The organism is Pseudanabaena cinerea FACHB-1277 (assembly GCF_014696345.1).
GTDB lineage: Bacteria > Cyanobacteriota > Cyanobacteriia > Pseudanabaenales > Pseudanabaenaceae > Pseudanabaena > Pseudanabaena cinerea.
This window is the reverse complement of record NZ_JACJPY010000005.1, coordinates 1-57,671: the sequence shown is the minus strand read 5'-3', so window position 1 is coordinate 57,671 and position 57,671 is coordinate 1. Positions and strand designations below refer to the sequence as shown.

Here is a 57,671-nt window from a genome sequence, read left to right as displayed (position 1 = left end):
TTTAATGGAAGCGGAGGTAGTCCTCAAAAGTGCCTCTGCAAAAGCAACTTTTATTTTAAATCAACATTTTGATTCTTTACTAGAGTCGATGGAAGCGGCGCAGCAGTTATTAGATCTAGAAAATAATATCGCCGAGCGCGTCAAATTGCGGATGCATGGGATTACGGCTCTGCATCAAGCGGTTTATAATGTTAACGAGTACAATCGCTTAGCGGCTCATTTAGATAGAGTCACCTGTATTGCGCTCCAGAATGGCGATCGCTTAATTGCAACAGGTAGCAGCGATCGCACCATCAAAATTTGGGATAGTAAAGGAAAGCTGCTTCAAGTTCTCGTGGGGCATACTAATTGGATTACCTGTTTGAGTTTTAATAGCAATGGACAGATTCTCGCTTCAGGTAGTCGAGATGGCACAATTCGGTTATGGAAGCTCAACCGATTGACCAAACAGTTTATCGATCAGCCAGCGCAGATTCTTAAGGATCATCAAGCGCCAGTACTTGCCTTGCAGTTTAGTCCTACCGATGCCATTTTTGCCTCCTGCGGTGAAGATGTCAAAATTCGACTATGGCGCGATGATGGCACTCTCTTTAATACCTTTGCAGGTGGACATCTTAAATGGATTACTTGCTTGCGCTTTAGTAGTGATGGTGAAAAAATCGTCACAGGTAGCGCTGATAGCTCAGTAATTATCTGGAATGTCAATGGCACACTGATTAAAAAATTTATCGCCGATGATAACTTTATCGAAGATTTGGATATCTCTCCTTCGGGAAAATTAATTGCCACCGCCAGTCGTGGGCGCAATATTAAGCTCTGGAATATACAGGGCAATTTAGTGGCGATGCTCGAAGGACATACGGATAGAATTTCAGTAGTAAGGTTTCATCCGAGTGGGCATTATTTAGCCTCGGCAAGTAGAGATCGCTCGATCAAGTTTTGGGATTTGCAGGGAAATGTAATCCATACCTGTCGCGGACATAAAGGCGCAATCCATAGCCTTTGTTTTGGTGGTAACGGCAAAATGTTCATCACAGGTAGTCAAGATACGACTGTTAAGTTTTGGCGTACTATGGGATATCAGCCATTACGATTGACAGAACATACTGATGAAGTGAATAGCATCGCTTTTAGTAAGAATGGGTGTTTTGTCGTAACTGCTAGTGCGGATCTTGCGGTCAAGATTTGGACTATGGAGGGTAAACTAGTCCGCGTTTTGAATGGACATAAGGATTCGGTAAATAGCGTCTGTTTTAGCCCCGATGACAGCAATATTCTATCGGTGGGCAGCGATCGCGCAATCAAAATTTGGAGTTTTAAAGGAAGCTTAATTAAATCTATTTATAACGAACATGAATCTGCGATCAATAGCATTGCCTATCGTGGTGATGGCGAAATCTTTGCCACTGCCAGTAGCGATTGTTTGGTGAAATTATGGAATAAAGATGGGGAATGGGTACATACTTTAACGGGTCATGCCAATATGATTCACCAAGTTTGCTTTAGCCCCGATGGCAATATGTTGGCAACCGCCAGTCAAGATAAAACTGTCAAAATATGGCATTGGGATGGCACTTTAATCGGTACATTGGTTGGGCATACGGGTGAGGTTTATGGGGTGAGTTTTAGTCCAGACAATCAGACGATCGCCAGTGCTAGCAAAGATGGCAGCATAAAGCTATGGAATCTAGAGCGCAAGCTCTTAAAGTCCTTGAATGAGCATACTGCCGAAGTTCGGTCGGTTTGCTTTAGTCCTGATGGCAATGCGATCGCCTCTGGAGGCAGCGATGGTCAGATCAAAATATGGAGCCTCGATGGTAAGGAACTAATGACCTTGGAAGGACATAGAGCTGCCGTGAATATGGTGATGTTCAGCCCCAGTAGTGAAATTCTCGGCTCTGTAGATGCCAATAGTGATGTGATCCTTTGGAATTTAAGATTGCAGAATCTCTTGGAAATGGCAAATACATGGATCGCTGACTATCGGGAAAATCAGCAAGTAAAAGCTTGAGATTGCAAACTTTTATTTGCGCCTTTGCCTCAATGCCTCATAGAGCAACAGCGAAGCACAAATTGCCACATTCAAAGATTCCACGCGATCGCTTTGGGGGATGGATACTGACTCATCGGCGAGCGCGATTAACTTATCGGATAAGCCATTGCCCTCATTACCTAACAAAATTACAGTCGGCTGTCTAAAGTCATAATCCCAATAACTTTGCGGCGCGTTGGCAACTGTGGCGATCGCCTTGATGCCTTGAGCTTGCAATTTCTGCACCTCTGCCGCGATATCGCTCGAAGTTTGCATGGCACAGCGAAACCACTGCCCCGCCGTTGCTCGAATAATTTTGGGATTAGTCAGATCAACGCTATCACTACTAATGAGCAGACCGTCAATCTCGGCGGCAACCGATGTCCTAATGATCGCGCCAAGGTTGGCGGGATCTTGCAGGGTTTCCAGTACTAAGCCGAGGGTTTTGATAGGGTTAGCCCCTGTATTGTTGGCAGATGGCAATATTGCCGCCGCGATCGCCCCATCAGGATTTTTGGTAGTGGCGATCGCCTGTAATACTTCTTCAGAAACCACCTCTAAGCGCTCAATTATTGCCGTAGCATCTACCATTCGGGCATATAGGTCAGGATGATTAGCCATCCATTTCTCGGTGCAGCAGGCGATCGATAGTGGATAGTCGGAGGCGATCGCTTCCGTCAGTGCATGGGTTCCCTCTACTAAAAATAAGCCTTGCTCCCTGCGCTCCTTGGCACTATCACCTAAGGCGCGTAATTGTTTGACTAAAGGGTTTTTGGTACTGGTGAGCAATTGCTAACTCCTATGGGATATTGATCGGCAATGACTAAATAGATGGCTTCGCCACCCATTTAGTCATTGCTTAGTTATACTTTCTGAACAAAGGCTTTACCCAAAATTCCTTGAGGGCGAAATAGCAGCACCACAAACAGTAAAGCAAAGGCAACTGCCTCCTTGTAAGCCGACTGTTCAGCAGGGACAAAGGACTCGGCTAAGCCAAGGACTAATCCGCCAACTACGGCTCCAGGGATATTGCCCAGTCCACCCAAGACAATTACCGCTAGTCCTTTTAATCCAAAGCTGATGCCAAAATAGGGACCCGCAATACTGACGCTAGAGCCAACTAATGTCCCAGCAATACCTGCGAGAAATCCTGACACAAAGAAGGTAAGTAAAATGAATAGGTCAGTATTAATGCCAAGTAGGCTGGCGGTAGTAGCATCTTCGGCAACTGCTTTCATGGCTTTGCCAAGTTTAGTGAAATTAATGCCATAGGTTAAAATCGCGAGGATAATCGCAGATACGCCAAAAATGACGATCTGCACAGTACGGATGGCGATCGGTTTGTCAATAGTTCCAAAATTAATTGCGGCGGGAAGGCTGCCGTAGATATTGGCGGGGAAGTTGTAGCTTTCTGCCCCAACGAGGTATTGGATCGTATTCACGATCGCCACCGCAATGCCAAGGCTAGAGACGAGGGTGAGCAGAGGGTCGGCATGGCGATCGCGCAGGGGGCGAAAGGCAATGCGTTCGATCGCCACGCTGACTAAGCCTGTAAGAATGCTGCTTAAGAATATGGCAACCCCAAAGGGCAGATGTATTACTTTAGGCAGTGCGAGATTCGCTAGAATACCATTGAACCCAAATGCACCACCGCATAATACATAGGTAAAATAGGCTCCTAGGGTAAATACGGCTCCGTGAGCAAAGTTAATGATGCCTAAAATCGAAAATACGAGGGTATAACCAAGGGCAAAGATGGCATAGACACTGCCAATGGATAATCCATTTAAGACTTGTTGTAAAACTATGGAAAAGTCCATGAGAAAGTTTAATGAAGCGGGTTTAAGAATGTGTTAATCAAAAATTCTACATTTAAAAATTTTACACTCAAAAATTTTACACCTAAAAATCTTGCAACTATGGTCGCATCGGTCGCGCTTGCAGTGACATTGTTGCCTGAAAATGCGGCGATCGCTAGGTTAGGTAAGCCCCATCGCCTTTTGGTGGCAAGTAGCCCAACCAACCAAGCACCAATCTTACTGCCCGATACAGGCGCTCAAGACGATGGTTGGAGTTGTGGTCCTAACTCGGCGGCAAGGGTATTGCGCTATTACGGTCATCAGGTTGATTACAATACGGTGCGTGATGCCACGGAGCAGAAATTATTTCTGCCCCAAAGGATGCGAAACCCTTTTACCAATCAATGGGTTGAAGTACGGACAGGTACGCCGCCACAAACTTTACAAAGGGTGATGCAGCGTTGGGAGGGCAAATATGTAAAGCGATCGCCCCACACTAGTTTTGAGCAGTTAATTAAAATTGTGCAGTCTGGTAAACCTGCGATCGCGCTGGTGCGTGTGGGTGGGCTTAAGGTTAGTTATGTTGGGACGATTCCCTATTTGCATTGGATAACGGTAACAGGGGTGGATCGATCTCGTCAGGTAATCTATTACACTGATACCAATAGCCAAAGTTATTCATTGTCCTATCAAGCTTTTCAGGATCGTTGGAATTTGGGGCTAGATCGGGATGTGAGTATGGCGATCGCGAATGTTCTTAAAAACAATGGGGTTGTACCACGCACCCTTGTTTGGGTTGATCGCAATTAATCAAATTATTAGACCTATCGCGGGTTTCACCTTGATACGGACAAATAGAAAGAGTAAAATCTGCTCTGTGCTTTGCTTTTGATTCCCAACAGGTCTATTGTATCAAGGCCGCCCCCCTAAATCACGCGATCGTTGCCACCATCAACGGGAACCTGCGCCGCCGTCGTACAGGCAAAGAGGGAGCCACACATTTCTGCTGCAAGTTCAGCAACATGGTGGCTCGTTACTTCCACCTTGAGCAAATTATTGGTTTTATATTCCTCAACCGACAGCCCGTAATGCTTGGCACGGGAATTTAAAACTTCCTCAGTCCAAATGCCTGTATCAAAGACAGCATTGGGATGTAAGGTGTTAACCCGAATGCGATCGCCACTCCATTCGAGAGCCGCCACCCGCATCAACTGGGTTAATGCTGCCTTGGATGCAGAATATGCCGCCGCCGCAGGACCTGGAGCAGGCACATTTTTAGAACCGATCGCCACCACCCGACCGCCCTTAGGTGCAAGTTTCAGCAATGGGTAACATTCTCGCATTAGCACCAAGTTCGCTTCTAGATTAATCTGCATCACTTTTTGCCATGTGGCAGTATCGAGATTTTCAATGCGGCAACCTGAAGGGAAAATCCCTGCATTGAGAATCAATATATCTAAGCCGCCAAAGGCTGTCACCGCTTGATCGAGGGCATGGGCGATCGCCGCCTCATCACTGACATCGCAAGTCACACCGACAAAATCAGAACGATTATACAAGCTCTCAATTTCGGGATTGATGTCTAATCCCACGACTGCCGCGCCACGTTTCAACAATGAATCTACGCAAGCTTTGCCAATGCCCGAAGCGGCTCCTGTCACTAGGGCAATCTCCCCCGTAAAAGCGGGAATAGAACCACCCTTTTTCAATTTTGCCTGTTCCAATTCCCAATATTCCACCGCGAAAATGTCACTAGCAGATAAGGCTTGATAGCCGCCGAGCAGTTGTGATCGCTGGATAATTTCCATCGTATGCTCATAAATATCGGCAACAATCTGGGCATCCTGCGCTGATTTGCCAATGCTGACAAGTCCTAATTGGCGATCGAGAATCACACGGGGCGCAGGATCGAGCATGGTCACAGGTTGCGCGGACTGAGGCGATTCGGCGGCAAAATAATCGCAGTAAGCTTTGGCATATGCCTTGACATCGCGTCCAACCAATGGCAAGCGCTTAGTGCGGATTACATGGTCGGGTGTGGCACAGCCCTGTTGAGAAATGATATTTACATCTTCTCTTTGGGCAAATGCCAAACTTTGAGCGTTAGCATGGGAACTGAGGATGACAGGGGATTTGGCAATCTGGGCAACTTCTGTACGCAGTTTAGCAATCTCTAATCGTGATTCCCTTTCTCGCATCAGCGAATTTGGTGGCAAAACTTCCCAAGCATCATGCTTTTGTAAATAGACTTCAGCGCGATCGACGAGTTCAATCATCAGTTCATAGGATTCTTGAGCGGTCCCGCCAAAGGAGAAAATACCGTGATTCATTAGCACCATGCCAATGGTGCGATCGCTTTTCTCTTGCAAAAACTTTTCTGCACAGACCCGCGCCAAATCAAAACCTGGCATCACATAGGGAATGATCACCACATCTTCGCCATAGATTTCTTGAATCCGTTCCCAACCATTGGCTGTATTCGTTACCGAAATTACGGCATCAGCATGGGTATGATCGACAAATTTATAGGGCAGGATTGCATGGAGAATCGTCTCCACTGATGGCGCAGGTGCATTTGCCTTTGTCATATGGGTTTTCAGTTCATTCACCATTTGCGAATCCGATAGAACTGAAAGGTTTGCTAATTTCAATAAATGCGCCATTCTTACAGGTGCAAACCCCGCTTCAGCGATCGTCTCTAAGTCCCAACCACTGCCCTTGACATAGAGGATATCTTCTGATTTCCCAAGTAAGTTGTTTTCAATAATCTTGACCGAAGTATTGCCGCCTCCATGCAAAACTAATGAGCGATCGCGTCCCAATAGTCTTGATGTATATACTCTTAAGCCTAAGTCAGTTGTATATGCCGATGCTTCGCCATCGTTCCACAAACTTTTCATTCTTAAAATTCCTAAATCGCTGATTTCTTCATTTGTCTCAACATCAAAGATGAAAAGCCGCGCTTTGCAAGGCTCTTGATCTTTGATGTTAGGACTTGATTAAGAGGACTGGCGACCCATATTCTGTGGGCGGGGCAATTTATAAATTGCCTCTATATTTTGACTATTTTGCGTCAGTCCTAAAGGTTCTTAATTTACTAACTGTATGGCGCGATTAGCGATCGCTGTTGCATCCATGCCATTGAAAGCAAATAGCTGACCTGCGGAAGCCGTGGTTTCACCGCGCTTCCAAGCGAAGACATCGCGGCGGCAACTGCTCCGCAGCATCACAGGTTCCAGCATCGCGGCGGCTCCACCAACTACACCCACCAAAGCGTCACCCGCAAATAGTGCCTCAAAATCAGCATCACTCAAGAATTGACCATCAGGCTCTGAGCAGGTTTCCCAAGCGACATCGCTGGGGCGATAGAGGCGGCGGGGGCTAACGATGGAGACAACTTTTGAGCCGATACCCTGTTCGGCTAATTTCTGGGCGGCTTCATAAACAGGAATTAGCATCATGTCGCCGATGACGGCGAATACGACCTTTTTATCTCCTGCGATTTCCTGCAAAGCGATCGCGCCATTGTCAAGCGCTTGTTGGGTTTGAGCAAGGGTAGTACGGATTGGTAAAGGTGACTTGCTCGCCGTAATTACCACGCCTTTATTAACCGCCTTCAGCGCCCAGTCATAGCAAACTTGAATGCCATTGGCATCGGTGGGGAATAATGGGAAAACATTACCGTTTCGCATCATCGAAGCAAAATAACCTTCGATTTCGGGGCGTTGGTGTGTCCAACCATTGCGACCCTGCTCTAGAGCGCCTGCGGTGAATAGGCATACGGTGGCAGGGGTAGGACGGCGTAACTCTGCCATCGCTTGGGTGACGGTTTGCCAAATGGGCAGTCCATTAATGGCAAAAGATTCGTAGGAACACCAGAGGGTGCGGCTACCCATCAGCGCCAAACCAACCGCCAAACCTGCACAGGCATCTTCGCTCAATGGCTCATAGACCTGTCCTCCAGGCGCTTGGTTATAAAGATCGTCGGTGGTGGGGTGATTGATTTTCAGGGCTTGGTTGATATTGGCAATGCCTGAAGCTTCGTTACCATCGGCATTGGTGACGATATAACGCTTGTCGGTCTGTCCCACATAACCCACGAGGCGACCCATGGCAGTAGTTGCCACCTTTGCCTCAGCGATCGCATATTCTTCGAGGGGCAAGATTCCCAAGTCCGTTAATGGTAATACGGATTCTGTTACTGCCGTCTTAGAAGAAGAACCACCGCCAGCCCATTGCAGGTTAGCCCGCACAGTTTCCCAAGCTTCAGGATTGAGGGCGCGGGATTTTAAGCCTGCTACGACATCAGGATTATCAAGGGTGTGGTGAGCATAGAGGTTATGGGATTTTGCACCACGGGCATGAACCCCTGCGCCCTTAAGTTGCTTGATAATAAATACGGTCAATTTGCCGCTAAAGGCAAGCTTAGCAGCTTTATCGGCTCCTGTTAAAACTGCCTGAGTAAAGGCAAGACGTTGTTCTAAGGAAAAAGCCGTGCTGTCGACATATGCCCCCGCTTGATCGCGATCGTCAAATTCCTTCGCATCCACCAAAATCACTTCGACAAATCCATTCCCCTGCCAAAAGGCAATCATTTCGGCATTGGTCTTGGTGGAAACCATGCTGTGATGTTCTTGGCTATAGCCATTCCATACCAAAATCGGCACAAAATTGGTCACTTCAGGATAGGCGGTATGGAAGTGGGCAATGGAACTAATGGGGTAGGGTTCGCCTAAGCCGCCATCGCCGATGGTGACAGGAAATAATTTATCGCGGTGCAGTAATGCCGCCGCCATGGCAAAATGCTGTCCCTGTCCGAGGGGACCTGCGGGGGCGAGAATGCCGGGAATATAGCCAGACAAGTGTCCTAAAAGTCCGTGGGTTTCGCGGTAGCGATCGCGCATTTGGGTGACGGTGTTGATGCCCATGTCCTCAAGAGAACGATCAAGAAACATGGCGCTGTAGTAACCAGGGGCATGGTGTCCGACCTCGGTGGGCATATTCTTGTGACCGAGCATATAGAAAGCGGCAACGGCTTCGGCACTACTAGCAAAGCCCCCTGGATGTCCCGACGCTTTGCTGGCAGTGACTTGCAAGGTGAGGTAACGCAGGGCATCGGCAGCAAGGAGGGTTTGGAACACGGCAGCGCGATCGCTAGGGTCAGTCACCCCCGCTTTGTCTGGGCTAAGCACTGGCGATCGCCCCAATTCATCGAACCCCGCCAACGGTTCACCAAAATATTGAATCCCTTCGCGAAAGTCATCGATAAAGGTGGCATTGCTTGTAGTCTCAGTGGTGGCGACCATAGGATTTTTTGACAAATTATTAAGAAATATTGAATTTTTACTAGAATTAATTTTAGTATGAATCGTGACACCGCTATCTTAGGGGTGCAGAAAACTTCTAGCGACTCAAATAAGGCAAAGAAATTGCTATGACCATTGCCCACGATCGCGACTTTTACGCATGGATGCAAAATCAAGGATAAAATCTATCGGATTGCCGTAATTACGCTGAGCGCAAAACAGGCCTAAATCTATTTCCAGATACCTGTCCCTATGAAATCCAGCAAATCCTCGCGGATAATTTTTATGCCTAACACCCCTAATTCCGAATTACCGCCTGAATCGATTAACTCTGCACCTGAAGAAGAGCAAGTCGAAGAAATCATAATTGATCGCCACCAATTAGATCAGATGATTACTGATTTGAGCAATGCCATTGCCGATGGTATTGCCACAGGTGTTAAACGGGGCTTATGGCATCGACCCGCCAGCGATCGGCATTTACTATTGGTTGCTGCAAATATGGTGCAGAAATCACAAAAGTTTCCCAACTATAAATTAATCTTTTATCATGAAGGCATAGGCAAAGATACCAACACCTGCGCCGTCACCTTCATCAAAATTTAGTCGCCTTAATTCAAAAGCCCTGCTTAACAAGGCTTTTAAAATTTTTCCTGCGGTTCGCTTGATCGATAATTGCTTTAGCTACAGCAACCTACTTAGTTGACTTAGCAGCAGTCGACTTAGCTGTAGATTTAGTGGCTGTAGATTTTGCTGCGGTCTTCGTAGTTGCCTTAGCCGATTTCGCGGTGGTAGTTTTCGTAGTCGCGGCTTTAGCCGTTTTCGTAGTCGCCGTTTTCGTAGTCGCCGTTTTCGTAGTCGCCGTTTTCGTAGCCGCAGCTTTTGGAGCCTTCTTAGCCGTACCAGCCTTAGCCCCCTTACCAGCCCCCTTAGTCGTCTTCGCCTTAGCCGCCAACATCGCCACCGCTTCCTCAACGGTCAAACCTTCCACTGTCTGTTCCTTAGTGAGCGATACATTCACCTTGCCATGTTTGACATAAGCGCCATACTTGCCGTCAAGGATCTCGATCGCCTCCTGATCATCGGGATGCTTGCCCAAGGACTTCAGCACCTTAGCCGCCGCCGCCCCGCGCAACACTTTGGGCTGTGCCAATAACTCTAGGGCGCGTTCAAGGGTAATTGTGTAGGGATCGTCAGTTGATTTGAGTGATCGGTTGTCATCCTTATCACCATTACCCTTGACATGGCAAACATAGGGGCCAAATCTGCCCGTATTTACAAATACCCGATGACCCGTGTCGGGATGTTCGCCCAAGGTGCGCGGCAATGCCAATAACTTGACCGCAATATCAAGGGTGACTTGCTCAGGCTGCATTCCCTTGGGCAGTGAGGCGCGTTTGGGCTTAGGCACTGCTTCCGTAATCTGTCCTAACTGCACATAGGGACCATACTGCCCCACCATCATAAAGATCGGTTCATTTGCCTCTGGGTGAATGCCCACTTGATCGGGACCTTCTAGTTTTTGCTTTAGTAACTGTTCGATCTTTTCGGGATCTAGGTCGGCGGGGGTGAGATTGGTGGGGATCGAAGAATTGACGGTGCGATCGCCCTCTCCCACTTGGATATATGCCCCAAATTTACCAATTTTTACTTTGACATCATCGAGACCTTCTAGATGCACCGTTCGCGCCGCTTCGCCATCAATAAGGCTATCGCGAGACTTGACCTGCTCACTCAAGCCCTGCTCCCCTGAATAGAATTTTTTGAGATAGGGCAACCATTCCACGCTCCCCGTGGAGATATCATCAAGGGTCTGCTCCATTTTTGAGGTGAAACTAGGATCGACCAAGTTCGGAAAATGTTCTTCTAATAAACTCGTGACCGCAAAGGCGGTAAAGGTGGGAATGAGAGCATTATTAATCAACTGCACATAGCCGCGATCGCAGATCGTACCGATAATGCTGGCATAGGTACTAGGGCGACCGATGCCCTCACTCTCTAGCATTTTTACCAGCGCCGCTTCGGTATATCGAGCAGGGGGCTGAGTTTCGTGACCGACCGTGTTTAATTCACGGCAAGCAGGTTGATCGCCCAATTTGAGAATCGGTAAGGTAATTTCCTTTTCCTCCAATGCGGCATCAGGATCATCGGAACCTTCGACATAGGCTCTAAAAAAGCCCGCAAAATCGATGCGCTTACCCGCAGCTCTAAAAATCGCATCTTCCACCGTTAGCTGTACGCTGAGCATGGTCAATTGAGCATCCGCCATCTGGGAAGCCACGGTGCGCTTCCAGATCAAGTCATAGAGCGCCAACTCTCGCCCCGATAGTCCTGTGGCTTGGGGGGTGCGGAAGGTTTCACCCGCAGGGCGGATCGCTTCGTGGGCTTCCTGTGCGCCTTTAGATTTGGTCACATATTGGCGCGGCTCCTTACTCAAAAAGTTGCTGCCATACATGGTGGAAACGCATTGCCTGGCGGCGGTGATCGCCTGTTGCGATAGATGTACTGAGTCCGTCCGCATATAGGTGATAAAGCCCTGCTCATATAAAGCCTGTGCCACCCGCATCGCATCCCGCGCCGACATCCGCAATTTGCGGTTTGCCTCCTGCTGCATTGTGGAGGTGGTGAAGGGGGGCGAAGGCTTGCGGGTATTGGGACGCTCATCGAGGTTGGTCACAGTCCAGACCTTGCCATTGAGCTTGTTTTTTAAGGCGATCGCCGCCGCTTCGTCCAACAGCAACACCTTACGCCCCTTGGCAATTTTTCCCGTTGCCTCATCAAAGTCCTTGCCCGTCGCCACATTTACGCCACCGACCGAAACTAGCTGCACAGGAAATTCCTGTTTAGGTACATAGAGATTTGCCTTTAAATCCCAATAGCTTCCTGACTTAAAAGCACGGCGCTCCCGCTCCCGATTGACGATTAGACGCACCGCCACCGACTGCACCCGCCCCGCCGACAGCCCCCAAGCAATTTTTTTCCATAGCAAGGGTGACAGGGTATAACCCACGAGGCGATCTAAAATGCGGCGAGTTTCTTGGGCATGGACAAGGCGATCGTCGATCTGACGACAATTTTTTAACGCCCCCTTAATTGCCTCTGAGGTGATTTCATGGAAAACCATACGCTTAATCGGCACTTTCGGCTGCAAAATTTGCAACAAATGCCAAGAAATACTCTCCCCTTCGCGGTCTTCGTCAGTGGCAAGGATGACTTCCTTAGCTCCTTTTAGCGCCGCCTTAAGCTCACGCACAATCTTTTTTTTGTCGTCAGGCACGATGTACAGTGGCTCGAAGTCTGCATCAACATTCACGCCCAACTTAGCCCATTCAAAGTTTTTCAACTCCGCAGGAATGTCACTAGCCGATTGTGGCAAGTCGCGCACATGACCCATTGATGCCTCAACTCGATATTCTGAGGGCAAAAAGTTACGAATGGTACGCGCCTTAGTTGGCGATTCGACAATGACAAGGGTGGACATATTAGCCTGCAAGGTTCGCGATGATCAAAATAATGAGATTTGCTACCAAATCACGAAAGTGTTACAACAATTTTGTGATTTGAAAACCAAACCCAGTATGGGTTTTCCAATAAGGCAAGGGCTACGCCGCTTGCTTATTTGGGATGAGTCCTATGGCTCAAACGTAACAAGGTCGCCTGAGTCATCTCTGTATATCCTATATACAATGCTTCTGGCAAAATTGGCTACAGATTGACTCTAGACATGGGAAAATCTCTATGTTCCCATGCTTCACTATATTTTTAATGTATTTTTAATGTTTTTAGTTTGACCCACGATAATTGGAGATTTCCGCAAGGCTATTAAGGGGTCTCATGCCTTTGTAAAGTCTGCCATTGATTTCCCATGTGGGGAAGCTACTGATCCCTTTGGCAACGCAAAGACGGTTTTGATGATTAACAGCACGGCGATCGCATTCAATTACGTTTAAATAGCTAACTGCCTGCCTGCCAAAGCTATTTAGTTGTCTGTGGCAATAAGGACACCAATAGGCGACATAAACTTTTGCGTTGATTTTATTAAGGTGTTTGGCGAGAGCAACGGTTTGGGCGGTGGATCGAGTTGTCACCGCAGGCATTGATTGCGCGATCGCCACATCATGATTGGTTTGCCAGCTAACTGTTGCCCCCCCAACTAAAAACGACAGTGCGACACCAATGAATGTAAAACCAGAGAAATTCATAACCTTGTTCATGACTTTTACCGATGCATAATTAATCACAACCGAGAGATTCGCGAGTATCTGCCCCTGTTTTGGGGTTGACACCCGAAGCAGTGCGGCATAGCTTTTTAACTTGAGCAAAATCCAATAATGCACCGGTGAAGTCAGCGTTGGTGACATTCACATTATCAAAACTAGAGCGCAGCATATTTGCATCCTCTAAGATTGCGTCACTAAGATCAGTATTTTTGAATCTAGATACATAGGCAATACCTGAGCTAAAGTCAATCCCATGCAAATTGGCATTATCTAGCAATACCCCATTAAATAATGCTCCCCGCATATCCGCATTGCTAAAATCAGTTCCTTTAAATGTGGTGCTATTAAATTCGGCTCTAATTAAGTCTTGACCTGCAAAACTCTTACCACCAGCTTCATTCAGGATTGATTTTGTGACACTAGAGGAGCTGGCTGCTTGGGCTGGGCTCGTTGCGATCGCTAAGGGGACTAGCAGCATAGTTATGAATAAAACCATGCTCATTAATTTACCAATTACCTTGCCAATTACCTTACCAGTTACTCTAGCCGCGAAGTTATTTATTGCTAATCGTGAAAATATCATATTATCAGAATGATTATTTAGATTAATTTTTGTATCAATAACAAATATTACAGCGATACAGCGCTTTGTGCTGACTTAAAAACTAGAAATATTGTCGCTTGCCATTACGACTCACACCGATAAGCAAAAATACTTTTGGATCATTTCTTGGATCATGACATTGCCTTCACGGGGATCGGCAACAGCGAAGCCGCGATCGTTTGTTCGGCGGCGATCGCACTTAACGGATGCGAAAATAAATATCCCTGCCCAAACTCACAACCTAAACTCTTCAAAATGTCAACTTGGTGCTGTGTTTCCACGCCTTCAGCCACCACACTCATATTTAACGTATGTGCCAACATGGTGATCGTGCGGACAATTTCAATATGCTCATTGCCCTCAGTCATCTGCTCTACAAAGGCGCGATCAATCTTGAGAATGTTAATGGGAAAGCGGTGTAGGTAGCTCAGGGAAGAATAGCCTTGACCAAAATCATCAATGCTTAATTGAATATTTCTGGCTCTCAGTTGCGACAACTTGGCGATCGTTAGCTCCCCCTGATCCATAAGTGTACTTTCTGTAATTTCTAAACGGATCGCATTACCATTGACACCTGTCTCCGCAAGCACTAGATCCAATTTGTCAATCAAGTCCGCTTTCTGAATCTGATGACTAGAAAGATTAATGCTCATTTTTAGATTTGTCGCCTCCCCAAATTGATTTTGCCAAGACTTAAGTTGTTGACAAGCTTCCTTTAGTACCCAATCGCCGATCGCCACAATTAACCCTGTATCTTCAGCCAAAGGAATAAACTCAATGGGTGAGATAAAACCCCGCTTCGGATTTTTCCAACGGATTAAAGCTTCAAATCCCGAAAGCTGATAATTTTCTAGCAAAACAATCGGTTGGTAATATAATTCAAATTCTTGATGCTCCAAAGCATGGCGCAATTCACTTTCCAACTGTGTCAGTCGCAGAGTTTGTTCATACATTTCCTGATCAAAAAGAACATAGCGCCCTTTTCCTTCTGACTTTGCCCGATACATAGCAATATCCGCATCCCTAAGAATATCGCCGCAATTTTTATACTCGCAAGTACTGATGACAATGCCAATACTGGCACTAGGAAATACCGATTCGCCGTTGATCTCGATAGGTGTAAAAAATCGTTGCAGAATGCGGTCAGCCACTATCAGCGCCTCACTCGCATCTTGAATGTCATCCACTAAAATTGTAAATTCATCACCACCCAAACGCGCCACAATATCAATAGAGCGCAAGCATCCCCGCAATATATCGGCGATCGCCTGCAAAAATAAATCACCAATATGATGCCCAAAACTGTCGTTGATCATCTTGAAGCGATCTAGATCCAAAAAGAAGATGGCAAACATATAGCTAGGGTGACGTTTGCGATACTCGATCGCGTGTTCGACCCGATCCATAAATAAACTGCGATTGGGTAAACCTGTGAGCGCATCATGGGAAGCATCATGGGCAAGTAACTCGATCGAATGGGAGAGCGCCGAGTTAAGTTCGCGTAAGCGGGATACATAGATATAACTCTGCATCACTAGCATGGCACTGAAATAGGCAAGTAATGGCGGGGTGATCGGTATCCACCAACCACCGAGAAATAGACAATAGCTCACGGCGATCAATGCGCCACTAGCCCCCAATACCATGATCCCTAGCCATAGCAAACGTCTATTGCCAGATATGCCAACAATGGCGGCTCCCATAACCGCCCAAACCGCAATCCAAATTTCTTCCCCTAAGTCTGGCCACACTTTAAATAATGGGCGTTGCTCAAAGACTGATCCCAACACCAACTTGACAATATTTGCCTGAAATTCAACCCCAGAAATCTGTGTCGGCGAATTGCTGAAATTACTGCTGTAGGGGGTATAAAAAACGTCGTTGAGACTGGCGGCTTTAGCCCCAATCAACACAATGCGATCGCGCATCAAATTAGCAGGTAATCTGTCTTCCAATACATCTTCTAAGGACACATGGCGAAATTTTTGCGAAGCACCGTGATAATTCATCAGAATTTGGTGTCCCCCTGAATCAGCGCGGATATAGCCCCCGTCATTGCTCTCAAAAGGAATAAATTCAACATTCCCCAACTGCAAATTCCCAGAGGCAGATGTCTGGGGGGTGATCCCTTGATCCTTGAGATAAGCCAGTGCCAATGCCAAACCAAGGCTGGGTAAGCCTCTATTACCTTCGGGCATAGGATAAAGCAGGGCGCGACGCAATCGCCCATCGGGATCAACAATTACATCATTCGCCGCCACCTGTCCTAATGCCTTTAATGCTGGTGGTGGTGCGATCGTGGCATTGAAGCGATCGCCTATACTTTTTTCGATCCCCAATAAATTAGGCGTACTTTTGAAGACCTGTTCCAGTTCGCTATACCCTTGATCCACAGGAATATCACGATATAAATCTAAACCTATTACCCTTGGTTTTTGAGCGCTAATTTTACGCAATGTCTTGGCAAGGATGCGATCGGAGGCGGGCCACTTGCCCAGATAGCGAATGTCCGATTCCTGCACCCCGACAATGATCACCCTTTCGTCAACAGGCTCTTCGGGACGCAGTTGTATAAATAAATCGAAGGCTGCCCACTCACTTGGTTGTAGCCATCCTAGCCAACGCAGCCCGAAAATCAGCAGATAAATACTGCTACTAGAAAGCAAAAAACCACCAAGCTTCTGAACTCCACGAGGTAGTCTGTCCCAGCGAGACATTAGATGTTTTTGAACGCTCTTTTGGATCATCGGCTTTTTCAGTAAATCTGAAATTGAGGTGACTGTATCCTAGCAAACTCTATCTGGAATGTCTGCAAGCGCTTTGTCTTAATATTTAAAAAATTTTATGCCAAATTGAAAATTAGCATAGTCACTCACAGCATTTGCCTTTGTTGCCATTCTATAAAGACTTTGAATATCCCATAGATATTTTAAAAAGCGGCGCTTTGCGCCGCTTTTTAAAATATCTATGGGTTTTAAACAAATGCAAGGTGCTTTAATTGCCTGTAAATATTTGTAGTTGCCCACATACAGCCCCAAATACAATCAGACCAGCAGGTTAGGCGAAATAAATTATTTATGATAGCTACCAGCTTAGGAGTCGAATGCGTTCAAGGTATTGAACTTAAAAGTTTCAAAAGGAGCTTCATGGTTGCGTGAACCTCCGCCTTGAGTGCGCTGTGGCTTAGGACGCTCAGTTGGGGTAAAGGCAAGATTCTGATTATCTTGACTAGTTACAAAATTGAACTGTGATTGACCAACAACGCATATCATCCCCCCGATGATAGCAACTAAAGCTGGCAGAATACTTTTGTGCTTTTGCAACAACATAGACATTCTTACCGTTAAGCTTGTATTTCCATAATGCACAATCTTGCCACAAGATTAAGCATCGTAGATAACAATTTTTTAATTATTTTAAATTCCGCTACAGCCAAATGCCGTATTTTTATTAAATTTAATACTTTGCAAAGGTTCGGCTTGGAGGAGCCGTAAATTGTGGTGGGCGATCGCTAGAGCTACTAGATCCGCTTGGTGAAGCCTGTGGATTGTTGCGGTTTGGCGATCGCGTCAAAGCTTCAGGATTAAACCGATAGCCGATATTACGCACAGTTTGAATGAGATTGGGTTGTTGGGGATCAACCTCTAGCTTTTTGCGTAAGGATAAAACATGGGTATCAACAGTACGTGGGTTATTAATTTCATCTGGCCAAGCGCGTTGCAACAAATCAGTGCGACTCAGAGCCAAACCTTCAGACTGGGCAAGGACATAGAGCAAACTAAATTCTTGAGGGGTAAGATCGATCGCGCTGCCTTTGAGCCTTACCTGACGTTGGACTAGATCAATTTTTAATACCCCATAATCCAAACAGGCAGGAGGGGCAGAGGTTCGTAATCGGCGTGTCAATGCTTCTACCCTTGCCAAAAATTCCTGCATTCCAAAGGGTTTTGTTAAATAATCATCGGCTCCCGCTTTCAGACCTTCAACAATATCTGCTTCACCGATACGTGAAGAAATGATGAAAATCAAGCAGCTTTTTTGTTTGTGTAACCAACGGCATAGATCCATGCCATCACCATCTGGCAGCTCAGTGCTTAGGACAACTAGACTAGGCTGCTGCTTTTGAAACACCAGTTTTGCCTGTTGACAACTCATTGCCTGAAATACCGAATAGCCAATCTGCTGTAAGTGCCAACCCAAGAGAGAGGCAAGATTCGGATTACCTTCTACAATTTCTATACTGATCGGAATCAAAGAAATACTCTCCTGCCGAGTCGTGCCTATAGCCCTCGGATGATGAGATTGGATCATAGCCCAGTAATAGCATAAATTTTGTAGCTGTAATTACCCTCATCCTATGACAAGTTCTAATAACTATCGCAATCCTGTTCCCACGGTTGATATCATCATTGCCCTTTGCGATCGCCCCCATCAGCCGATCGTCTTGATCGAGCGCAAAAACCCTCCCCATGGTTGGGCGATCGCGGGTGGTTTTGTCGATTATGGCGAACGCTTAGAAGATGCCGCAAGGCGCGAGGCTATCGAAGAAACGGGGCTACAGGTACAATTGATTGATTTGTTAGGTATCTACTCTGATCCTAGCCGCGATCACCGTTTGCATACAATTAGCGCGGTCTATATGGCTGAGGCTGTGGGAGAGCCACAGGCTGATGATGATGCCAAGGCAGTTGGCATATTTACAGCTTGGGAAATGCCATCTGCATTATGTTTTGATCACGCCCAAATTTTGCAGGACTATTGGCGCTATCGTACCTATGGTATTCGCCCACCCATCAACTAAAAGAGAGTGGCAACGCAAAGTGTTGCCACTACTCTCTTTTAGTTCTTTAGGACTAAATAATATAATTCGCCATCACCTTTGATCAGTCCCGCCCTTTGCTTGGCGCGATCGCCTGTACCCATGAAAATATCCACCCGTCCTGCGCCACGAATTGCACCACCCGTATCTTGATCCAAAACAAATCGCTGGATTGGACGCAGTTCTAACTGCCCCGTCACAGGATTGGTAAAGGGGATTTCGGTGCGAATCAGGGCAATGCCGCCAGAGGGGAAAATGCTTTTGTCAGTGGCAATCGAACGTTCGCTGGTCACAGGTACACCAATACTGCCTGAAGCAGGTCTGCCATTGGTTTCACGGAAAAATACAAAACTAGGATTGCGGTTGAGATAGATCCCCAATTCTTGAGGATGCTTTTGAAAATAGGCAATTAACGTTTGCAGGGTGACATCTTCCAGTTTCATTTTGCCATCCCTGACTAGTTCGGCTCCCACAGAGCGATAGGGCTGATCGGTTTTACCTGCATAGCCCACCGTTAATATACTGCCATCGGTTAGCTGCAACTGGGTTGAACCCTGTACATGAACTAAAAAGGCTTGAAAGCGATCGCTGAGCCAAGCAATTTCTAAACCTGCTAAACGTTGACTGCCTTCGAGCATAGCGCGGGTGGGATGGGGCGATCGCCATGAACCAAAATCAGGGGGCAAGCGGTAAAGCGGATATTTAAACTTATCGGTGCGGGTACGACTAGCGGTATAGACACCTTCGTAATAGCCCGTAAACTGCACATTGCCATCACCATCACGCCCAACAGAGCGATATAGGTCAAACTCGCGACTTACAGCCTGTTGCAGATCCCAGGCGCTACGGGATATTTGTACCAAGCGGCGAAACCTCACCAAGCTGCGTTCCATGCGATCGCGGGTGATGCCAGCAACGGGGTAACGTTTCTCGGCGGTGGCGGTGCGGATATATTGCAGACTGTGATCGATCGCCTGTAATAAGTTGGGACGATCCTGCTCTAGTAGGTCATCGGTCAGGTCAGCAGTAAGTGGATTAACCGCAAGGGGGGCGATCGGCAGGATCGCTTTCGCCGACTTTAGCTCCGCCGCCTGAGCTGGCAACTGAAAATCCGTCTGCATATAGCAGGGTGGCACTGCACAAATCAACCCAACCCAAGTTGCAAATAGCAGATCTGCGCCACGATGCAAATGTAAACCAAACACCCTAAAGCACTCCTGTAAATAAGCTATCCCATAATACCAAAGCACAAAACAGCGCTGCCATTTTGTGCTTTGGTGCTATGGATGACGTGATTTTATCCTAACAAGTTGCGCTCTACAGCCTTTTGATGCTGACCGCGCAACTGTCCACAGGCGGCATCCGCATCCAGCCCCCTAGTACGGCGCACACTTACAGCAATTTTATAATCCTCTAGAACCCGCACAAAGGTTTGAATGGCTCTTTCCGTGGGGCGCTGATAGTCGGCATCGCTGACGGGGTTGTATGGGATCAAATTCACATGGCTTTGAAAGCCACGAATTAAGTAGGCAAGTTCTTCTGCCTGTTCGGGATCATCATTTACCCCCGCCAACAGCGTATATTCAAAACTAATTCTGCGCCCTGTGATCTCGACATAGGCGCGGCAATCATCCATCAACGCGGTTAAGGGATAGCGATCGGCGGATGGGATCACTTGGGCACGTACCTGCTGCGTGGGGGCATGGAGACTGACCGCCAGCGTTACTTGCAAATGTTCCTTGGCAAATCTGGGGATCTGATTGGGGATGCCCACGGTGGAAACCGTGATATTACGTTGTCCGATGCCAATGTCTTTATTGATCGCTGCGATCGCCCCCACGAGGTTTTCATAGTTTAGCAACGGCTCCCCCATGCCCATAAATACAATGTGGCTCACACGCTGTTGCATGGTTTCCTGCACCGTTAGCACTTGGTCAATAATTTCATGCTTTGCCAAGTTGCGCCGAAAGCCCCCCTTGCCAGTGGCACAAAAATCACAAGCCATCGGACAGCCCACCTGAGTGGATACGCATACCGTCAACCGCTTGCTCGTGGGGATACCCACGGTTTCCACGATTTCACCATCGGCAAGCTTTAATAAAAACTTTTCTGTGCCATCGCGGGTTTGTTTATGTAAATGTACCTGCGATCGCCCAATCTTAATCGCTGAACTGGCAACCATCTCCTCCCGCCATGCCTTAGGAAATACTGTAATTTCCTCCAGACTTTGCGCTCCCTTGTTATAAAGCCAGTCATGCAACTGCTTACCCCGATAGCGTGGCTGTCCCTGCAACTCCACCCACTCCGTCAATTCCGACAGCGATCGCCCCAATAGTGGCAAATCTTTGGTGGAGGTAGTAGCAACAGTATCAGTAAGCATAAACATAAGGGGCAAAGTTAAATTCCATCTTACCCAATCTTTACTAATAATCACAAAAGACAAAGCCAAAGAAATTTGGAAAAATTTTTGCAAATTTCTTTAAGTTTAGAAATCAAAATCTGTACAGAGTCTAAATACAAGTGCTATGATCAGGAGCCTGTAAAAAATTAACCCTTTGAAACTAAGCGAATAACGGAGCAGTAACAGTCATGACCAAACGTACTCTACGCGGTAGTGTCCGCAAAAAGAAGCGCACCTCTGGGTTTCGCGCCAGAATGGAATCCCCCACTGGTCGCCGCGTCATTAAAGCTCGCCGTAGTAGAGGTCGAGTTCGCTTGACTACTGTATAGTCAGTATAGTCAGATCGCCATAGTCAGATCGTCAGCGCTAAATCAAAGTTAATCTCTAATTTTAAGTCCTCCTTAATTTACCAGTGCTTCCTAGTCAAAATCGCCTGCGGCGGCGCGAAGATTTCGCAAAAGTGTATGCCAATGGCGATCGCTTCCGAGGTAGCCATCTGATGCTGCGCGTTTTAGTAACCCAAGCAGAGCCTGACATCAAAATCGGCATCGTGGTCAGCAAAAAAGTTAGTAAGCTGGCGGTAAGCCGTAACCGATTTAAACGACAACTGCGTGCCATTTTTCGTCAAGTTCTGTCACAATTGAGATCACAGTTGAAAAGTGGATTGCAAATTGTGGTAACGGTGACAACTCAAGGTCAACCGAATTATCAACAACTTTGTGATGATTTGATGATTTTATTAAAAAAAGCAAAGGTCTGGCAAAATGGCAGTTAACGAGGAAGTTTATTACGAAGGCGCACCCCACATTGGTGATTTAATCATTAGCTTATTAATGAGCATTTTTGTGATTACGATTCCCTTTGGCGTAGCAGCGATCGCCAGAGCCTTGTGGTTGCGCTATAGGATCACCAATCGCCGCATTACTGTCACGGGCGGCTGGATGGGGCAGACACGCACCGATGTGATTTATGGCGAAATTATTAAGATTGTGACCGTACCCCGTGGACTTGGTAGCTGGGGCGACATGGTGCTGACCTTGAGAGATGGTTCGCGTCTAGAGTTGAAATCAGTTCCTAACTTCCGCAAAACCTATGAATATATAGAGTCAAAGCTAAGCTTGAAAGCGCAAGAAGTTAGTGGTGCAATTAGCGGCAACGCTTAAATACCCTTAAACGCAATTGGCAGCATTGCTTAAAAAGGTTTAAGATGGCAGCAGATTGTCCTCGCGCTAAAATCGCTGGGGCGATCGCTTTTTTGATGAGTGACTTCGCTCGTTCTGATGCAAACACAACAGTAAATTAGACAATGGATTTCGGTGTAGGTTTTCTTTCCAACAACATAATGTTGCCCTTCCTAGATTTTTTCTACGGCATCGTGCCGAACTATGGAATGGCAATCATTGCCTTAACGTTGGTTGTTCGTTTTGCGTTATTTCCTGTTAGCGCCAACCAGCTTCGCAGTATGCGCCGCATGAAAATCGCTAACCCGATTATGCAGCAAAGGATTAAGGAAGTTCAGGAACGATATAAAAGCGATCCAGCCAAACAGCAAGAAGAACTAGCTAAGGTCAACTCAGCCAACTTTAAGGAGTTTGGCAACCCCTTGTCTGGCTGTCTGCCTGCCATAGTTCAGTTGCCCATTCTCTTTGCTCTCTTTGCCACCCTCAGAGGGTCGCCCTTTGCCGACATCAATTACAGCATTAATTTCCAGATCACCCCCGAAAGTGTGGCAACGCAAACCCACCAACCATTCACAACTGCCAGCCAAAACGTGTATTTTGCCGATCGCGTCCACTTCCCGATCTTGGCAACTGCGGTGAATGGTAATAGTCTGGCGATCGGCGAAAAGTCAAAGATTGTCCTGCAATCATCTCAAGGTCAGGATTTCCACACAATCGCCAAAGACTACCCAGACACCGATCTTGTAGCCGTTAGCAAAATTACTAAGGGACAAGAACTAGCTGAAATATTAGATGACGGCACGATCATTGCCAAGCAAGCAGGCGATGTTACGGTGCAAGTTACAGTGCCTGGTCTGGCATCTAACAAGGGCTTCTTATTTATTAAGGCACTTGGCAAAACTGGCGTGACTAATGCCGATGGTAGTATCAACTGGGATATTGTGGTTATGGTATTTGGCTTCGGACTTAGCCTTTATGCTAACCAGACGATTTCTGGCAATTCCACACCTAAGGCTGACAACCCTACCCCAGAGTCTAGTCAGCAGGAAACAATGAATAAGCTAACCCCGATTATCTTTTCGGGTATGTTTCTATTTTTTCCCTTGCCCTCAGGTGTCATGTTGTATATGTTGATTGCCAATATATTTCAAACCCTGCAAGCCTTCATTGTGGCTAAAGAGCCACTGCCCGAAAATCTGCAAAAGTTAGCCACCGCTTCTGTTGGTAATGTCAAAACCACTGCCAAAGCTGAGGTTAAGCCAGCTAGTACCAATGCCAACCCCAAAACGGCAAACCCTAAGGCAAATGATGCCAAGACTAACAACAAAGTAACTGTCGTTGAAGATAAGGATGGTAATACACCAACCAAGTCGGCAATCCCCTTTGAGCCAAATTCTTCTAAGAAGAAAAAGAAAAACTAGTTTGGAGAGATTGGTATGGAAATTGCTTCGGCAGGTGCAGATTGGGTAAAAGAGTTGTTGCAATTGATGGGTTATACAACTTCAGTGCAGCAAGTCGCTGCGGAAGCATTTTCCAAAACCAATCACGATGCAGAAGAAACCTCTCAAGGTGCTTCTGAGGGTCAATCAGAAAGTCAATCAAAAAATCAACCAGAAAATCAACCAGAAAATCCAAACTATTGGCTAGAGATTAATCACGCAGACTTACAACAATCGCAAATTGCCAATATCATTGGTCAAGATGGCTCTGTAATTGATGCAATCCAATATTTGGCAAATGTGAGTCTTAACCACCATGTAGGCTCGGCGATGCAAGCTCAATCTGATGATCGCGATTATCACCACGATCATCGCCATGGTCATAGTTTTTATACGGTTGAAATAAATAATTACCGTTCATCGCATTTAGCTAGTTTGCAAGCACTTACCGAACAGGCATTACAGCAGGTTCGGGATACGGGTATAGAATTTGTGATCAAAAATTTATCGGCAGCCGATCGCCGCTATGTGCATCATTTGCTCGATAGTTGTACCGATATCGAAAATTTCAGTCAGGGGCGGGAGCCACATCGTTATTTGATTGTTAAGTTGGTGACAAGTAATGGAAAAGATCTTCATACCACAGATTGCTAGGGCGATCGATGCCACCGAGAGCTTTGAATTTAAGGAATTAATTGCAGGGTTAGAAACTTTAACCCCAGTACAGGGAGTAATCACGATCCGCCATTTAGGATCATTCTTAGAGGTATCGGCTCAGGCGCATACAATCATTACCCTTACTTGCGATCGCACCCTTGTACAGTTTAATTATCGATTGGCGATCGATAATTCAGAAATGATTTGGTTGGCGGAGCCATTGCCAGAGAGTGACTATCCCAAGGAAAGAGAAATTGAGACGGGCGATCTGGTGGAGTCACTATCGCCCAATGGTTATTTCGATCCTGAAATATGGCTATATGAACAATTAACCCTTGCCATCCCCTATCCTAAAATCGCCCCCGATGCGCCAGCATTAGATTTTGTCGATCAAGAGCCAGATAGCGAGTCTGTTACTGTCGATAAGCGCTGGCAAATTCTTAGCTCTTTGCAGTTGCCAGAATAATCATTCCGCCTGCGGAATCTCTTGCCATAGGGTTGACAGTTCGCGAATGCTGGAAAATGTGCCGTTACCCAAAATTAAATGGTCAAGTAAAGGAATACATAGCATTCTTGCACCTTCTAATAATTGGCGGGTTAGGTTTATATCTTCGGGGCTGGGGTTCGTATTGCCTGAAGGATGGTTGTGGGCAATAATCACGCGCACTGCGCCACTCTTCAGCACCTCTCGAAAAATATCGCGGGGATGGGCAATGGTTTCGGTGGCAGTACCAATGGTAATAATGCGCTGGGCAATGATGCGATTTTTGTTGTCCAACATCACTACGGCTAAGCGCTCCTGTGATTGCCACATCAAATCGCGACTGAGGGCTGCCGCCGCCACTGACGGATCGGTTACTTCGGTGAGGTCGGGCAGCTTGGCATAGAGCGCCCGCTTACCAAGTTCGATCGCCGCTAAAATTGCTGTTGCCTTGGCAGGCCCCACACCTTCGATTTGCATTAATTCTTCAGCCGATACACTTTGCAAAGCCGCCACAGGATCAGCCGTGCGATCGCGCCCAATGGTTTGCAAAATCAACTGCCCTAAGCCCACCGCCGATAATTTGCCCTGTCCCTGCCCTGTTCCTAGCAAAATGGCAATTAGTTCGGAATTAGATAAACTTTTTACGCCTTGGCTAAGCAATCGTTCACGGGGGCGATCGCTTTCAGCCATATCTACGATTCTGAGGGAATAGGTCATAGAAATAGTCTGGATGGGGATAATGCTGTTGGAGGCTGTGCGACCCAACAGCAAAAGGTTAAGAGCTAGAAATGGGCAAAATCAAACGGCTAAGAATGCGATTATCCTCTAATTGATATAGAGATAACTCGCCACCAGCCTCTAGCATCAGGCTTTGACAAATAGCAAGGTGCAAGCCGGGAGGTTGATCCAATAGTGAAGGGGATAGGGGATCGATCTCCCGACCTTGATGTAACTCTTGCAGCAGGGTGGCATCGACAACCCCGTAATCGGTAATCGATAGCTCTAATAGCCTATCGTCAATTTGGCGACACCACAAATCCACCCGACCGCCTACCTCGGATCTGCCACAGGCAAATAATAGCAACTCATTCAAAATCATTTCGATCTTGGCAATGTCGCCCCCAATCACCACATTGGCTTGATTGTGAACCTGTGACCAAAGTTGCCTTTGCTTCACTAGTGAATCCACCCGTTCGAGGGCACGTTTGATCATCCCTGCCAAGGGAGCTGCTTCATAGTTGGGACGCAAGCGCCATTGCTCCTTGCGGATAATCTGTGGTAAAGGTGACAGCGAACCCTGTAACTGTTTGAGCGAACTCTGCAAAGTGACATTATTGATCCCCCCAGAGCCATTGGCTCTGGCATCGGCATCCAGCAAGCGCTGTACCCCACTGCTAACAGTACGATAAATATCCTCAAGGCGGCGATGTTTATACCAGTTGAGGCGCTCTAGTTCTTGACGATTGTGCTTGAGATGATCGACAAGCAACAGGTGACGGCGTGACCAAGACAATTGATTGGTCAGCATATTAAAGGCTTGAAGATGACGGTCAATCCAGCGCCGACCCGCGCGATCGGCAACGAGGATCATCCCCGTTGGTTGATGCTCTGGGGTAGTCCTGAGCGCTGTCACCATGATCTGTCCGAGCGCAGGAGCATTGAGCCATGCTTTAGTAGACTCAGGTAAATCATGAGCGCTCAAGGGCAGAATCCCCTCAGTTTGGTTTGCCCACTGTACTAGTTGATCCTCTTCGATCGCAATTAATGTTTCGCTAATCGTTAATTGATAATCTTCTCGGCTGGCAAACACGGAGGCAATCTGTCCACCCTGACGACCTGGCAACCAGATCACTAATACCGCAAGGGGGGATTGTGTAACCTGTGCCATGAGCTGTGTGGCAGTATGGTGCAACTTCTCTAGGGTATTTGCCTGTTGTAATGCCACTAGACCAAATTGTACCGATTGATAGGATTTTTGACGCTCATCGGATACACGCTGCAATTCATTTTGATGCACAATCAGTCCGATCTGCTGTGCCACTGCCTGTACCATTTCCCGCTCTGGCTTAGCCCATGTGCGTGGTGCTTCGTGGGCCACCGCCAAAATGCCCTCTAGGGACTTGCTAAGAGATGTACTGCTAACGATCATCGATCGCACGTCTAGTTCCAATAGGGAATTGCGCCATGCTAAAAACTTAAAATCACTGTCGAGATTTTCGACCGTGGCGGCATCAGGGGAATTTTCTAGCATCTGCATATCGACAGGGGCGAGTCCTGGCAACATATTCGGGATAGGGCGGCGGTTTTTGGGGTGATACTGATAATCAATCTTAAAAATATCATTGTCCTTATCGTAGGAAGCCACCCAGAAGCGCTCCAGACCTAATCTCTGACACAATTGTTCGGCAGCCTGCTCTAAGGCGTTTTGCCAGTCCAAATCGGAATAGATGGCTCTGGCGATTCCTGCGGTGAGAATTTGATCGGAGGCAATGCGATCGAGGGTTGCTTCCATTTCTTCTAAGGGCGCAGTAATTGCCGCAAGTTGTGCTGCACCTCGGACGAAGTTTAATTCATCATCACTCCATAGCCTTGCCTCTGAACCCTCCACCGACAAAAAGCCTAGCAATTCTGACTGAAAAAATATGGGCGCAATAATGATGGAGACTGCTCCAAACTGCTCCATAACCCGATTGCTAACTTCCCCCCTAGTCATAGATTTAGCATCTACAACTACCACTAACTGATCTTTGCTTAGTGCCTGATATAGCCCAGGGGCATTCTGCATCGTAATCCCTGCGGTATTATCGACAGCCTGTTTGCTCTTTGGCCCTGGTTGGCGATTGGCGATGCGCCGCCAAAAATATTGATGTTCACGCTCAAACCAATAGACATTGGTATGGTCTGGCATCACAAAGCCATGAGTCTCCTGTACGATTTCCTCTAAGCGTTCGGTAAGCGTGGGAATATTGCGGATTTTGGTGAGAATTTGTAATAGTGGCTCATCGGGGCGCTTGGAGTTTTGATAGCGCCATTCAGCATCTAAACGGCTGAGGGTTGCACCGAGGGAGCCTAGGACTACGGATAATCTGGCGCGTTCTTCGTTGCGGGGGGTTACATTCCAAAGATTAGAGCCAAGTAATACCAACCCAAAACTGCGATCGCGGTGGTAAATTGGCCATAGCAAAGTGCCTTGGATGTCAAATTTTTGTGCTAATTTTTGCCATTCACCGCTACGTTTTTCCATCCGTAAATCAGCGATCGGCAGTGGTTTACGTTGCAAAATTACTTGGTCAAGTAGATCCCCTGCATTCAGCGCAAATCTTTCCTTTAAAAATTTGATTTCCCCTGCTGGGGTGGTTCCGCCTTTGCCTGTGAGGCGATGATTGTCTTGATCATAGAGGGCAACCCACACGAGCTTGTACTCGAAATTATCCCTTAGATAATCGAGGGTGGCAGTTACCAAATTATCGATGTCATCTTCATCACGCAAGAACTGCATGATTCGCCCAAGATTAACAAATTGGCGATCCCATGGGTTTGTTCCTGCTTGACTCATACTTTTGCCTTTGCGGTTTTGACTTAAATTATGGTTAGCGGCGCATTTTAAAAGCTAATTGATCCTGTAGATTCTACAGCTTTCAATCGATTAAGTCAGCAATACGTCATACTTTTATCAACTTTTATAGCATTCTTTACCGCAATATGACTGTAATTGCTCATTGATTACTAGCAAATTGTTGAGTGATCTTCAGCTTTCAATAATCCATTCCAGCGATCGCTCACCAATTTGAAGCGGTACACTGACGGCTTTACCGACACGGGGGCGTTCATCGGTGTTGGCAATGAATTGTTTCACCTGCTCCACGACTCCCCAATCCCCTAGATAAGATGCGATCCGATCTAGGTGCTGCTCAAATTCTAAAGTATTCATAACAAAAGATTGCTGTTCCTGATACCGCCACATTACTTGCAAAAAGATCTTGCCACGAATATTACGTAACTGCACATCGTAGGAATATTGCCATTTATCGACGATCGCTTGGCGGAGTTCTGCACCTGTCATAATTTTTAATGTTTATATTGATTTTACAGCCTTGCCCAGCTTAGGGATGGCTTACTTGGCAATTTAAGTTTCAACTGTTTGCATCACCTTCCCCAAATGTCCTTGATGATCAGCAAGTAAGGCGATCGCTTGATGGGCATCGAGATGCCGCCAATGCATTAATAATGCGACCTTGACGCGATCGCCTGATTCTTCTAACAACTCTGCGGCGGCATGGCGATCCAAGCCTGTGAGGTCACAAATAATCCGCACTGCCCGATCTTGTAACTTGCTATTGGTCACGGACACATCGATCATCCGATTGCCATAGACCTTGCCCAGCTTTACCATTATCCCCGTAGAAATGGTATTGAGTACTAGTTTGGTGGCTGTACCAGCCTTGAGACGGGTGGAACCAGTCAAAACCTCGGCCCCCACAAGGGGACGGATTTCGATATCGTACTGCATAGGCAACTGTTCGGGTGGGACACAGCAAAAGAAAATTGTTTTAGCACCGCGCTGCCTTGCAGCTTGCAATGCCCCATGCACATAGGGGGTTGTGCCGCCCGCCGTAATGCCAAATACCACATCCCGATCGCCAATCTGATTTTGGGCAATGATTGCCGCCCCATCCTCTGCCCGATCCTCTAGCGCCTCCGAGCTTCTGACCATTGCTGCCATCCCCCCCGCCAAAATTCCCTGAATCAATTCAGGATCACTGCAAAAGGTGGGTGGACATTCGGCAGCATCCAATACGCCCAATCGTCCACTCGTGCCTGCGCCAATGTAAAACAATCTGCCCCCATTGGCGATCGCCGCCGCCGTTAGATCGATCGCCAAAGCGATCGCAGCATTCTCGCGCCCCACGGCAGCAACCGCCTTGAGATCCTCCTGATTAAACAGCTCGGCAATTTCTAAAGCACTCAGTTGGTCTAAATTTTGACTATGGGGATTGGGCTGCTCAGTCAGCAAATAGCCGCGATCGCCACCAGCCAATTGCCCACGCACATCACTACCTAAACTGTTGCCTAAACTATTACCCAAATCCTTGCTCCCACTTTTGCTCCCATTACTGTCCAAATTCTAGTCTAGCTTTTTCCACAATCTCTACTGTGATCCGATCACTCCTATCAGCCTGTGCTAACTGCTCAATACGCTGACGTGCCTGAGATCGCACAAAGTAAGGAATATTTTTAAACTTGGCTTTGGCTTCGCTCGTCCAAGTAAATTCATCCTCACTATCAAGATTTTGTTCAAGATTTTGTTCAAGATTTTGCATGGCTCTCTTAATATTTTATAGCTATAGTGATTTGTCTCGAAACTCTAGAAAAACACTATAATGCTTACAGTAATTTTGAAGTTTAATAATTACCAAAACTTTAACTAGTCTGTAAATAGAATTTACATATCTCCCTGGGTCAGCTAATGTCCAATTCTTCATCTAGCCATAGTCTTTCAGGCAGCTCTCTAGGCATGGTTTCCACCATTAGCTTCCCCGCGATCGTTGGCACTGCGGACATGATGCTCAAATCGGCAACGGTGCGCCTAGTCGGTTACGAAAAAGTCGGCAATGGCTTCTGTACGGCGATCGTGCGGGGGCAAATTACCGATGTGCGTATGGCAGTCGAGGCAGGTGCAGAAACCGCTAAAGAGTTTGGACAGCTCGTATCCACGATTGTCATTGCGCGTCCATATCCTAATCTCGAAGCGATTTTACCCATTAGCAGTAGGCTTAGTCAGCTAACCAGTGGGCAGTATAGCCGTCTGAGCAATCAGGCGATCGGGCTTTTAGAAACAAGGGGATTTCCTGCGATGGTGGGGGCGGCTGACATGATGCTGAAATCAGCAGATGTACATTTAGCGGGTTATGAGACGATCGGGGCGGGACTATGCACAGCAATTATTCGGGGCAATGTGGCGGATGTGGCGATCGCCATTGAAGCAGGGATGAATGAAGCCGAACGCATTGGCGAATTCCATACTTTGATGATCATCCCCCGACCTCTTGAAGATTTAGAAGAAACCTTGCCTACCGCCGATTATTGGATCGAAACCCCTACCCCAGTCAATATCCCCATGCTAGCTTTACAGGAAGAACAGCGCGAATTTGTGGAATTACCAAACCTAGAAATTGCCGAAATGGAAACGATAACCATTGGCGATCGCTAAAACCTCTAAGATTTTTTGGTGACTGAGTGAAGCTGCACTATCAAAAACCAGCCCAATAAGCCGAGTTTATAGGCATTATTTAGATTTATCATCGCGGTTCGTATTGTCAAATGTACCGCCACTCGTTATCGTATATATAAAGATAGATTTGAATAAACTAAAACTATTCACTTTCTCTGATGGATCGGAATGATTTAATAATTGCTGATATCAGTTATGAATGATTTATTGGTTTTTGCCAAATAATTCATTTGCATGATTGAAGGACGTTAATCAAAGAATTGTTGCCGACAATTAGCTGCGAAAATTTGGTTGTCCTAGATAGCCAAATTAGCCCCAAGCGTCATCTCCTCATTTTTGATTGCATTAAAAATTAGAAATTTGATGTTCTAAGCGAACCGATCGTAGCTAAGATCAATAGTTGCGCTCGTGCATCTATATCTAGTTGATCGACCAATAATCATTCAACGGATACAAACGCGAGAACTTCAGTTTTTTAGAGATTCGTAAGGATACTGGCTTAAATTATGCCGATCGCTATTGGAATGATCGAAACCAGAGGTTTCCCCGCAGTTGTAGAAGCGGCTGATGCTATGGTCAAAGCTGCCCGCGTCACCCTTGTGGGTTATGAAAAAATCGGCAGTGGCAGAGTAACGGTCATTATCAGGGGTGACATCTCTGAGGTGACAGCATCTATCGCTGCTGGCGTTGAGGGCGCAAAGAGGGTTAATGGAGGCGAAGTCGTTTCGACCCACACCATTGCTCGACCACAGGAAAACCTAGAATACGTTTTACCAATTCGCTATACGCGAGAAGTAGAACAGTTTGCATTTTAAGTTGACTATTTTGGCTAGCTCTCTGGGCAAAGCTTCTAAATTACTGTTTGCTATTTTGTGATTGTCTCAAAAAGATTTTTTCAAAAAAGTATCGTAAAAGTACATTTTCACTATTTTCATTAATTGTTTTAGGAGTACATAAATTATGGCGATCGCAGTTGGAATGATTGAAACCCTTGGTTTCCCAGCCGTTGTCGAAGCAGCCGATGCGATGGTTAAGGCAGCTCGCGTTACTTTAGTTGGTTACGAAAAGATTGGTAGTGGTCGTGTTACCGTTATCGTCCGTGGCGATGTATCTGAAGTACAAGCTTCAGTTGCCGCAGGTACTGACTCTGTAAAGCGTGTCAACGGTGGACAAGTTCTTTCTACCCACATCATTGCGCGTCCTCACGAAAACCTCGAGTACGTTCTGCCTATCCGCTACACCGAAGAAGTCGAGCAGTTCCGTGACAATGTTAACTCCATCCGTCCTATGAACCGTCCATAGTATTTAGATAAGTGACTTTACAATCATGTAAAGCCAAAGTTTTTGTTAAAAGTGCTGCACAACAGTACTTTTAACAAAGGTAATCAACATCAAAATACTGACCAACTAACGTTTCCAATTCATTCGTACTCAAAACAATATGCAGATAGCAGTCGTTTGCGGTACGGTCGTCAGTACCTACAAAGAGTCTAACCTCTCAGGCATCAAGTTTCTTCTATTGCAGCGCGTTGATCTGCAAGGCGAGCTAATTCCAGAATATGAGGTGGCGGCTGACAATGTGGGTGCAGGCATAGGTGAATGGGTTCTCTTTAGTCGGGGCAGTGCGGCAAGGCAGGTGCGAGACAGCCTAGAACGTCCTGTGGATGCGGCAGTAATTGCCATCATCGATACAGTATCTCTAAGCGATCGCCTGCTCTACAGTAAAAAATATAACGAGAGAATCCAATAAATTTTATCTGGAGGTGCGTTTCTAGTTTGTGAGGCTAGTTGGAGTAGTTAGTAAGCAAGCAACTAAACCCTAGTTGATCAAATAGCAGCGCTGGTTCACTATGGTAGTTCGTAGTTTTGCTGCCCCCCCTACACCCTGGTCTAGGGATTTGGCAGAACCCAAAATCGATCCATCTGCCTACGTTCATTCTTTTTCTAATTTAATTGGTGACGTTTATATCGGCGCTAATGTTTTGATTGCTCCTGGTACGTCGATCCGTGCTGATGAGGGCAATCCTTTTCATATTGGAGATAGCACGAACGTTCAAGATGGTGTTGTCATTCATGGTCTCGAAAAAGGTCGTGTGATTGGCGATGATGGCAAGGAGTACTCAGTTTGGATTGGCAATAGCACATCTATCACTCACATGGCACTGATTCATGGTCCTGCCTATGTGGGCAATAACTGCTTTGTCGGCTTTCGCTCGACTGTGTTCAATGCCAGAGTCGGCAATGGTTGCATCATATCCTCCCACGCGCTTGTCCAAGACGTGGAGATCTCTGCGGGTAAATATGTGTCTGCGGGCGCAGTGATTATTACCCAACAGCAAGCCGACCTACTACCAAATGTGCGCGAGTCTGACCAGCAGTTTGCCGATCATGTAATTGGCATCAACCAATCTTTGCGCCAAGGCTATCGCTGTGCATCTGACATTGCTTGCATTACGCCGATTCGCAAGGATCTCGATAAATCTTCAAGGCCAGAACCTGTTTCTGCCGACAAATTTAATAATCAATCCCAAGATATTAATCAAGTTAATCAAAATCATACAAATACACCAGCACCGAGGAATGGCTCTATGAATGGGGATTTAGCGCAGCAAATACGACAACTTTTAGCTCAGGGCTATCATGTGGCGGCTGAGTATGCTGATGAGCGTCGCTTTCGCACTGGCTCTTGGCAATCTTTGGCAATTCCACATACCACTGATGCAGGTATTGTCATTGGCGCAGTGCAAGCTGCACTTGTGGAAAACGAAGGTGAATATGTGCGCCTGTTTGGAGTTGATCCTAAGGCAAAGCGTCGTCTAACCGAGACGATCATTCAACGTCCTAGTGATAAGCCTGCAACTATCAGCAATGTCGCTAGTCCTGCCTTTTCTGGCAATGGTTCCAGTGGTCACAGTGCTAATAGTGCCGTTGCTGTCTCTGCCTCTCCTAACGATGTTAATGTGGCGGGTCAAGTCCGCCAATTACTAGCTCAGGGCTATCGTATTAGTACAGAATATGCTGATGCCAGAAGGTTTCGCTCGGCGGCTTGGCAAACGGGACCTGCGATCGAAGGTTCGCACGAGTCCACTGTAATTGCGGCTTTAAATAGTATTTTGGCAGAGCATGAAGGTGAATATGTGCGCTTGGTGGGTGTTGATCCCAAGGCAAAGCGACGGGTTGCTGAGGTGATTATTCAGCGTGCGGATGATAAGGCTATCAGTATTGGCGCGACGTCTGGCAATGCTAATGCAACTGTAAGCAATGGTGCTGCTCGTGCCAATGGTAGTGCGGCGGATGTGAGTGCTACTGTGCGTCAGTTGTTGGCTCAGGGCAATCGCATCAGTGTGGAACATGCTGATGAACGCCATTTCCGTACTACTTCTTGGCAAACCCTGCCTGCCCTTGATGCAAATAATGCAGCATCGGCGATCGCCACTTTAGAAAATTACATTGCTGAATATAGCGATGAATATGTGCGTCTCGTGGGTGTCGATCCGAAGGCAAAACGCCGTGTTCTAGAACTGTTGGTGCATCGTCCTCATGGGCAAGCGATCGCTGCGGCTCCCCGTGTTGCGGTTAAGGTCAACAACACAGCTAATGGTTCCTATGGTGGTGGTCTTGGCAAAATCAGCGCGGATATGTTGGCAAGAATCCGTCAACTATTGGCGCAGGGCTATCGCATTGGTACGGAACATGCCGATGAGCGCCACTTCCGCACTAGCTCTTGGCATAGTTGCTCACCGATCGCTGCGTCCAATGAGTCTGAAGTAATTCGGGCTTTGGAAGATTGCTTGGCGGAGCATGGCAATGAGTATGTGCGTTTGTTGGGCATTGATATCAAGGCAAAGCGCCGTGTTTATGAAGGGATCATTCAACGCCCTGTGAAGTAAGACCAGATCAAAAAATGGTTTTGCCATTTTTTGATCTAAAAAACCTTTTCACTGGGTTCGACTTTAATTCACGAAAGTGCGCTCATGCTTTTGTGAATCGCTATAGTTTGAGCCATGTCAAAGCACAAAATGGCATATCTATTTTGTGCTTTGAAAAGCCTAATACAGAGATAACAAAATGATTCAATCGAAGCACTTACCACCTTTAGAACCGATCGGAAATTTTCGATCCTACGTCTGTGGGGATGTGGTTATCGATGAAACGGCAGCGATCGCCGCAGGGGTACTCATTCAGGCTGATGAAGGCAGTCGTATTACGATCGCCGCAGGGGTATGTATCGGTATGGGAACTGTGATCCATGCTCAAAATGGCGTTTTAGAAATTGGGGCTGGGGCAAATTTGGGGGCTGGGGTTTTGGTTTATGGCAATAGCAAAATTGGGGAGGGGGCTTGTGTTGGCGCTTCGAGTTCGATTGTGCGTGCAGTCATTCATCAAGGGCAGATCGTGCCGCCATGCTCGCTAATTAATGGGCTAAATGATTTAGAAGCATTAATTCAGGGTGATGAAACGACTGAGATCAAACTGCCCAATGATCTATCTGAGGAATTTGCGCTGCCGTTAGCAAATAATGTGCTAGAAGATCATGCTCCAGAAAGTAATAGCGCGGCGATCGCCACACCAGCCGAGCCAGAATCGGCTGAAGTGTTGCAGGATGATGCCAGTGTGATCGCCTCAGTAACTAAAGATATTGAAGCTTTGATGATTGCTAGTTCAGTGCAGGCAAAGGCTCACGCTAAACAACAAATCAGTCGCTACATTAAAAGTATTTTCCCTTAAGGGATAAGAAATAAATAACTTATGCATTGTGAGGAATGTCTCTATAGTTCCATTAGCGATCGCCCCTTCACCTCATCAAACAACGAACTCCACTCAACCACAACCAATGATCGTCAAGAATCCTAAATCAAAATATAAATTCTAAGTTGGTAGAAAGTCTTGATCTAAAGTTTCGATGAGTGAATAAGGTGATTCAATTGGAAACAAATTTATTTCAAGTCCTGCTTCGTCTGCTGCTAAGCTTCTTGCATCATGATAGCAATCATGAAATACTTGATCGCAATAACGTTTAAGGCTAGGGCTGTCACGAAAAGCTTTTTGTAAACGTTGTCGATGTTCACGAATTGTATATTTCCAGCTATTGCTTCGCTTTACAGATTGGTATTGCCACTTTAATAAATGCATTAAAAGTATGGTTAGATTACTTTCTAGTGCGTGTTTTTGATTTTTACCCATATCCTCAACTTCATCAATCAAGTTCTCTAAATCTAGTTCTGTTAGACGCTGATTTCTGAGTAATTGCACTGTATTCTCAATCCAAAGCATAAAGTCTTGATCATAGAGAGATGAATAGTTAAGGCTTTCTGATTTCTCAAGTGTTTCTGTATTTAATATATGCATATTATTACCTCTTATCTAGAATGTCATTCTACAACATTAGCGATCGCCCCTTCCCCCCCCTAACCCACGATCGCCACATCAACTCATCAAAAGGCAATCGCCTCTCATCTCAAGCCAAACAGATATCTTTCTACAATCGCACTTATCACTGGTCGTTAATATTTTCGAGCCAATTATGTAAGTCTTCCAAATTTTCCAAATCAAACAAATCTTCACTCAATACATCTAGTACTTCTGGCGCTAACTGATGCAATAGAACTTTAATTTCATCAGGTATGGCTCCTAGTTTTCGAGAAAGCAGTGTTAGCAACAGCAAGCTTTTCCCCTCTTGCACACCTTGGGCTTTGCCTTCCTGAATACCTTTTTGCATACCTTCCTGAATACCTTTTTGCATACCTTCCTGAATACCTTCTTCTCGTGCTGTTTCGATGACACCATTCATGTCTCGATAGTACTTTAAGCTGTTTTCATAAGCCTCTCTTTCGGCTTGAGAAAAACTAGCAATCTGGGCGACTTCAAACAGTTGCATAAATACATTTTCTTGCAACGGTAAAGGTGGCTCTTCTAGGTCGGGTAGGTGTTTTAGCAAAAATAACCACTTATCAAAATGGTCGTTTAGTTGATCGATTGTTTTTTTGAATTTTGGCAATTCTAGATAAATAAATTTCAGCTTCTCATAAAAAACTTTACAATCTTGATCTTTGAGTTCGACGATATGTAAGAAAGTATCATCATTTTTATCTTCATCAAAAACAAAATCTAAAATGCCGATCGTATAAACTGAAGCAAGTTTGTAGTTCCAATCTCCTTTTGGTGCTTGTTCTTGAATGGGAAAAGAGGCGTAGTAAATGCTCCTATCTTTAAAGTAATTATGTTTAGCCTTTTGCATTTCGACAATAAATTTCTCGCCCTTTTCGCTTTGGCAGTAAAGATCGAAGACTGCTTTGCGATCGCTTGGAGTATTACCAAGATTTTCGGTGCTGTGATAGGTGAGATCTTTGACTCGATGTTGGGTGGGTAATATGACATTAAGGAAATCAATCAACAGATTTTTGTTTGGCTCTGTTCCAAATAGTCGCTTAAAGCCAAAGTCTGTGAGTGGGTTGATATAGCGATCGCCGCTATGATGTGGATAAAACATGGTTAACTATTTATTTATGGGAACTATGGCTCAGCAGTATTTTAGCAGATCTGAAAACTCGCGATCGCCACATCACTCCCATAAAACAGCGATCGCCATCTCACTAATAAACTTCGCTATGAGTACCAATATCAAGGAGAACTATTACTTCTGTCTGCTCTTGAGAAGTTTCTACAGTAAATAAATCCTACAATCGTAGCCACAAGAACAGGCTTTTAATCCTGATAACTTGCCTTGTAGTGAGTGAGTGCTTAATTGAGTCGCAAAAACGTCTTCCTTCATCAATTGTAATATTTGGATGATTTTTGCCTCAAGTGAAGAATTCTGTTTGACGAATTTTTTAAACGAGCGTTTGAATTTTGGCGTTAAAACTAGCTCTCTCATTAGTCTTCGGTTAAAGTTGCTTGCAATTCAGAAATAATATTTTCTATAGGTTGAGGTTTTAAATCTCCACGACGAAATGCAGCGATCGCTTCCTTAGCATCTTTAGCAATTTCTTCTCGTTGAGCTTCAATCATTTGGTTTTTAACTATTTCCAATAACATTTCTCTTTGTTCAATTGGAAGTTGATTAACGGTTGAAATAGCTTCTTCTAATGTCACCATAGCTTTTATGACTTTAGCTCTCTTAGTTTAATTAATTAGATTTACACAGATTATAACTAATTTTTGGAGAAATGCGATCGCCACTTCACACAACCAACCAGCGATCGATCCTCCATCCCAAACCGCGATCACACCTTCCCTACCCAAACCGCGATCGCCCCTTCATCTCTCTCAACCAGCGATCGCCCTCTCATTCCACAAACCAGCGATCGCCTATTTCCCACACCAAACAACGATCGCCCCTTCAACCCATAAACCCGCGATCGCCCCTTTATCCTATAAACTAACGATCGCCCCTTCACAAAAAACAGCGATCGCCCCAACATAACCTCAATCAAAAAGCGATCGCCTCTCAAGTTTTGAACTGAAATGGCGATCGCCTGTGGGAGAAAATGGTTATAATTGACGGACTATGTTGTGTAAGAGAAATTACAATGTCAACTGTTGCTGTGATTAAGGAACACATTGAGATGACGCTCGGAGTATGTGGTGGGAAGCCGCGTATTGCTGGACATAGAATTACGGTACAAAATATCGCGGTGTGGTACGAGCAAATGGGGATGTCTCCTGATGAAATTTTGCTGCATTATCCTAGTATCAATTTGTCAGATATCTACGCAGCTTTAGCATATTATTATGATCATCAAGAAGAGATTAGGAAGCAAATTGAAGATGATGAATTGTTTGCTTTGGCAATGAAGAAAAATACGGTTTCTCTTGTGCAGCAAAAGTTGAGAAATCAGCATGAAAGATAGAATCAGGTTTCATTTAGACGAAAATATGAGTCAGGCGATCGCTAATGGCTTGAGAAGAAGAGGAATTGATGTAACAACGACTCCAGAGGAGAATCTAATTGGTAAATTGGATGAAGAACAGTTGACTTTTGCTGTATCTCAAAAACGAGTGATTTTTACTCAAGATACTGATTTTCTAAGGCTTCAGCAGCAAGATGTTTCTCATTATGGTATTGCTTACTGTCAACAGAAAAGTAAGTCTATTGGGGAGATTGTCCAGGGTTTAGTTTTGATTTGGCAGGTGCTTCCAGTGGATGAAATGATGAAGCATCTTGAATATTTGTAAGAGAGCTGAGATTGTATCTCAAAAAAATTACCCCTCAAGTTTTAAACTCGAAGGGCGATCGCCCCTTCTCACCCAAACCAACGATCGCCTCTCCACAAAAATCAAACAGCGATTGCCTTCTTAAGATCAACTTCCATCAATTAATCTGTCGTATTCGTCATGCAAACCGATCCAAAACCAGTAATAATCATCTCCTTCTTTTAAAGCTAAAGCTCGATATTCTCTATTGATGCGAATAGACCACAAATTTTGATTGACTTTTTTAAAGTGTAGGGATGGATAGAAGCGATCGCTTATCCAAATTTGATAAGTTTTTTGAGCTTGTGCTTTGATGGCTGGTGGCAATGCTGCGTAAGCTTCCCAAAAATCAGGAGTTGTTAATGACTTCATCCAGTTTCATTACGCGATTGTTGACAATATGAGCTTTCGCTCGTTGAATGACTTTGTTTAATTTACCTTGCTCTGAGTCTTTCTTTATTTGCTTATCCCAGTCATCTTCTGAGCGTTCTTGTAGCCACGACAATAAGGTCGAAGTTTCGTCATCAGACAATCTAGCGATCGCTGTTTTAATCTCTACTAGAGTGTTCATAGGAGAATTAATATGTGAATACCAGTATGTTTACTTTGTTAAATCTTAACATGGGGTCAAGAGATCGCCACATCAACCCACAAACCAACGATCGCCACTTCAACCTCACAAACCAGCGATCGCCCCTTCATCCCACAAACAGCGATCGCCACATCATCCACAACCAACGATCGCCCTCTCATTCCACAAACCAGCGATCGCAACTCACCTCAAATCAAACAGCGATCGCCTATTTCCCCAGACACTATAAATGTTCAAAGCGATTGCCCCTCATTCCACAAACCAGCGATCGCCCTCTCAACTCCCATAACCAGCGATCGCCGCAGCTATGAAAAAACATTTAAACTCAGATCATGCTGTAACTAATTGAGATTTTGGATTAGGTAATGCTGGCTCGAAATGTAGAATCATAAATTCTTCTGGAGTTAATCCTAGAGATTCGTATGTGCGACCATTGCGATCGCTAAATTCGACTTCAAAGGCTTGACCATTGGCAAGTATCTCAACAACTGTACCAACCTGTCCGCGCCATAAATTATCTTGGGGAAGATCGATAGTTAGAGCTACGACATCTAGCAGTTTTACTGAACTTGTTAACATATTTATCATCTCCAATGTCTATATAGGGTAGCAAGTCGTTAATTTTGGAATATTTGAACTATGTTCAATAATCCATCCACTCCGCAGGGTTGCATTTCTATTTTGCCATGTAATCTCACAATCCACAGTGTATCGTTGCCTAAATCTATCAGATCTTCCTAATTTAGCTTCATGGGTTTTGATAACTTCTAGCAGAATCAGCCTTAATTCTTCAGCATTTTCTGCTTTCATGCCAAGGATTGAGGAAAACAGTCTGGCTTTATGTTTACCGTCATCATGTTCTAGATTAAGACAGTAATCCCGTAATTTACGAATATCAACAATGGCGTTGTTGGTGTTGGGAATTAGCATATCTAGCTATGACTGTAACAATCGTTTTTATTTTGCCATGTTTGATTGTTTTATAAAAGCGATCGCCAATTCACCCACTCAATCCCCAAACCAACGATCGCTACTTCACCTCATCAAAACGCGATCGCCACATCACCCCACAAACCAGCGATCGCCCCCTCTCACCCAAACCAGCGATCGCCAATCGACAAAAATCAAGCAATAATTCCCAATCTAACTATCTCTACTTAACCTTAAATCCAATAGAGATAGTTGCATATATTCAATCTTCATTAACCTCCAGCAGATATACCAGGTCTTGTAGTGACAAGGTTATAAGCTGTACCCCAAATGCTAGTTGATATGACTCGGAGATAATAATTTGAGCCTCCAGCTAAGGTTACAGTTCTAGAAGGTGCAGATTGAGTAGATGGATATATTGATCCACTTGGGAAAGACAGTCCCGTGGAGGATAAAACTGTTCCATTACTATTTCTTAGCTCTACTAACGCATCATGACTGAGATTATTTAAACCATATGTGAAAGTAATGGAGCTTGCTGTGGCGGAGGCAAGGGGAATTAGATACCAGTCTTCGTCATTAACATCAATAAAGTCAGAAAATGATTGCGTTCCGCCACCTACTGATTTTGCTCCAGTTATTGAGTTGCTAACTGTATCAGTTTCATTGTCTGCGATCGCTACGGTTGCAGTGTTAGACGAACCGATTGTATAACCCGCACCACTGCTCAAGGTAAGTATAACTGTTTCATTTCCTTCAAAAGCAAAATCAGTTCTAAATTGATCTTCGGGAATGACTGAAACAGTGGCAGTGCTTGAACCAGCAGCAAAAGTGACGCTCTGGGAGAGTGTGTTATAGTCAACGCCGTTAGTGGCTGTACCTGTGATGCTGTAATTAACAGTCAATGCTGAGGTTACATCGCCTGAGCGAACTAATGTAAATTGCCCATTATTGGCAGTTTGACCAGTAGTAGTTTCTGAGGCATCAGGATCTGATGCGGCGATCGTGACTATGCTAGGTAAAATTGTAAAACTACCTTCTGTCGCAAAAGTTGACCCCGCAAAGGCTGTATCAATAGCTTGCACACTCCAATAATAAGTTCCAGGCGCTAAATTTTTCAGAGTCCAGTTAGTTGCTTGATTAGCATTGCCAGCTTCTGCAACTTTTCGATAACCATTACTATTAGACATCGGGGATATAATATTAGACCCACCTGATGTAGTCCCCACTCTTAAGTTATAAGTTAATCCATTTTGTGGTGTTCGGGAATCGGTTGCTTTATTCCATGAAAGAGTTACAGAACTAGCATTAGTAGAAGCAGAAAGAGATGTAGGCGCTGATGGAGATGTGTTTGAATTTGTAGCATTGTTTCGATAAATACGAGTGGCTAATGCTGAATAGGTTGGGGATATATTTCCAGTGGCTAGAATATCCAAATCACCGTCATTATCATAGTCTCCCCAAACGCCAGAACTACCTGTTACTTGATCACCAGCAACATAAGTAGAAACAAAAAGATAAGTGAAATTACCATTGTCATTTCGATATAGGAAAGGATTTCCTCCACTACTGTAAGAACCTGTGAACAGAATATCTAAATCGCCGTCATTGTCATAATCACCCCATCCACCAATACCATCCCTACTATCCAAGACAATACCAATATCTGTAAAAGCTCCTCCATTATTGCGGTAAATTAGGGTTTTTCGATTTAAAGAAATATCATTAGTAGTCCTGCCAGAAAGTAGAATATCTAAGTCACCATCATTGTCGTAATCTCCCCATGCTGACTCGCCATAGATACTAGTCAAAGGAGCAGCAATATCAGTGAAGTTACCATTGTCATTTCGATATACCTTGGATGTAAACACATTTGAGTTAGTATATCCAGTTACTAAGATATCTAAATCTCCATCTTTATCATAATCTCCCCAACTTGCTGAACCAAATGCAGCACCAATTATTGAAGCGTTAATATCAATGAAATTATTATTATCGTTTCGATAGACCTTGGAAACATAATAACTCTGGAAAGGAATAGTATGTGGCGAGTTCCCAATCAGCAATATATCCAAATCGCCATCATTATCATAGTCACCCCAGTCTACAGAACTAACACTTACTCCTATTAAGGAGGCATTAATATCAGTAAATGTCCCCCCATCATTGCGGTAAATCTTGGAGAAACCAGAACCAGTTAACAAAATATCAAGATCACCATCGTTATCATAATCTCCCCACGCTGAATCACCTTCAACCCCAAGCAGAGGAGCATTAATATCGATAAAACTTCCTCCATCATTACGATAAACCTTAGAGATATTATTGTTGATTGAACCAATACCGCCAGTGAGTAGAATATCTAAGTCTCCATCACTATCATAATCACCCCAATTTACATTTTTACCGTAAACACCTATTAGACCAACATCAATTGATGTAAATGGGGATGTAGGAATTATTTCAATGTCATCATTAGTAATTGTCCCTAAGCCTTGACTATCAGCAATAGTTGCATTAACTGCATTGCTGAGATTGACAAAGAAAGTCTCATTACCTTCAACTGTCGTATCACCAATGATAGGAACAAGAATTGTTTTGCTTGTTTCGTTGGTTGCGAAAGTTAAGCTTCCAGAAGTGCCAGTGTAGTCACTACCTGCTGTTGCTGAATTATTGGCAGTTGCATAGTTGACAGTGATAGATTGGGTCGCATTACCCGTACGAGTAACCGTAAATACAGCATTGCTTGTGCCACTGTTGCCTTCAACAATTGTTACATCATTAATTGCAAGCGTTGGCAAATCATCATTAGTAATAGTTCCTAAACCTTGACTATCAATAATAGTCGCATTAACTGCATTACTGAGATTGACAAAGAAAGTCTCATTACCTTCAACTGTCGTATCACCAATGATAGGAACAGTGAATGTTTTTGTGGTTTCATTGGTAGCAAAAGTCAAAGTTCCAGAAGTGCCAGTGTAGTCACTACCTGCTGTTGCCGTATTATTGGCAGTTGCATAGTTTACAGTAATGGATTGAGTCGCATTACCTGTGCGGGTGACAGTGAATACTGCATTGCTCGTACCACTGTTACCTTCAGCGATCGTTACATCATTAATTGTGAGGCTAGGCAAATCATCATTAATAATCGTTCCTAAACCTTGATTATCAACAATAGTTGCATTGACTGCATTACTGAGATTGACAAAGAAAGTCTCATTTCCTTCAACTGCCGTATCACCAATGACGGGAACAGTGATTGTTTTGCTGGTTTCGTTGGTTGCGAAAGTCAAAATTCCAGAAGTGCCAGTGTAGTCACTACCTGCTGTTGCCGTATTATTGGCAGTTGCATAGTTTACAGTAATGGATTGAGTCGCATTACCTGTGCGGGTGACAGTGAATACTGCATTGCTCGTACCACTGTTACCTTCAGCGATCGTTACATCATTAATTGTGAGGCTAGGCAAGCTAACAGAGGAAATGGCTTTATTTAAATTCAAACGTCCTCCAGTTACCGTTTTACCTTGTAAAGAGGACATCTGATCAGTAGTATTCATCAGGGTTTGTCTGATTTGTGTTACGTTCAGGTTAGAATTTGCCGCTAATAATAAAGCCGCAGCACCAGCAACATGGGGTGTTGCCATTGAAGTACCATCATAGAAATCATAACCATTATTTGGGATTGTACTCAGAATATTTACCCCAGGCGCTCCTAAATCAACAGTATTTGCACCATAATTAGAAAAGAAAGCAAGTTGATCTCTATGATCTGTAGCCGCTACCGATATGACATTAGGAAGATCATAATTTGACGGGTAGCGAGGGTTAGTATCATTGTTATTCCCATAATCATTCCCAGCGGCTGCTATGAAAAGTACCCCTACATTATTAGCACGACTAAGGGCATCAAACATCAATTGGCTATATGGACCACCACCAAAACTAGCATTAATAATTTTAGCACCCTTAGACACTGCATAATCAACTGCCCTAGCAGCATTAACCGTATTACCAGAACCATTAGCTCCTAAGAACTTTAACCCCATAATACTAACATTGGGGCTAACACCAATTACTCCCAGATTATTATTACCAACTGCTCCAATAGTTCCAGCTACATGAGTACCATGAGAATGATCATCCATTGGGTTACTATCTTTATTGATAAAGTCGTAACCATAGATATCATCAATAAAACCATTACCATCATCATCCAGACCATTACCAACTATTTCACCGGGATTTTTCCACATATTAGCGGCTAAATCTTGATGTGTGTAATCAACGCCTGTATCTATTACAGCAACAACTACAGAACGATTACCCTTTTGTATATCCCAAGCTTCCACAGCATCAATATCTGCATCTGTAGTCCCACCTGTTTGACTTATATTATTTAAACCCCAAAGTTGGCTAAATTGTGAATCATTAGGAGTCCAGTTTAAATTTAATGTATAGTTAAATTCCACTGCATCAAAATTACCTAATTGACCAAATGCGTTTTTTGCAGCTTGAATATCTGAACCAGCAGCAAAATTGACAATCCTCCATTGAGATAAAGTAGAACCTAATGCTTGAGTTGACTGTACAAAGTTTTCTACGCTAACAGCACCATAACTCTGAGCAAAATTGAGCAATTGAGCATTAGTTCCTCCTACAGGAATCTTGATTAATAACTCATTACTTTGATAAGCAGGATCATCATCAGTAATATTCACCATAGCAATATTATTAGCGCCCAAACTATAAATAGAAGCATTGGTGTTGAGAGTCAGAACAACCGTTTCACTTCCTTCAACAGCTAAATCATCGGTGACATTCACATTCACAAAAGCCGTACTAGCACCCGCCGCAAAAGTGACACTTCCATTCAAAGAACTGTAATCAACACCATTAGTCGCAGTGCCGCTAACCGTATAACCAACTGCCAAAGCCGCAGCCGTATTGCCAGTCCTCGTCAAAGTAAACTGTCCAGAATTTTGGGTTTGCCCTGCTGCCACTTCACCCGCACTGGCATCATTTGCCGAGATCGCAATTATCGGCAGATCGTTATCGTTAATAGTAATTGTGGAAGTATTAAGCGCTCCCAGCGTGTAACCACTACCCGATGCCAAAGTCAAAATAACAGTCTCATTTCCTTCAAACAAAGCGTCATCAATTGGTGAAACCGACACGATCGCCGTAGCAGCACCCACCGCAAAATTAGCCACACCATTTAAGGTGATGTAATCTGTACCATTTGCTGCCGTACCGCTTAATGTGTAATTAACCGCGATCGCTGTATTAGTGCCAGTTCGAGTTAGCGTAAAAGTACCGTTATTGATAGTCTGACCGCTAATAGTTTCCGCCGCCACATTGTCTGTTGCCGCAACAGTGACAACAGAGACAGACTGTCCCACAAAGCCATCGCCATTGAGATCTAAACCAAAATTAGTCTCTTGAATAAGAGTACTGCCAGAATTTAATGGTATTACACCAGCAGAAGATAGGAAGTTCCAATTGCTATCTAGATTCCATAGTGATATTGAGTTAGTACTAGCACTTTTCCATAGCAGTTGATTTTGTCCGCCAATGTTCTCGACTGCTACGGTCTCCCATCCTGCAAAAATGGTTGTATAAATCTGCGATCCGTTGTACTTGATCGCGATCGGGGTATTGCTACCAACTTGGGCGTATAAGAGGTTAGTAGCATCCTTGACTAGTTTCGTATTGCCTTGCAATTCCAGATTTACAGGTCCGACAACACTATCGCCATTGAGATCTAAACCAAAATTAGTCTCTTGAATCAGAGCGCTACCAGAATTTAGGGCTATTACACCAGAAGAGGATAGAAAGTTCCAATTGCTATCTAGACTCCATACTGATATCGAGTTAGTACTAGCACTTTTCCATAGCAGTTGATTTTGTCCGCCAATGTTCTCAACGGCTACGGTCTCCCATCCTGCAAAGATGGTTGTGTAAACCTGAGATCCGTTATACTTGATGGCGATCGGGGTATTGCTGCCAACTTGAGCATATAAGAGATGTGCAGCATCTTTGACTAGCTTGGTATTGCCTTGCCATTCCAGATTTACGGCTCCGATAAAGCTATCACCATTGAGATCGAGACTAAAATTAGTCTCCTGAATCAGAGCGCTACCAGAATTTAATGCTATTACACCAGCAGAGGATAGAAAGTTCCAATTGCTATCTAGATTCCATACTGATATCGAGTTAGTACTAGCACTTTTCCATAGCAGTTGATTTTGTCCGCCAATGTTCTCGACTGCTACGGTTTCCCATCCTGCAAAGATGGTTGTATAAATCTGCGATCCGTTGTACTTGATCGCGATCGGGGTGTTATTGCCAATCTGGGCATATAAGAGTTTAGCGCCGTCTTTAACTAGTTTGGTGCTACCTTGCGATTCGATACTAACAGGAGTAGCTCCAATATAGTTATTACTATTGAGATCTATGCCAAAGTTAGTGCCTTGGGCAAGAGCGCTACCAGAATTTAATGGTATTACACCAGCAGAGGATAGAAAGTTCCAATTGCTATCTAGATTCCATAGTGATATCGAGTTAGTAACAGCACTCTTCCATAGCAGTTGATTTTGTCCGCCAAGGTTCTCAACGGCTACGGTTTCCCACCCTGCAAAGATAGTTGTATAAATCTGCGATCCGTTGTACTTGATGGCGATCGGGGTATTGCTGCCAACTTGAGCATATAAGAGATTCGCAGCATCCTTGACTAGTTTCGTATTGCCTTGCCATTCCAGATTTACAGATCCGATAACACTATCACCATTGAGATCTAGACCAAAATTAGTCTCTTGAACAAGAGTGCTTCCAGAATTTAAGGCTAACACACCAGCAGAGGATAGAAAGTTCCAATTGCTATCTAGATTCCATAGTGATATTGAGTTAGTACTGGCACTTTTCCATAGCAGTTGATTTTGTCCGCCAATGTTCTCGACTGCTACGGTCTCCCATCCTGCAAAAATGGTTGTATAAATCTGCAATCCGTTGTACTTGATCGAGATTGGGGTATCATTGCCAATCTGTGCCGATAATAAGTTATTTGCAGATTTGATCAGTTTGCCATTACCTTGTGATTCAATCGTTACGCTTGATCCAGATTTTTCTACAAATATTGACTGACCTTCGGCAATTATAAAACCGCGATCATCTTCTTGCTTGATACGGGCTAGTTCAGCATTGCTCACAGATTCGCCAAGCACTAATACCCTTGCCAGTTCACCTTCATCACCTTTGGTGTCTGTCCCTACGCGATCATCCAACCAATGAAAAGTTTCTTCGACTAAAACACCTATTGCAAAATTAGACTGAGACAAGGCTTCAGAAAGATAGATTTTTTGTGTAGAACTGCTATACGCGCCATCTGCACCATTCATGTTGGCAGCAGAAAGGATTTGTACTTGAGGCAACTGGCTGAAGTCCCCGATCGCCCATTGAGTTCTTACTGATTGAATTTCAGGGATATTCGCCTTGTCACCAAAAACTTGATAAAACAGGGCGGAGTTGCTGGCTGCCTGTTGTAGCTTAGTTTTGACAATTCCCAAGGCATCAGGAAGGGTGGGCAAAAACGGATTATTTATGTCATTGCTTGCATTAAAATTTAAGCCTAAATTTTGGTTGTCAGACATAGTTTTTCCTGTTGGTGTAATGGTTTAACCCTGTGATGCTGGACTGTCAAAATAAAGGTGCGATCGCTTCCCCAAAAACCTAAAAATCAATCAGGAAACTGAGTACATATCCCGCTTTTTGACTATTAATATTTTACTTTCAAGCAATATCACTTACATAATACATGATAAATCCAAAATTTAAGTCTAATAAAGTTATATAAAAGTTATATAAACTATGTAAATTACACAATTCATATAGTTTATATAGTTTATATAAACTGTCACGTATCTACAGATTATCGTGGCTTTATGTAGCATTAAAAAGCGGCGCTTCGCGCCGCTTTTTAATGCTTATTTAGTGCAAAGCACCGTGTTAACTAAATTTTACGGTGACGATCATGTCGTTGAAGTCGCGATCGCCGCCGTTGGGCAAGTCTTCAAAACCAAATACATTGCTGCTCAACATCCTGATGTGATCAAAGCCATCACTATTTGCGCCAAGGAAGGGGAAATAGATTTTCGGATCATTGCTAGAAATGGTGTTATCGGTGAGGGCATCGGGTCTGCCATTCACAATCATAAATGGCGCAAATAGTGAACCACCTTGGAATGTGCCTGTGAAGGAAGTGGTACTTTGATTGTTCACCGATAGGTCGATACCGCCAACCCTAACGCGACTGTCGAGGGCGGCGCGAATGTAACTATCGGAGTTACCTGCTAATACATCCACTTTGCCATCACCATCCAAGTCGATATCGCCTTTCTCATTGGCAATGCGATAGAAGCCAATGAAGTTATTGAAGGCGGCTTCACGATTGACGGTAAAGGTGGCGCTGCGTTGTCCCGTGACATTGCGTAAATCTAGTACTTCGCCTTCATTTTTATCTTGAAGATTAGCACCTAGAGGCAATACTTCATCAGTTGCTTCTGCTCTAACTACCAAATTATTGGCAGTGCCAGAGCTATCCTGCCAAGCGAGTTGGAATTGAGTGGTTCCCGTAACTGGGTTCAATTGCAATGTGCTAGGGGTCGCAAAGAGCAATTCTGACAATGGTGTGGAACCTTTACGCACGGCATCGGCAGTACTATTTTTGACCAAATAGAATCGTAGCCTCGTGTCGGTATTCAGTTCCAATAGGCTGGAGATATTGGTGGGACTGTAGCCTGTGGGGTTATTAGCGATCGCTGAGAAAGCAATTTTGCTGCGTTCTAAGGCTGCCTGTGCATAGCCTGTGGCATTGGGCGCGATGCCACTGATATTGCCTGCGGCATCATCAACGGTGAAGATGCCAAATTCGTTAACGAGGGTGGAGTTAACGCCAGCGATCGTAAACTTGAGGCGTTGTTTATCGCCACGTCCACTAATCCGCAATACATCAAAGATGCTGCTGTTGCCGATATTAGTTAACCTTGGTGTGGAAGGTATGAGGTCTAGTCCCACGATGACAGGATCGTGATCGGAGGTGCGGAAGGCATTGGGTTCAAATAGATTGTTACCCGTGGGCTTCGCCTCAAAGCTAGACTCACCCGCACCATCATCCACATTGTTGTTGTAGTCAAATACAGGTGATTCATCGGCGTTAATATGCCATTCCGCCGTACCGACCACTTGGGGGGTGAGGGCGCTATTGCTGAGGGCATGATCGAGATAGCCAAGCTGTCCACTAAATAGATAGCCGTAGGCTTTATCACCACCAAACTTTTCGGCAAGGTCGGTGTAACCTGCATTTTTGATTGTGCTGATGGGGGTTTCACCCTTGTATGCATTCAAGTCACCGATGATCAAATAATCGGCATCGCCCTGTTTGGTGGGGTCACTGGGAATCCAGGTATTGACGAGATAGTTAGCGGCTTTGGTGCGGGTATCGTTGAACTGTCCTTGACCATCATTTTGATCGATATCTGCACCTGTGGCATCGCTACCGCCCTTAGACTTGAGGTGATTGACCACCACGTTAAAGGATTCGCCAAAGTCGGCATTGTTAACATCAATTACTTTGAAATTCTGGGCGATCGCAGGACGGTTGCGATCAACAGGGGCATTATTAGGATTGACAAATTCGGGAGCCGTGAGGATGGCGGCGGCTCCTTGAGGCGCTAGGACTGCCTTTTTATAAATGAAGGCATTGGTGATTTGGTCGGTTCCGACTTTGCCAGTGCGGATATAGTCGTAAACTTCGCTGCCAAGGGCGGCATTGAGGCGGGTGACTAATTCCTTAACCGCAGGATTAGCGCTATCGCCATTATTCTCAATCTCAATTAAGCCAAAGACATCGGCATTGAGTTTGGTGAGGGCGGCGATTAATTTCTGATTTTGGCGATCGAATTCATCAACGCTATCAGCACCGCGTGGGGAGCCATTGCCACCAATTGTATCAATGGAATTGAAGTAATTGAGAACGTTGAAGCTCACCACTTTGACATTGCCACCAACGGCGGGAGGATTCTCAGGGCGAGGGTTTTCCACGGTGAAGGTGACGGGATTGCTTTGAGTAGGGCGAATCCGCCATGCGTCTGTGCCTGCTTGTCCCGCAAAAGACCAATGCAGCACGCCCGTGAGGTTGCTTACGGAGTCGCCGCCGCGATAGTAATTAGTGCCTTGAGTGCCAATACCGAAGCCATTGGGCTGTGGATAGAGGAACTTGCCACTGGGTAGGGGTGCGTTTTGGGTGTTGTTGTCGTCATCGAGAATGATGCGATCGCGGCTGAGTTGATCGAGAAACGCATTATATTCTGAGACAGTGGGCGTATTGTCGATATGGGAATATTGGAAAGGGCGCTGATTGGCATTGAGAACAATCTGACCATACCTTGCCACTTCAAAGTATTCCGATACATAGAGTTTGTCTACAAACTTTACTTTCATGCCTTCATATTGTTCATAGAAGGCGTTGATATTGCCTGTGGGCGGTAGGTCAATGGATGCAGGGGTAATGCGATTGAGATTATTGCCAGCATTGACGATCGCCAAACTGCCTGCGCTGCTGGCAGTAACTTGGGTCATGCCAAAGAATTCGCTGACTGTGCCTGTAACCCTGACAATTTGACCTTCTTGAACATCTAGGGGTGCATTTGTGCCTGTAAATACGAAGATACCTTCGGAGGTGCTGTTGTCATTGTCGCGATCGCTGTCTTCTTCTTGAATGAAAAAGCCGCGCAACTGATTACCCGCTTGGAAGTCAGCAACCACAACCCCCTCAATCGTCACCGATTGCCCATTGAGCGGACTAATGTCATTGCGTCCACTGGCGGCGGTTTGACTAGCGGCATTGCCTTGAATTTGATGGATTTTAATCGTGCCTAATGTGACTTCCTCGGTGCGGAACTTCTGGAAATTATCTTGGTTCAAATCCTTAGAGGCGGTGCTGTTGCCATACCAGAAGGTATCGCCATTATCTACTAATAGCTGAATCTTGCTGTCACCTGTGAGGTTGTCGGGAACAGTGACGATGCCCTCAAAACTGCCATTGGTATTCAGCGCGGTGAGATCGGTGGTTCGCAATAGGGGTTTGTCCGCAGGGTTGCCTGTCCATGTGTAAAGGCGAAAATCATTGGGGGCGCTGCTGGTGGCTGCACCCACGGCTCCTGCGATAATTACATATTGCCCCGTGCTGTTGCGCTCGATGCTGCGAATACCGCGTCCACCGAGGTCAAGCTGAATCGGTACGCCAAAGGTGGCGGCTCCTGTCGTACCGCCGTTGGTATTCAGAATCGTGCCGAAGTTGGTAACGGGAACGATGAGGGCTTTGGTGCGATCGCTGGTGGGTTCTAGCGGTGTGCGGAATGCCACATAGAGGCTATTGCCATCGGGAGAAGCGGTCAAGCCTTCAATATTGAAGCCATTGGCAACACTGACGGATACACCCGCCGCCGCACTTGCGCCCAGCCCTAGGAATCCAGCACCTAATCCGTGACCATTGGCATTGTCCCAAGCGATCAGGTCATCTTCTAAAAATTGATAGTAACCCGCAAAGGTGAGGGTGGTACTTACGCCCGTACCTGCAACGGTGGTGGCAAATAGGCGTTCGCGATTGGGCGCATCTTGAGCGCTAGAATTATTACCGTGGGAGCCAATCCAGTAGATCGTGTTGCCAATTCTTACGGAACCTTCGAGATCCACTTCTCCCGTTAGTCCTGCAACAGAGCCGAAATCAAAACTGGTAATTGGTGCGCCCGATTTGGTGCGATCGTACAGGCGAATGCGTTGATCCTCATCATCGGCAACCAACATATATTGATCGTCAATGGCGATCGCTGTAGAAGCATCACTAGTTCCCGTATGGAAGCGAGTCGTGGCGGGAGCAACGGAACCGAGGGAAGCGGCATAATTAATTTTGTAAGTGACAACATTATTGCCATCATTGACCGTTACGGTGATATCGGCAAAGCCCACACCCGTGGGCGTAATCTTGAGGTTGCGGGTTGCGCCTGTGCCACTCAAAACCAAATTGGCATTGGTGACGACCGCTTGATTGCTGCTGCTGACGGTGACCGCGAGATTGGTTAAGGCGGTGTCAGTATCAGCGATCGTAAAGTCAATGCCCAAGGTACTTGCAGGGTCAGTGGGATCGCCAATCACACCACTCAATACCCCTGTGCCTGTCGCCGCCAGATTAATTAAGGGCGAAGCGGTATTTTCAGTAATTGAGGGAACAGCACCCACCGCCACATCGTTATCGGTAATATTCACATTCACCGATGGAATGGTGATACCGTTGTAGCGGGTATCGGCGCTAGTAGCATTGTGGCTAATTACACCCGAATGAGCGCCTTCAAATAGGCTGTCATCAATGGCATTCACAGTCACCGTTTGCGCCACGTTCCAATTCGCCGCCGTGAAAGTGAGGGCTGTACTATTCACATTCAATTGAGAACTAGCCACCACATTTACCGTAACGTTAGCAGTGGGCTGGCTTCTCAATACCACTGTATAAGTATCCGTTGCTCCTCCTTCCGTAACGGCAGTATTGCCGCCCGACTGCGCGATTAAGATCGCAGGACTTGGCACAGCCGCATTGCTGTAACTGCCAGGGTTGCCCGTACCGCCACTGAGGGAATTGTAAGAATTTAGACCATCACCAACCGTTGACAAAGCCCATTGGGTAATATCGTTCTTGCCCAAATTGGTGGCTGTCGTCCAAGCGCTGACATTCTGAGTGCGCCCCGTGCCAATAAATCGGGTGCTATCACCATAGATCAAGCTATCAACAAGGGTTCCATTATTGTTAAAGATGTTAATCTCATCTTCACGTCCGAGATTAACCGTCAAACCGCCGATCACCTTGACCGTGGGTGCGAGTCCCCAATCAGCACGGAAAGCATCTGCCGCCGCTTCGGTAACGATGACCGATTCCCCCGCTTGCACGATGCCAAAGTCACTGAGGGAGAAAGTACCCGCAATCCTTGAGTCATCGTCATAGCTCCAACCCGTGAGGTCGATCGCCGTTGTACCCGTATTGGTCAATTCAAAGAATTCGCTGCCATTGCCATCATATTGATATTCCGTAATCCTGAGCGCGGGTGGGTTAGGCGCGGTGTCGTTGTCGCCAATGCTGACGCTGAGGTTGGGAATAGTACGGCTGCCATAGGTGGGATCGGTGCTGGTCACAGTATGGGCGATCGCACCACTATGGGGTTTAAACTCAAAAACGCTATCATCAACAGCGCGAACTGTAACGGTTTTGGCAGTGAGATCCGTCAAGCTTAGGGTGGCTGTAGTTGCAAAAATCACGCCATCGGTACTCACCAAGGTCTGTCCATCGGTGACGGTGAGATTAATATTGACAGCAGCCGTGGGTGTGGTGGTGAGGGCGAGGGTATAGGTATCGGTTGCGCCGCCTTCAATGACGCTAGTATTGCCGCCCGTTTGGGTTAAGACGATACTTGGCACAACCCCGATCGCATAGCGCCCAGGATTACCAATATCATTGCCCGTAGAAGTTACGGAACCTTGAGCATCACTAACTGTCGAAAGTTGCCATTTAGTCGCATCATTTAATCCCAAATTGGCAACACCTGTCCAACCGCTTACATTTTGGGTGCGAACGGAACCAGCTATCGTGGCATCATCATAGGTGAGGCGATCGACTAACTGATTATTTTGGTTGTAAATATTGATTTCATCGCCACGTCCTAAACCTTGATTAGAACCTGCAATCACTTTCACCGATGGCGCTAATCCCCAAGCGGTGCGGAAGTCACTGGCATTAGCCGCTTCCGTAAAGATCACTGATTCCCCAGCTTGGACAGTACCAAATGCACTTAACGAGAAGGAATTAGGGGTTCGCGAATTGTCGTCATAGCTCCAACCCGTGAGGTCGATCGCTGTATTACCAATATTGGTCAACTCCACAAATTCGCCATTTGCTCCTGAATACATATATTCAGTAATACGAATCTGAATCGTGGGCGCTGTTGCAGATTCATTGTCAGAAATATTGGCAACGACATTGGCAACGGCTAAATTATTGTAACTAGCATCAGTACTTGTAACTGTATGGGCTAATGTACCTGTGTGATTGCCTTCAAAAATCGCATCATCGATCGCCGTGACCGTGACCGTTTGCGCCACATTCCAATTAGCAGGTGTAAAGGTGAGGCTATTGGTATTAGCATTGAGTTGTGAACCAGCATTAATGGCGATCGCCACATTGGCGGTGGGTTGGGTATTAAGCACCACAGCGTAACTATCGGTCGCGCCCCCTTCAGCCACATCCGTAGAACCGCCCGATTGGGTAAGGGTCACACCCGCGCTACCTGCGGCTACCAAAGTGAAGGCAGTCGTACTAAACGGCACATCAGGGGGAATCCCATCAGCATCCTGATTGCCGCTACCATCTTGGGTAATCCAATTGGTGGGATTATTGATATCAGTTGAATATGCGCCAAAGCTAGATTTATTATTGCGTGAACCGTTAAAAGCAAGTACATCTTGCCCCGCCGTAAACTCGATCGCATTGACACCCGCCGTCAATCCTGTGCCTGTCAATAGCCCCGTTGTGTTACTCGTAAATCCGCTATTGGCGATCGCGGTTAAAAATACTGGATTAGCTGCATCCCCTTGATAGGCATAAACCGCCTCACCACTAGCACCAAGATTAGTATTCGTACCTCGACCAGTCACAGACTTCGCCACAGTGCCAGTACTAGCAGCAAAAGTCCCTGCCGAAATATTATCGATATTAACCACTGTACCTGCGGCAACAAGGGATGTGGCAGTCCAGCTATATGCGCCCTCGTTGGTGTCAACCCAACCAGTCCCATTCCATTCATTCTCTTCAAAAATGATGACTTCATTAGGGTTGATATCAACTAAAGCAACAAAACTGAGGTTGTCATTGCCATCCGCATTAAATCCAACAAATGCAATATTTCCTGCTGCCAGCGCCATGAACTAGTTCCTCTCAAGTGGTTTCTGAGTATAGCTAGGTAGAACTTACAGGGCTTTGCAATAACAGTTACTGTAATACTTTCTACTCTTCTAACCCTTTACAAGCATAAGTGCTTGGCGCTAGTGATTAGGTTAAAGAACTGTCAAGACTAAGTTAACGTTAAGTTATCTTGAAAAAGTTCTTGGCTCAAAACTAAAGCTAGTTTTAGCTGCCTAAATTCTAAAATTCAACCCGTTTCAACAGGCTTTAGCTTGCAGTCCACAATTTATTGCAGGGTATTTTGAATGTGATTCAACAATCAATCCAACAATAATTTATAAGCACTTTGCGCTTGTAAATTAGCGCTTGTAAATTAGCGCTTGTAAATTAGCGATTGCCTAAAATGCTGTATTCACCCTGAGGTAACAGCAAAGTTGATTCAATTTGACTCTTCACAATTGGACTCACATATTCAGCATTATTTAGACATTCCACCAGTAGCTTATTGGCATCATGGTATGAGCGCAAAACCTTGAGTTGATTGTCGCTAAATTTCCAATCCTGCGAGCCTTTACGATGCTGCATGATCAGACTTCGCAACTTTTTCGACCATTCCAACCCTTTAGATTGCCACCACTTAGCAAATTTATCGCGTTCTTTTTCTTTGAAAGGATCGGGAAGCTTTTGGCGCAAAAATTGGAGACCTTTGTTGAGATCTGGCTCTAAAGCACAGGCCAACTCCACAATCGGATGATTTGCAAAATATAAAGCTAAGTCCAAATTGAGCGCTAGATTGATGGTGTAATCAATATCGACATCAGTTTCCATTTGATTTTCAATTCCCATTGATTTTACACGGGCGCGTTCTAGGGATCGGGAATGGGCGATATCCAGAGCGCGAGCGCGATCTAGGGATCGGTTGTTTTCAAGATCAATGTCCAGATACAAAGCTCGGATGGTTACGGCTTTGTAAGGGGTTTGTATTTGGATAGATTGTTGATTTACCCAAGTCAAAAAAGATTGCAAATGAGCATCATTGACTACAATCTCATCAATTTTGCGCTTCATTGTCTGCAACATCCGATCTGCTTTTGGGAAAATGCTAATCGTCATCACAATTACTCCATGCCAACGTTTGAGATGAATTCGATCAAGGAGATATTTTTCGGCGATCGTGGGGTTGCTGTTGGCAATGCGGTAAGCAGCGAGATAGTTGTGAAGGGCTGTATGGGTCATGCTATGGACTCCTTTAGCACATTCCACCAAAAGGCTATGCTGCCATCTAAAGATGTCATACAGGTGATCGCGATCAATTGACAAATGGGATAGAGTGCGGCTGGAGCTGAGGCAAGATTGCAAATCTTCAGTGAGTTGGTTGTTTTGCCAGATATAGCCATGGAGATCGAGGGAGACGATCGCCACATAGGACAACAAGTCCTGTTTTTGAATTACCGACAGAAACTGGTTGGTTGGCGTAGTTTGTGTGGACAAACATTTAGTTTGTTCCCATTGCTTCAACAGTAAGTTGAGTAAGTCCTGATAGAAATTATTTTTTATATATTCGTAATTATTAAAATAATTGCAAAGGTAAGTTAGGAATAGTGGCTTGGTGGCAACTTCGGCAATGGATTGATTTGTCGTAATCAGTTGCTGGAATTTTTCTAATTTTTTAGACTTGTGAGGCTGAGGGGGTGACAAAGACATCTAAAACGTAGCCGTGACAAGCTGCATAGCCCTCTTACCTCGTTGATAGTAGGTTAACTTATTGGGAGCTAGTTTCAATA

The 57,671-nt window shown here is 45.3% G+C and carries 49 protein-coding genes and 2 pseudogenes (1 of these 51 running past the window's edge); 22 read left to right on the top strand and 29 right to left on the bottom strand.

Annotated elements, in window-relative coordinates; translation table 11 throughout:
• Nucleotides 1-2,011, top strand: the 3' portion of a protein-coding gene (locus H6F44_RS02830) for a WD40 domain-containing protein (protein WP_190349398.1). It extends 1,508 nt beyond the left edge of the window; 2,011 of the gene's 3,519 nt are visible here — the last part of the coding sequence; the start codon falls outside the window, past its left edge; it ends in the stop codon at nt 2,009-2,011.
• 12 nt (nt 2,012-2,023) lie between these two features.
• Here H6F44_RS02830 and H6F44_RS02825 read toward each other — a convergent pair whose 3' ends face one another.
• Nucleotides 2,024-2,821 carry a TrmH family RNA methyltransferase gene (locus H6F44_RS02825; protein ID WP_190349397.1) on the bottom strand — a complete coding sequence of 266 codons (798 nt, stop codon included), beginning with the start codon at nt 2,819-2,821 and terminating at the stop codon, nt 2,024-2,026.
• 74 nt (nt 2,822-2,895) lie between these two features.
• Nucleotides 2,896-3,852 (bottom strand): branched-chain amino acid ABC transporter permease, encoded by a 957-nt coding sequence (locus tag H6F44_RS02820; protein ID WP_190349396.1) that lies wholly within the window; start codon nt 3,850-3,852, stop codon nt 2,896-2,898.
• A 99-nt stretch (nt 3,853-3,951) separates the two neighbouring features.
• On the opposite strand from H6F44_RS02820, the gene H6F44_RS02815 reads away from it, so the two are divergent.
• Nucleotides 3,952-4,641, top strand: coding sequence for a C39 family peptidase (locus tag H6F44_RS02815; RefSeq protein WP_190349395.1), 690 nt, complete (start codon nt 3,952-3,954; stop codon nt 4,639-4,641).
• A 116-nt stretch (nt 4,642-4,757) separates the two neighbouring features.
• Here the strand turns inward: H6F44_RS02815 and H6F44_RS02810 are convergent, their stop codons facing one another.
• Both H6F44_RS02810 and H6F44_RS02805 read right to left on the bottom strand, forming a co-directional pair.
• Nucleotides 4,758-6,731 (bottom strand): bifunctional aldolase/short-chain dehydrogenase, encoded by a 1,974-nt coding sequence (locus tag H6F44_RS02810; protein WP_190349394.1) that lies wholly within the window; start codon nt 6,729-6,731, stop codon nt 4,758-4,760.
• 189 nt (nt 6,732-6,920) lie between these two features.
• Nucleotides 6,921-9,137, bottom strand: a complete 2,217-nt coding sequence (locus H6F44_RS02805) for a phosphoketolase family protein (RefSeq protein WP_190349456.1) — start codon at nt 9,135-9,137, stop codon at nt 6,921-6,923.
• 236 nt (nt 9,138-9,373) lie between these two features.
• Between H6F44_RS02805 and H6F44_RS23890 the strand changes: the two are divergent.
• Nucleotides 9,374-9,430: pseudogene (locus tag H6F44_RS23890) on the top strand (hypothetical protein); the annotation flags it as partial.
• Entirely contained in the window at nt 9,423-9,743 is a 321-nt protein-coding gene (locus tag H6F44_RS02795) for a hypothetical protein (protein WP_242016411.1), read from the top strand. The pseudogene H6F44_RS23890 and the gene H6F44_RS02795, both read left to right, overlap by 8 nt.
• 88 nt (nt 9,744-9,831) lie before the next feature.
• On the opposite strand, the gene topA is transcribed toward H6F44_RS02795, so the two are convergent.
• From topA to H6F44_RS02765, 6 genes are all read right to left on the bottom strand, one after another.
• On the bottom strand, nt 9,832-12,618 hold the full coding sequence (gene topA, locus H6F44_RS02790; RefSeq protein ID WP_190349393.1) for a type I DNA topoisomerase: 2,787 nt from the start codon (nt 12,616-12,618) through the stop codon (nt 9,832-9,834).
• A gap of 301 nt (nt 12,619-12,919) precedes the next feature.
• Entirely contained in the window at nt 12,920-13,351 is a 432-nt protein-coding gene (locus H6F44_RS02785; protein ID WP_190349392.1) for a thioredoxin domain-containing protein, read from the bottom strand.
• Between the two features lie 19 nt (nt 13,352-13,370).
• Nucleotides 13,371-13,859: a pentapeptide repeat-containing protein gene (locus H6F44_RS02780; protein ID WP_190349454.1), complete on the bottom strand. Its 489-nt coding sequence runs from the start codon at nt 13,857-13,859 to the stop codon at nt 13,371-13,373.
• A 233-nt stretch (nt 13,860-14,092) separates the two neighbouring features.
• Nucleotides 14,093-16,678, bottom strand: a complete 2,586-nt coding sequence (locus H6F44_RS02775) for an EAL domain-containing protein (protein ID WP_190349391.1) — start codon at nt 16,676-16,678, stop codon at nt 14,093-14,095.
• Between the two features lie 375 nt (nt 16,679-17,053).
• Nucleotides 17,054-17,290: a hypothetical protein gene (locus H6F44_RS02770; protein ID WP_190349390.1), complete on the bottom strand. Its 237-nt coding sequence runs from the start codon at nt 17,288-17,290 to the stop codon at nt 17,054-17,056.
• A 127-nt stretch (nt 17,291-17,417) separates the two neighbouring features.
• Nucleotides 17,418-18,272: a response regulator transcription factor gene (locus H6F44_RS02765; protein WP_242016410.1), complete on the bottom strand. Its 855-nt coding sequence runs from the start codon at nt 18,270-18,272 to the stop codon at nt 17,418-17,420.
• Nucleotides 18,273-18,318: 46 nt separating this feature from the next.
• Between H6F44_RS02765 and H6F44_RS02760 the strand changes: the two genes are divergently transcribed.
• Nucleotides 18,319-18,762 (top strand): NUDIX domain-containing protein, encoded by a 444-nt coding sequence (locus tag H6F44_RS02760; protein ID WP_190349389.1) that lies wholly within the window; start codon nt 18,319-18,321, stop codon nt 18,760-18,762.
• A 38-nt stretch (nt 18,763-18,800) separates the two neighbouring features.
• On the opposite strand, the gene mltA is transcribed toward H6F44_RS02760, so the two are convergent.
• Complete coding sequence (gene mltA, locus H6F44_RS02755) at nt 18,801-19,985, bottom strand: murein transglycosylase A (protein ID WP_322096152.1); 1,185 nt, start codon at nt 19,983-19,985, stop codon at nt 18,801-18,803.
• A 92-nt stretch (nt 19,986-20,077) separates the two neighbouring features.
• Nucleotides 20,078-21,160, bottom strand: coding sequence for a 23S rRNA (adenine(2503)-C(2))-methyltransferase RlmN (gene rlmN, locus H6F44_RS02750; protein ID WP_199301955.1), 1,083 nt, complete (start codon nt 21,158-21,160; stop codon nt 20,078-20,080).
• Between the two features lie 209 nt (nt 21,161-21,369).
• On the opposite strand from rlmN, the gene rpmH reads away from it, so the two are divergent.
• The 6 genes from rpmH (at nt 21,370) to H6F44_RS02720 (ending at nt 24,924) form a co-directional block, all read left to right on the top strand.
• Nucleotides 21,370-21,510 carry a 50S ribosomal protein L34 gene (rpmH, locus tag H6F44_RS02745; protein WP_009626678.1) on the top strand — a complete coding sequence of 47 codons (141 nt, stop codon included), beginning with the start codon at nt 21,370-21,372 and terminating at the stop codon, nt 21,508-21,510.
• Between the two features lie 83 nt (nt 21,511-21,593).
• Entirely contained in the window at nt 21,594-21,956 is a 363-nt protein-coding gene (rnpA, locus tag H6F44_RS02740; RefSeq protein WP_190349388.1) for a ribonuclease P protein component, read from the top strand.
• On the top strand, nt 21,946-22,344 hold the full coding sequence (locus H6F44_RS02735; protein WP_190349387.1) for a PH domain-containing protein: 399 nt from the start codon (nt 21,946-21,948) through the stop codon (nt 22,342-22,344). The genes rnpA and H6F44_RS02735 overlap by 11 nt, the downstream gene beginning before the upstream one ends.
• Before the next feature lie 143 nt (nt 22,345-22,487).
• Nucleotides 22,488-23,783: a membrane protein insertase YidC gene (yidC, locus tag H6F44_RS02730; protein WP_190349386.1), complete on the top strand. Its 1,296-nt coding sequence runs from the start codon at nt 22,488-22,490 to the stop codon at nt 23,781-23,783.
• Between the two features lie 15 nt (nt 23,784-23,798).
• Complete coding sequence (locus H6F44_RS02725; RefSeq protein WP_190349385.1) at nt 23,799-24,455, top strand: Jag family protein; 657 nt, start codon at nt 23,799-23,801, stop codon at nt 24,453-24,455.
• Nucleotides 24,424-24,924, top strand: a complete 501-nt coding sequence (locus H6F44_RS02720; protein ID WP_190349384.1) for a YceD family protein — start codon at nt 24,424-24,426, stop codon at nt 24,922-24,924. Before H6F44_RS02725 ends, H6F44_RS02720 begins: the two co-directional genes overlap by 32 nt.
• Here H6F44_RS02720 and radC read toward each other — a convergent pair whose 3' ends face one another.
• The 5 genes from radC to H6F44_RS02695 all read right to left on the bottom strand — a co-directional run bounded on the left by radC (nt 24,925) and on the right by H6F44_RS02695 (nt 30,263).
• Entirely contained in the window at nt 24,925-25,659 is a 735-nt protein-coding gene (gene radC / locus H6F44_RS02715) for a RadC family protein (RefSeq protein ID WP_190349383.1), read from the bottom strand. It lies immediately after the preceding gene.
• Between the two features lie 58 nt (nt 25,660-25,717).
• Nucleotides 25,718-28,498, bottom strand: coding sequence for a sensor histidine kinase (locus tag H6F44_RS02710; RefSeq protein ID WP_190349382.1), 2,781 nt, complete (start codon nt 28,496-28,498; stop codon nt 25,718-25,720).
• A gap of 192 nt (nt 28,499-28,690) precedes the next feature.
• Nucleotides 28,691-29,005: a DUF3067 family protein gene (locus H6F44_RS02705; protein WP_190349381.1), complete on the bottom strand. Its 315-nt coding sequence runs from the start codon at nt 29,003-29,005 to the stop codon at nt 28,691-28,693.
• Between the two features lie 63 nt (nt 29,006-29,068).
• Complete coding sequence (gene murQ / locus H6F44_RS02700) at nt 29,069-29,980, bottom strand: N-acetylmuramic acid 6-phosphate etherase (RefSeq protein ID WP_190349450.1); 912 nt, start codon at nt 29,978-29,980, stop codon at nt 29,069-29,071.
• 73 nt (nt 29,981-30,053) lie between these two features.
• Nucleotides 30,054-30,263, bottom strand: a complete 210-nt coding sequence (locus tag H6F44_RS02695) for a PCP reductase family protein (RefSeq protein WP_190349380.1) — start codon at nt 30,261-30,263, stop codon at nt 30,054-30,056.
• A 146-nt stretch (nt 30,264-30,409) separates the two neighbouring features.
• On the opposite strand from H6F44_RS02695, the gene H6F44_RS23885 reads away from it, so the two are divergent.
• From H6F44_RS23885 to H6F44_RS02665, 6 genes are all read left to right on the top strand, one after another.
• On the top strand, nt 30,410-31,153 hold the full coding sequence (locus tag H6F44_RS23885) for a carbon dioxide-concentrating mechanism protein (protein ID WP_242016408.1): 744 nt from the start codon (nt 30,410-30,412) through the stop codon (nt 31,151-31,153).
• Nucleotides 31,154-31,680: 527 nt separating this feature from the next.
• Complete coding sequence (locus H6F44_RS02685; RefSeq protein WP_190349379.1) at nt 31,681-31,989, top strand: carbon dioxide-concentrating mechanism protein CcmK; 309 nt, start codon at nt 31,681-31,683, stop codon at nt 31,987-31,989.
• 145 nt (nt 31,990-32,134) lie between these two features.
• Nucleotides 32,135-32,476, top strand: coding sequence for a carbon dioxide-concentrating mechanism protein CcmK (locus H6F44_RS02680; RefSeq protein WP_175356611.1), 342 nt, complete (start codon nt 32,135-32,137; stop codon nt 32,474-32,476).
• Nucleotides 32,477-32,615: 139 nt separating this feature from the next.
• Entirely contained in the window at nt 32,616-32,924 is a 309-nt protein-coding gene (locus tag H6F44_RS02675) for a EutN/CcmL family microcompartment protein (protein ID WP_190349378.1), read from the top strand.
• Nucleotides 32,925-33,024: 100 nt separating this feature from the next.
• Nucleotides 33,025-35,064, top strand: a complete 2,040-nt coding sequence (locus tag H6F44_RS02670) for a ribulose bisphosphate carboxylase small subunit (RefSeq protein ID WP_190349377.1) — start codon at nt 33,025-33,027, stop codon at nt 35,062-35,064.
• Between the two features lie 178 nt (nt 35,065-35,242).
• Nucleotides 35,243-35,902, top strand: coding sequence for an LbetaH domain-containing protein (locus H6F44_RS02665; protein WP_190349376.1), 660 nt, complete (start codon nt 35,243-35,245; stop codon nt 35,900-35,902).
• A 141-nt stretch (nt 35,903-36,043) separates the two neighbouring features.
• Here the strand turns inward: H6F44_RS02665 and H6F44_RS02660 are convergent, their stop codons facing one another.
• The 5 genes and pseudogenes from H6F44_RS02660 to H6F44_RS02645 form a co-directional block, all read right to left on the bottom strand.
• On the bottom strand, nt 36,044-36,523 hold the full coding sequence (locus H6F44_RS02660) for a DUF29 domain-containing protein (RefSeq protein ID WP_190349375.1): 480 nt from the start codon (nt 36,521-36,523) through the stop codon (nt 36,044-36,046).
• 145 nt (nt 36,524-36,668) lie between these two features.
• Nucleotides 36,669-37,664: an Rpn family recombination-promoting nuclease/putative transposase gene (locus tag H6F44_RS02655; protein ID WP_190349374.1), complete on the bottom strand. Its 996-nt coding sequence runs from the start codon at nt 37,662-37,664 to the stop codon at nt 36,669-36,671.
• Nucleotides 37,665-37,767: 103 nt separating this feature from the next.
• Nucleotides 37,768-38,048, bottom strand: a pseudogene (locus H6F44_RS23880) (type II toxin-antitoxin system RelE/ParE family toxin).
• Entirely contained in the window at nt 38,048-38,269 is a 222-nt protein-coding gene (locus H6F44_RS02650; RefSeq protein ID WP_190349373.1) for a hypothetical protein, read from the bottom strand. The pseudogene H6F44_RS23880 and the gene H6F44_RS02650 overlap by 1 nt, the downstream one beginning before the upstream one ends.
• Nucleotides 38,270-38,397: 128 nt before the next feature.
• Nucleotides 38,398-38,607 (bottom strand): hypothetical protein, encoded by a 210-nt coding sequence (locus tag H6F44_RS02645; RefSeq protein ID WP_190349372.1) that lies wholly within the window; start codon nt 38,605-38,607, stop codon nt 38,398-38,400.
• Between the two features lie 96 nt (nt 38,608-38,703).
• Between H6F44_RS02645 and H6F44_RS02640 the strand changes: the two genes are divergently transcribed.
• Genes H6F44_RS02640 through H6F44_RS02630 form a run of 3 tightly spaced genes read left to right on the top strand, consistent with a single transcriptional unit; the run spans nt 38,704 to nt 39,473 of the window.
• Nucleotides 38,704-39,024: a DUF433 domain-containing protein gene (locus H6F44_RS02640; RefSeq protein WP_190349371.1), complete on the top strand. Its 321-nt coding sequence runs from the start codon at nt 38,704-38,706 to the stop codon at nt 39,022-39,024.
• A complete protein-coding gene (locus H6F44_RS02635) occupies nt 39,014-39,349 on the top strand; it encodes a DUF5615 family PIN-like protein (protein ID WP_190349370.1) in 336 nt (111 codons plus the stop codon). Before H6F44_RS02640 ends, H6F44_RS02635 begins: the two co-directional genes overlap by 11 nt.
• The gene (locus H6F44_RS02630; RefSeq protein WP_190349369.1) at nt 39,336-39,473 is read left to right on the top strand and encodes a hypothetical protein; all 138 of its coding nucleotides are present in this window, start codon (nt 39,336-39,338) and stop codon (nt 39,471-39,473) included. Before H6F44_RS02635 ends, H6F44_RS02630 begins: the two co-directional genes overlap by 14 nt.
• A 2-nt stretch (nt 39,474-39,475) precedes the next feature.
• Here the strand turns inward: H6F44_RS02630 and H6F44_RS02625 are convergent, their stop codons facing one another.
• Complete coding sequence (locus tag H6F44_RS02625; protein ID WP_190349368.1) at nt 39,476-39,739, bottom strand: ParE family toxin-like protein; 264 nt, start codon at nt 39,737-39,739, stop codon at nt 39,476-39,478.
• Nucleotides 39,717-39,938: a hypothetical protein gene (locus tag H6F44_RS02620; protein ID WP_190349367.1), complete on the bottom strand. Its 222-nt coding sequence runs from the start codon at nt 39,936-39,938 to the stop codon at nt 39,717-39,719. The genes H6F44_RS02625 and H6F44_RS02620 overlap by 23 nt, the downstream gene beginning before the upstream one ends.
• A 14-nt stretch (nt 39,939-39,952) precedes the next feature.
• Between H6F44_RS02620 and H6F44_RS02615 the strand changes: the two genes are divergently transcribed.
• Nucleotides 39,953-40,270 carry a hypothetical protein gene (locus H6F44_RS02615; RefSeq protein ID WP_190349366.1) on the top strand — a complete coding sequence of 106 codons (318 nt, stop codon included), beginning with the start codon at nt 39,953-39,955 and terminating at the stop codon, nt 40,268-40,270.
• Nucleotides 40,271-40,289: 19 nt separating this feature from the next.
• Here H6F44_RS02615 and H6F44_RS02610 read toward each other — a convergent pair whose 3' ends face one another.
• Both H6F44_RS02610 and H6F44_RS02605 read right to left on the bottom strand, forming a co-directional pair.
• Nucleotides 40,290-40,538, bottom strand: a complete 249-nt coding sequence (locus tag H6F44_RS02610) for a DUF4926 domain-containing protein (protein ID WP_190349365.1) — start codon at nt 40,536-40,538, stop codon at nt 40,290-40,292.
• 18 nt (nt 40,539-40,556) lie between these two features.
• Entirely contained in the window at nt 40,557-40,889 is a 333-nt protein-coding gene (locus H6F44_RS02605; protein ID WP_190349364.1) for a DUF6883 domain-containing protein, read from the bottom strand.
• A gap of 37 nt (nt 40,890-40,926) precedes the next feature.
• Between H6F44_RS02605 and H6F44_RS02600 the strand changes: the two genes are divergently transcribed.
• The gene (locus H6F44_RS02600; RefSeq protein ID WP_190349363.1) at nt 40,927-41,094 is read left to right on the top strand and encodes a hypothetical protein; all 168 of its coding nucleotides are present in this window, start codon (nt 40,927-40,929) and stop codon (nt 41,092-41,094) included.
• Between the two features lie 67 nt (nt 41,095-41,161).
• Here H6F44_RS02600 and H6F44_RS02595 read toward each other — a convergent pair whose 3' ends face one another.
• From H6F44_RS02595 to H6F44_RS02585, 3 genes are all read right to left on the bottom strand, one after another.
• Entirely contained in the window at nt 41,162-48,535 is a 7,374-nt protein-coding gene (locus H6F44_RS02595) for a Calx-beta domain-containing protein (RefSeq protein ID WP_190349362.1), read from the bottom strand.
• A 355-nt stretch (nt 48,536-48,890) separates the two neighbouring features.
• Complete coding sequence (locus H6F44_RS02590; RefSeq protein ID WP_190349361.1) at nt 48,891-55,907, bottom strand: ExeM/NucH family extracellular endonuclease; 7,017 nt, start codon at nt 55,905-55,907, stop codon at nt 48,891-48,893.
• Between the two features lie 367 nt (nt 55,908-56,274).
• Complete coding sequence (locus tag H6F44_RS02585) at nt 56,275-57,585, bottom strand: NACHT domain-containing protein (protein WP_190349360.1); 1,311 nt, start codon at nt 57,583-57,585, stop codon at nt 56,275-56,277.
• Between the last annotated feature and the right edge of the window lie 86 nt (nt 57,586-57,671).

What these genes read in the sequence shown, in the direction of transcription:
- H6F44_RS02760 (WP_190349389.1), top strand. Translation starts at nt 18,319, where the DNA reads ATGACAAGTTCTAATAACTATCGCAATCCTGTTCCCACGGTTGATATC.
- H6F44_RS23885 (WP_242016408.1), top strand. Translation starts at nt 30,410, where the DNA reads ATGTCCAATTCTTCATCTAGCCATAGTCTTTCAGGCAGCTCTCTAGGC.
- rlmN (WP_199301955.1), bottom strand. Translation starts at nt 21,160, where the DNA reads ATGCTTACTGATACTGTTGCTACTACCTCCACCAAAGATTTGCCACTA.
- H6F44_RS02675 (WP_190349378.1), top strand. Translation starts at nt 32,616, where the DNA reads ATGCAGATAGCAGTCGTTTGCGGTACGGTCGTCAGTACCTACAAAGAG.
- H6F44_RS02810 (WP_190349394.1), bottom strand. Translation starts at nt 6,731, where the DNA reads ATGAAAAGTTTGTGGAACGATGGCGAAGCATCGGCATATACAACTGAC.
- H6F44_RS02625 (WP_190349368.1), bottom strand. Translation starts at nt 39,739, where the DNA reads ATGAAGTCATTAACAACTCCTGATTTTTGGGAAGCTTACGCAGCATTG.
- yidC (WP_190349386.1), top strand. Translation starts at nt 22,488, where the DNA reads ATGGATTTCGGTGTAGGTTTTCTTTCCAACAACATAATGTTGCCCTTC.
- H6F44_RS02720 (WP_190349384.1), top strand. Translation starts at nt 24,424, where the DNA reads ATGGAAAAGATCTTCATACCACAGATTGCTAGGGCGATCGATGCCACC.
- H6F44_RS02670 (WP_190349377.1), top strand. Translation starts at nt 33,025, where the DNA reads ATGGTAGTTCGTAGTTTTGCTGCCCCCCCTACACCCTGGTCTAGGGAT.
- topA (WP_190349393.1), bottom strand. Translation starts at nt 12,618, where the DNA reads ATGTCCACCCTTGTCATTGTCGAATCGCCAACTAAGGCGCGTACCATT.
- H6F44_RS02655 (WP_190349374.1), bottom strand. Translation starts at nt 37,664, where the DNA reads ATGTTTTATCCACATCATAGCGGCGATCGCTATATCAACCCACTCACA.
- H6F44_RS02610 (WP_190349365.1), bottom strand. Translation starts at nt 40,538, where the DNA reads ATGTTAACAAGTTCAGTAAAACTGCTAGATGTCGTAGCTCTAACTATC.
- H6F44_RS02775 (WP_190349391.1), bottom strand. Translation starts at nt 16,678, where the DNA reads ATGTCTCGCTGGGACAGACTACCTCGTGGAGTTCAGAAGCTTGGTGGT.
- H6F44_RS02815 (WP_190349395.1), top strand. Translation starts at nt 3,952, where the DNA reads ATGGTCGCATCGGTCGCGCTTGCAGTGACATTGTTGCCTGAAAATGCG.
- H6F44_RS02795 (WP_242016411.1), top strand. Translation starts at nt 9,423, where the DNA reads ATGCCTAACACCCCTAATTCCGAATTACCGCCTGAATCGATTAACTCT.
- H6F44_RS02805 (WP_190349456.1), bottom strand. Translation starts at nt 9,137, where the DNA reads ATGGTCGCCACCACTGAGACTACAAGCAATGCCACCTTTATCGATGAC.
- H6F44_RS02725 (WP_190349385.1), top strand. Translation starts at nt 23,799, where the DNA reads ATGGAAATTGCTTCGGCAGGTGCAGATTGGGTAAAAGAGTTGTTGCAA.
- H6F44_RS02640 (WP_190349371.1), top strand. Translation starts at nt 38,704, where the DNA reads ATGTCAACTGTTGCTGTGATTAAGGAACACATTGAGATGACGCTCGGA.
- H6F44_RS02770 (WP_190349390.1), bottom strand. Translation starts at nt 17,290, where the DNA reads ATGTTGTTGCAAAAGCACAAAAGTATTCTGCCAGCTTTAGTTGCTATC.
- H6F44_RS02595 (WP_190349362.1), bottom strand. Translation starts at nt 48,535, where the DNA reads ATGTCTGACAACCAAAATTTAGGCTTAAATTTTAATGCAAGCAATGAC.
- H6F44_RS02590 (WP_190349361.1), bottom strand. Translation starts at nt 55,907, where the DNA reads ATGGCGCTGGCAGCAGGAAATATTGCATTTGTTGGATTTAATGCGGAT.
- H6F44_RS02600 (WP_190349363.1), top strand. Translation starts at nt 40,927, where the DNA reads ATGTTTGATTGTTTTATAAAAGCGATCGCCAATTCACCCACTCAATCC.
- H6F44_RS02680 (WP_175356611.1), top strand. Translation starts at nt 32,135, where the DNA reads ATGGCGATCGCAGTTGGAATGATTGAAACCCTTGGTTTCCCAGCCGTT.
- H6F44_RS02820 (WP_190349396.1), bottom strand. Translation starts at nt 3,852, where the DNA reads ATGGACTTTTCCATAGTTTTACAACAAGTCTTAAATGGATTATCCATT.
- H6F44_RS02785 (WP_190349392.1), bottom strand. Translation starts at nt 13,351, where the DNA reads ATGAACAAGGTTATGAATTTCTCTGGTTTTACATTCATTGGTGTCGCA.
- H6F44_RS02705 (WP_190349381.1), bottom strand. Translation starts at nt 29,005, where the DNA reads ATGACAGGTGCAGAACTCCGCCAAGCGATCGTCGATAAATGGCAATAT.
- H6F44_RS02605 (WP_190349364.1), bottom strand. Translation starts at nt 40,889, where the DNA reads ATGCTAATTCCCAACACCAACAACGCCATTGTTGATATTCGTAAATTA.
- H6F44_RS02695 (WP_190349380.1), bottom strand. Translation starts at nt 30,263, where the DNA reads ATGCAAAATCTTGAACAAAATCTTGAACAAAATCTTGATAGTGAGGAT.
- H6F44_RS02780 (WP_190349454.1), bottom strand. Translation starts at nt 13,859, where the DNA reads ATGAGCATGGTTTTATTCATAACTATGCTGCTAGTCCCCTTAGCGATC.
- H6F44_RS02665 (WP_190349376.1), top strand. Translation starts at nt 35,243, where the DNA reads ATGATTCAATCGAAGCACTTACCACCTTTAGAACCGATCGGAAATTTT.
- H6F44_RS02685 (WP_190349379.1), top strand. Translation starts at nt 31,681, where the DNA reads ATGCCGATCGCTATTGGAATGATCGAAACCAGAGGTTTCCCCGCAGTT.
- radC (WP_190349383.1), bottom strand. Translation starts at nt 25,659, where the DNA reads ATGACCTATTCCCTCAGAATCGTAGATATGGCTGAAAGCGATCGCCCC.
- rpmH (WP_009626678.1), top strand. Translation starts at nt 21,370, where the DNA reads ATGACCAAACGTACTCTACGCGGTAGTGTCCGCAAAAAGAAGCGCACC.
- H6F44_RS02660 (WP_190349375.1), bottom strand. Translation starts at nt 36,523, where the DNA reads ATGCATATATTAAATACAGAAACACTTGAGAAATCAGAAAGCCTTAAC.
- H6F44_RS02735 (WP_190349387.1), top strand. Translation starts at nt 21,946, where the DNA reads ATGGCAGTTAACGAGGAAGTTTATTACGAAGGCGCACCCCACATTGGT.
- H6F44_RS02620 (WP_190349367.1), bottom strand. Translation starts at nt 39,938, where the DNA reads ATGAACACTCTAGTAGAGATTAAAACAGCGATCGCTAGATTGTCTGAT.
- H6F44_RS02635 (WP_190349370.1), top strand. Translation starts at nt 39,014, where the DNA reads ATGAAAGATAGAATCAGGTTTCATTTAGACGAAAATATGAGTCAGGCG.
- H6F44_RS02710 (WP_190349382.1), bottom strand. Translation starts at nt 28,498, where the DNA reads ATGAGTCAAGCAGGAACAAACCCATGGGATCGCCAATTTGTTAATCTT.
- H6F44_RS02650 (WP_190349373.1), bottom strand. Translation starts at nt 38,269, where the DNA reads ATGGTGACATTAGAAGAAGCTATTTCAACCGTTAATCAACTTCCAATT.
- H6F44_RS02765 (WP_242016410.1), bottom strand. Translation starts at nt 18,272, where the DNA reads ATGATCCAATCTCATCATCCGAGGGCTATAGGCACGACTCGGCAGGAG.